A 56104-nucleotide genomic window follows, 5' to 3' on the forward strand; every position below is an offset into this window, starting at 1 on the left:
AAAGTGGCCGGAGATCCTCATTGGCGGTGGTACTAAAAACCGGAGGGACTACAGATCCTTCCGGCTTTATTTTATCTGCTAATTTTAAAAATATATTTCAATGATCTGATACTGGCTGAAAGTGGGGTTTTATCAGAGGTAAGGTGATTGAACGTTGTGCCACGTCTCGGTGGTATTGCTTAACAGTAACAATCTGGAACCGAAGTCACCCGTATTCAAATGGACTTAAAGTCATTGGATTTGAGTGGAGTTTGATAGATTTTACTGGGATAGAAAAAGATGAGTTTCTTCTTTTCAGCGTCTTATAGACATTAACACATGTCTATAGAATATGAATTGGTACGACCGAGTGGACTCGAACCACCGACCCCCACCATGTCAAGGTGGTGCTCTAACCAACTGAGCTACGGTCGTACTGTAAAAGCATTTACATCAATTAGTTGATTAAAATGACTTTTTACACTCCGTCATTTGGAGTGGGCGCTATTATGGCCTCGTCAGAAATGGTTGGCAAGTGCTTTGTGCCGTATTTTATGTCGAGTGCTGAATGTTTGTACCACTCTTTTCTTCCGTAATTTAAAAAATAAGTAAATTCAATAAGTAATGAATAAAAACGTTCTGCATCATGGAAAAAATGGCGGAGTGCTATTTGGCTAATACCTCATTAGAGGTAGTTGGTGGGACTGTCCTCATACATTTCTCGATACATTTCACGACTTATCCCCAGCTTTGATCAAAAACAATATTTTTAATGCATCTTTTTGTTATTGATGGCGGCGAGTAATGTCACGACAGTTATTATGGTTTCTGTCATAGAGATAATTAAAATGACCGCCAGCAGGCGGCTTAATTCGGACACAAACACATGGTCAGGATAAGCATGTTAGTCCCCCCCCTGTGGGGTATGGTAGCCAGTCTTTTTTTGTTGATGCCAGCCTATGCAGGCGACGCTCCGGCGTCAGGTTCTCCCAGTCCCGTTGAAGCAAAAAATGAAGTATTCACCCAGAAACACCCCGATCAGTTCAATTCATGGAAAGCGACCAGCGAACAGTCTGAGCGCCACGATGCACTGGCAGAAGATCCCAATATGGTGATCCTCTGGGCGGGTTATCCCTTTTCCAGAGATTATAACAAGCCGCGTGGCCACGCTTATGCCTTAACGGATGTACGCGAAACATTACGTACCGGTGCGCCGAAAACCGCAGAAGATGGCCCTTTACCGATGGCATGCTGGAGTTGCAAAAGCCCGGATGTAGCGAGGTTGATCCAGCAGGATGGTGAGGACGGTTATTTCCACGGTAAGTGGGCGCGAGGCGGGCCGGAAATTGTTAACGACCTTGGCTGTGGGGATTGCCACAATACGGCATCAGCTGATTTTGCCCAGGGTAAGCCAGCGTTAACCCTGTCTCGCCCGTATGCCGCTCGCGGTATGGAGTCGATCGGTAAACCATTTGAAAAAGCGGGGCGTTTTGATCAGCAGTCGATGGTTTGCGGACAATGTCACGTTGAGTATTACTTCTCTGGCAAAGATAAAGCCGTCAAGTTCCCGTGGGACAACGGAACGAAAGTCGAGGACATGGAGAAATATTATGATGCCATCGCGTTCTCTGACTGGACCAATTCACTCTCTCGCGCACCGATGATTAAAGCCCAGCATCCAGAGTATGAAACCTGGAGCGTCGGTATCCACGGTAAAAACAATGTGACCTGTATTGATTGTCATATGCCGAAGGTTAAAAACGCTGAAGGCAAATTGTATACGGATCACAAGATTGGCAATCCTTTCGATAATTACGCGCAAACCTGCACAAATTGCCATACGCAGGATAAGGCGACGATGCAGAACATTGTCGCTGAACGGAAAGCGGCGATTCAGTCGTTAAAACTAAAAGCGGAAAACCAACTGGTTCATGCGCATTTTGAAGCGAAAGCCGCCTGGGATGCCGGTGCGACAGAAGCGGAAATGCAGCCAATCTTAACCGATATCCGCCATGCCCAGTGGCGTTGGGATCTCGCGATTGCTTCTCATGGCATTCACATGCATGCGCCGGATGAAGGAATGCGGATGTTGGGCACCTCTCTGGATAAATCGGCAGAGGCGCGAACCAAGTTGGTGCGACTTCTGGCAACGAAAGGCATCACTCAGGAAATTAAACTGCCGGATATTTCGACCAAAGAAAAAGCGCAGCAGGCGATTGGCCTTAACATGCAGCAAATTAAGGCTGAGAAACAGGATTTCCTGAATACGGTGGTACCGCAGTGGGATGAACAGGCGCGTAAAGCTGGCCGACTGAGCCAATAACCCCTAACCGCCCGTGAAGGCGGGTGGTCACAAAGTGGAGTGAACATGAGCGTATTACGTTCGTTATTAACTGCCGGGGTGCTGGTGACAGGCATGCTTTGGGCATTGCCGGGGTTGACGCAACCCGCATCTCAGGTAGAGACAGAAACACGGTGGACGGTCACGCCGCAGCGCAATCCCGATGAGGCTTGCCTACAGTGCCATAAACCGGAAGAAGAGGGGATGCAGGGAAAGCATGCTTCCGCTATTAATCCCCATAATCAGCAGCAATTGACCTGTACTAATTGTCATGGCAAACCCTCGTTGCATCATCGGGAAGGCGTCAAGGACGTCATGCGTTTTAACCACCCGATGTATACGGTGGAACAGCAAAATAGTGTCTGCATGTCGTGTCATGCTCCAGAACAGTTGCAAAAAGCGTTCTGGCCGCACGATGTACACGTCACCAAGGTAGCGTGCGCCAGTTGTCACCAGTTGCATCCAACGCAGGATACGATGCAGACGCTGAATGATAAAAGTCGCATCAAACTGTGTGTGGATTGCCATAGCGATCAGCGTAGTAACCCGGCATTCAATCCGTCCTCAGTTCATCTGGGTAAGAAGCCACAGCCATGAGTTGCTCGCGCCGCCAATTTATTGCCCGAATGGGGGGACTCATCGCCGTCACCAGTTCGGCGGGGCAGGTTATCGCTCAGACGCTGAATATTAACGGCGTTCGATACGGCATGGTCCACGATGAGTCGCTGTGCATTGGGTGCACGGCGTGTGAGGATGCCTGTCGGGAAGTCAATCAGGTCCCTGAAGGGGTCTCACGCCTGAAGATCATACGCAGCGAACCTATCGGGACATTCCCTGACGTGAAATACCATTTTTTCCGTCATTCCTGTCAGCATTGTGAGCACGCGCCCTGTGTTGACGTTTGTCCGACGGGTGCTTCATTTCGTGATGCGGCAAGCGGAATTGTGGATGTCGATCCTGACCTGTGCGTGGGGTGTCAGTATTGTATTGCGGCTTGTCCTTATCAGGTGCGTTTTATTCACCCGCAGAATAAGACGGCGGATAAATGCGATTTTTGCCGTAAGACGAACCTCAAGCAAGGAAAACTGCCTGCCTGTGTGCTGTCTTGTCCCACCAATGCGCTGACGTTCGGTAACCTTGACGATCCCAACAGCGAGATTTCTCGTCTGCTGCGTCAAAAGACGACCTATCGCTACAAGATAGCGTTAGGTACCCGACCCAAGGTATATCGCGTACCGTTTAAATACGGGGAGGTTCACCAATGACGCCTGCTGATTCAAGCGCATTCCATTTCGCTTCGTTAGTCTGGGATTGGCCGATTGCGATCTATCTGTTTTTAGTGGGTATTTCCGCCGGATTGGTCACGTTATCTGTGTTATTACGCCATTATCGGCCTGAGCAGGCCACCGCAGATAGCACACTCATGCGCACGACGCTAGTCATTGCACCGTGTGCGATCATTCTGGGGTTGCTGATTCTGGTCTTTCACCTCACACGTCCCTGGACGTTCTGGAAGCTCATGTTCCACTACAGTTTCACATCGGTGATGTCGGTAGGGGTCATGCTATTTCAGGTTTATATGGCCGTGCTGGTGATATGGTTGGCAAACATCTTTGCTTCGCAGATTGTTGTGCTGCAACAGCGCTGGTTGCCGACGTTGAATATCGTCCAGAAAATATTGCTCCGGTTGGCACCGATGCAGAAAGCGTTGGATATAGTGATGTTGGTGCTGGCGGTTATGCTGGGGGCTTACACCGGCTTTCTGCTTTCCGCGCTGAAAACCTATCCGCTGCTCAATAACCCCATTCTACCCATATTGTTCCTGTTCTCCGGCGTGTCCTCTGGCGCGGCAGTGGCGTTGATTGCGATGGCCTGTCGTTATCGCCATAACCCACACAGTGAAGAGGCGCATTTTGTCCATCGTCTTGAAACGCCCGTGGTCTGGTTGGAAATCTTTCTGCTATTCGCGTTTTTCATCGGTCTGGCATTAGGCGATGATGGAAAGCAACGGGCGCTGATGGCGGCTCTCGCCGGTGGATTTTGGGCTGGGTGGTTTTGGTTGGGCGTCGTGGGGTTGGGGCTGGTTACACCGTTACTACTTAAGTCATGGGCGAACCGGATGCATTCGCCTTACGGTGTGCTGGCCGTCAGCGGCATGAGTTTGGTCGGCGTATTACTCCTGCGCTTTTTCATCCTCTATGCGGGACAGTTGACCGTTGTGTAGCGCCCGGAAAGAGGCATTCTGATGTTGTTATTGCCAGAGTTTGGGTATGTTGCTCTGTTGCTTGCGAGTGGCGTCAGCGTGGCGACGGCGCTGTTAACCTTATCCGGTTTTTATTTTCACTGGCGTCATGTTCATCGACTGTCCCGATGTTGGACGCTGGTGATTTTCGGATTGTTAGTGTGTGCGTTTGTCGCACTGACGCTGAGCTTTGTACAGGATGATTTCTCGGTCAATTATGTTGCACAGCATAGTCATCGGGATTTACCTCTTGGGCTGAAAATTGCGGCAGTGTGGGGCGGGCATGAAGGCTCTCTGCTGTTGTGGCTGTTGTGTTTATCTGGTTGGAGCGCCGTGTTCGCTTGCCGTTATCGTAAGGATGCCAGCGCGTTGTTTCCTCTCACGTTGGCTGTGCTTGCGCTGATTGTTATGGCGTTGCTGGTTTTCATCGTAATTTTTTCAGATCCTTTCATGAGACTCTTCCCGCCAGCAATAGCGGGGAGGGATCTCAATCCGATGTTGCAACATATCGGTCTGATTCTCCATCCGCCATTGCTCTACCTGGGGTACGGCGGTTTAACCATCAGTGCCGCCATTGTGTTAGCGGCACTGGTTCAGGGGGAGTTTACTGCCGATGTCGCCTGGATTTGCTGGCGTTGGGCGCTGCCAGCCTGGTGCCTGTTAACGCTGGGGATCATTGTGGGATCGTGGTGGGCCTATAGCGAATTGGGTTGGGGCGGCTGGTGGTTTTGGGATCCGGTAGAAAATGCTTCGCTGCTTCCCTGGCTAACGTCCAGCGCACTGTTGCATAGCCTTTATGTGACCAGAATGCGGGGAATATATCGTCATTGGTCGCTGGTATTGGCGATCTCCACATTCATCTTATGCCTGTTGGGGACGCTGATCGTCCGTTCCGGCATACTGGTTTCGGTGCATGCCTTTGCTCTCGAACATGACAGAGCGCTATCGCTCTTTATTCTATTTGCCAGCCTAAGTGCGGGAGCATTGTTGATCTACGGTTGGCGAGCACAAACCGTGCATGTCGCCGCTCGGTTCTCCGGCTGGTCGAGGGAAATCGCGATACTGCTGGCGTTGCTGTTATTCGGTGCTGTCACGCTGGTGGTATTGCTCGGTACGCTTTATCCGATGGTTTACGGGTTAGCTGGATGGGGGAAAATCTCTGTCGGTGCCCCTTATTTTAACCGTGTACTGCTGCCCTTTGCTGGATTGATGCTGCTGTTGATTGGCCTATCGGCTGGGGGAAACTGGAAATACAGCACTCAATGGTGCGCCCGACGACTGGATGTGACACTCATTTTTGGCGGAATCATCACCGCTATTTTGTGGTCGCAGGGTGCCGTGCTGGCGTTAGTGTCTGGTTTGATTGGTTGGGTGGTTGCGGCGCAATGGTTGCAGCCATTAACGGCGATACGTCGCCAATTGCCCGCTTTGTTGGCGCATACCGGTGTCGCGCTATTGGCACTGGGAATTGCATTTTCCGCGGGGAGCAAACAGGAAATCAGCGCCAATGTGATGCAAGGCGAACAGGTTGAGGTGGGCGGCTACTATTTCCGTTTTTTACAGTTGAATCTCATCGTGGGACAAAATTTCACCGCAGAACAGGCGGTCATCGCGATTTATCGTGATGGTGCACTCATTGCCAACGTCGTGCCTGAGCGTCGTTACTATAACGCTCGCAAACAACAGATGATGGAGCCGGGGATCGTCTGGGGGCCGCTCAGAGAATGGTATGCCGTGATGGGGGAGAAAACGGGCGAAAACCGCTATGCCATGCGTTTCTATGTGCAAACCGGTATCCGTTGGGTGTGGGGCGGTGGGATATTGATGATTGCAGGGGCGTTGCTGGGGTGGTTCAGAGGGAGAAAAGCCTATGGCTAACTGGTTAACTCTGTTTGTCATGTTACTGACTTTTTCTGCACAGGCTCAAGTCGTCGATACCTGGCAGTTTGCCAGTCAGACACACCGTCAGGAGGCCTTGGCGATTGCCGGAGAGTTACGCTGTCCTCAATGCCAGAATCAAAGTTTACTGGAATCCAACTCGCCAGTGGCGGTCAGTATGCGCCATGAGGTTTTTTCCATGGTTGAACAGGGGAAAAGCAAAGCAGATATCATGGCATTCATGAGCCAGCGCTACGGTGATTTTGTCCAGTACCGTCCGCCGCTAAAAATACAGACAAGCATACTGTGGTTAACCCCTTTGCTGTTATTGATCGCCTTTGCCTGCATTGCGTGGCGAGTCATACGCCGCCGGGACCGGGGGCACCGCGATGATCTTATCTGATGTATTACTTGTTGCCTTTATTGCGATTGCCGTGGTTATCGGGTTGCTAGGGCCGTTGTTTCTCTCCGCTCGACAGAGCAGCGAGCATTTATTATCTCGTCTACCTGAACGGATAGCGCGTTTTCAACGTGAGCAGGCGGGTAAACAGTTATCCGATAGCGCCGCAGAGGCGTTCGGGCAGGAATTGGCCCATGATCTTCCCTTAAGACAAACCACTGTTCTTGAACCGCGACCGATGCCTTATCTGCCGATTGTCGTTGCGGTCATGGTGATTCTGCTGGGTACCACGGTTTTCTACACATTGAGTCCTCGCGGCACGGCGGTTCTGGCCGAACGTCAACGGCTTGCCGATCCATTACATGATTTTAGCGAAGCGCGGCAACAGGAAAAACAGCTTGCCGCGTTGCAGCGTAATATTCGGGAAACACCGGAAAACAGCGCCTTATGGGCAGCGTTGGGGGAATATTATCTTTACCGCAATGCGTATGACAATGCATTGCAGGCCTATCGACGGGCGATCGTGCTGAAAGGAGAGAGCGCCGAACTCTATTCGGCGCTGGCGACGGTCCTGTACTACCAGGCGGCGCAGGTTATGACGCCACCGGTACAGCAGATGATCGACAAGGCACTGGCGCTGGATGCCAATGAGGTCACCGCGTTGATGTTACTGGCATCAGATGCATTTTTACGTGCTGATTACGCACGGGCTATTACGGTTTGGCAACAGTTGTTGGATAGCTACAGTCCACGCGTGAATCGTGCCCAGTTGATCGAAGCGATAAACACGGCAACGTTACTGAAGAACAGTCAGAGATAGGATATGACACCCTTTAACTTATGTTTAGGACGCGCTCGAGGATGAACGTCGCCGCAATCGCCGACTTTGTTGATCTCAACGAAAAAGATTACCTCTTTTTGAGTAGGGCTTTGGAGCGGGGGGAATGAGGATGCCATGTTATGCTAAATCCACTTATATGGTAGGAGTTGAATCCCGATGCTAGAGGCGCGCGATGTGGTTTGCATTCGCGATGAGCATGTGCTGTTCAGCGCGTTATCGTTTACCGCCCACCCTGGAGAAATGGTACAGATTGCCGGTGCCAACGGTGTGGGGAAAACGTCGCTGCTGCGTATCCTCAGCGGTCTGGCGGTTCCTGAATCGGGAGATATCATCTGGCAGGGGCAGCGGATCAACCGTATACGCGAGCAGTTTAATCAGCAACTCTTGTGGCTCGGTCATCAATCTGGGATCAAGGGCGTATTGACCGCAGAAGAAAACCTGCGCTTTTTCTACCCACAGAAGCATCAGGATACCTACTGGCAGGCGCTGGCGTCAGTTGGGCTGGCGGGATACGAAGATGTCTCGGTAGCACGACTTTCCGCCGGGCAACAGCGCCGGGTCGCGCTAGCGCGTTTATGGCTGACTGATGTGCCGCTGTGGATTCTGGATGAACCACTCACCGCACTGGATGTGGCTGGGGTCGAAATGCTGACACAGCGTATGGAACACCATATTGCGCATGGCGGCATCATTATTTTAACCACTCACCAGCCGCTACGACCGTTCTCCCAGGGGATTCGCTGTATTCAACTTACACCGAACGAGGAAGCACGATAATGCGGCGACTTATCGCTCGTGAACTGCGCGTTGCATTGCGTAATAACGCAGAAATCCTCAATCCACTGTGGTTTTTCCTGATCGTGATCATCCTGTTTCCATTAGCTATTGGGCCGGAGCCACAGTTATTAATGCGCATTGCGCCGGGCGTGGTATGGGTCGCCGCTTTGCTGGCGTCGTTGCTGGCGATGGATCGTCTTTTTCGTGATGACTTTCAGGATGGTTCGCTGGAGCAATTGCTGCTGCTGCCTTTACCTTTACCGTTAGTGGTGTTGGCGAAAGTGGTGGTGCATTGGATGGTCAGCGGGTTGCCGCTATTAGTGCTTTCACCACTGGCGGCGCTCTTATTCGGGTTGGATTGGCGCAGCTGGCAGGTAATGGCGCTAACGCTATTGCTGAGTACGCCAACGTTGAGCTTTCTGGGCGCGATCGGCGCAGGATTAACCGTTGGGTTACGGCGTAGCGGTGTCTTACTCAGCCTGTTGGTGTTACCGCTCACCATTCCCCTATTAATTTTTGCTACAGCGGCCGTTGACGCCGCCATGATGCAATTGCCGGTCGGCGGATATCTGGCGCTTCTTGGCGCATTTTTAGCTGGCAGCGCGACCCTAAGCCCGTTTGCCACGGCGGCAGCGCTACGGGTGAGCATACAATAATTTTTCGATCTCAAGATCGCATTCGCCATCCTGCTGGGGTGGTTTTACGCAGAGTGAGCACATGACTATGGTGAAAAAAAACGATCAGCTTACGCAACCGGCACGCCTTTATCGCCTTTGCGGCAGGCTTATTCCCTGGTTTGCCGTGATCAGCATTGCATTGCTGATCGGCGGTTGTCTGCTGGGCTTTGGTTTTGCGCCAGCCGACTATCAGCAAGGGCAAGGTTATCGCATCATGTATTTACATGTGCCAGCGGCGGTGTGGTCAATGGGTGTTTATGCCTCGATGGCGATTTGCGCACTGGTCGGCATGATTAGGCGATCAAAAACGGCGGAGCTTGCTGTCGCGGCGATGGCGCCCGTCGGTGCGGTGTTTACCTTTATTGCACTCACTACCGGTTCCACATGGGGGAAACCCATGTGGGGGACGTGGTGGGTATGGGATGCACGTCTGACGTCGGAGCTGGTTCTACTGTTTTTGTACGTTGGTGTGATTGCGCTCTATAACGCGTTTGACGATCGCCGTCTTGCTGGTCGTGCGGCTGCCATTCTGGTGTTGGTCGGCGTGGTGAATTTACCCATCATTCACTTTTCGGTCGAATGGTGGAATACCCTGCATCAGGGGTCGACAAAAATGCAAAAAACCATCGATCCAGCGATGCGTCTTCCATTGAGGTTGATGATGTTAGGGTTTATGAGTTTATTCGTGACGTTGTCACTAATGAGGCTGAGAAATTTGATCCTGGTGCAGCAACGTCGAGCGCCTTGGGTGGCGACGTTGCTCGGTAAAGGAGGAATGGCATGATGAGCATCGCATTCACGAGTTGGCAGGATTTCTTTGCGATGGGAGGCTATGCCTTCTATGTTTGGCTGGCGACGGCATTAACCCTGTTACCACTGTGCGCATTGGTTGGACATACCCTATGGTGTCGACGTGCGTTGCTACGTGATATCCAACGACAGCAGGCACGGGAGCAGCGTAAACAGACGGCTCGCCAGTCTGAAATGGCGGAGGGGGCTCAATGACTTTACCGCGTAAAACCCGCCTCTACGCTATTCTGGCTGTTGTCAGCGGGGTGGTTCTGACGATTGCGCTAACGCTCTATGCGTTACGTTCCAATATCGATCTCTTCTATACCCCTGGCGAAATTCTCTATGGCAAGCACGAAACGCAGGAAAAACCGGCGATCGGACAACGTTTGCGCGTCGGCGGCATGGTGATGCCGGGCAGCGTACGGCGGGATAGTCAGAGCTTGCAGGTACATTTCACGGTTTATGATGCGCAGGGGTCTGTAGAGGTGACGTATCAGGGGATCCTGCCTGACTTGTTCCGCGAGGGACAAGGCGTGGTCGCCCAGGGCGTGTTGGATTCTGACAGTCATATTGCGGCAAAAGAAGTATTGGCCCGACACGATGAGAATTACACCCCGCCAGAAGTCAAAGCGGCAATGGAAGAACAGCATCATCGTGCGCCGTCGTCAGTGGCCAAAGAGGACACTCGTCTATGATGCCGGAAATTGGCAATTATCTGCTGTGTCTGGCGTTGGGCATTGCGCTGCTGCTCAGTATTTACCCGCTGTGGGGCGCATCACGACAGGATGTGCGTCTGATGGCACTGGCACGTCCATTAGCCTGGGCTTTGTTCGCCTGCATTCTGGCTTCCTTCCTTATTCTGGTATACGTGTTGGTCATTAACGATTTCACAGTTCTGTACGTCGCAAACAATTCGAATCGTGCGCTACCTGTGTGGTATCGCGTCGCGGCGGCATGGGGCGCACACGAAGGATCGTTATTACTCTGGGTTTTGTTGATGAGCGGCTGGACCTTTGCCGTCGCGCTCTTTAGCCGTGGCATGTCACTTGATGCGGTGGCGCGGGTGCTTGCGGTGATGGGGATGATTAATGTCGGCTTTTTGCTGTTCATCGTGCTGACGTCGAACCCTTTTACCCGTACGTTGCCCGATTTCCCGGTTGATGGACGCGATCTCAATCCGTTGCTTCAGGATGTTGGGCTTATTTTCCACCCGCCATTGCTTTATATGGGCTATGTCGGGTTTTCCGTGGCATTCGCTTTTGCCGTTGCCTCTCTGCTGGCTGGGCGGCTCGATAGCGCATGGGCGCGCTGGTCGCGACCGTGGACACAGGCGGCATGGTCATTTCTGACGCTGGGGATAGTGCTGGGATCGGGGTGGGCCTATTACGAGCTAGGTTGGGGAGGATGGTGGTTCTGGGACCCGGTGGAAAACGCCTCGCTGATGCCGTGGTTGGTCGGTACAGCATTGATGCATTCTCTGTCTGTGACGGAAAAGCGTGGCAGCTTCAAAGCATGGACGGTGTTACTGGCAATCGGCGCGTTTTCACTTTGCCTGCTGGGAACATTCTTGGTGCGTTCAGGGGTATTGGTTTCGGTACACGCGTTCGCTTCTGACCCATCGCGCGGGATGTTCATTCTGGCCTTTTTAGTCATCGTTATCGGCGGTTCGTTGCTGCTGTTCGCCATCAAAGGCAATCGGGTACGGGCGCGGGTCACCAATTCTCTCTGGTCACGTGAAACATTTTTGCTTGGTAATAACCTGATTTTGGTGGTGGCGACGCTTGTTGTCCTGCTGGGCACGTTACTGCCACTGGTGCATAAGCAACTAGGGCTAGGGAGTATCTCGATTGGAGCACCGTTCTTTAACACCATGTTCACCGTATTGATGGCACCGTTTGCCCTGCTGTTAGGCGTGGGGCCGCTGGTTCGCTGGCGACGGGACGAATCGAAAAAGTTGCGTAAGCTGCTTTTGATCTCGCTGGTGGCGACGATAGCACTGTCGCTGCTGCTGCCGTGGTGGTTACAGGACACGATTATCGCCATGACGGTGGTTGGCCTGTCGATGGCGCTGTGGGTGTTCTTTTTAACATTGTATGACCTGCGAGCCAATGCCACCCGGCGTCATGGGTTGTGGCGTGGATTAACCACGCTATCACGCAGTCAGTGGGGGATGGTCTGCGGTCATATTGGGGTCGCGGTGACCATCGTGGGGATTGCCTTTAGCCAAAATTATAGCGTTGAGCGTGATGTCCGCATGAAGGCGGGCGATAGCGTACAGATTCATGATTATCGTTTCACGTTCCAGGGTGTGCGTGATGTTGTTGGCCCCAATTGGCATAGCGGAAAAGGGACGATTGAGGTGACACATAACGGTCACCCGGAAGCGATTTTGAAGGCTGAAAAGCGGTTTTATAACACCAGTGGCATGATCATGACAGAAGCCGCGATTGATGCAGGGTTGACCCGCGATCTTTATGCAGCATTAGGCGAAGAACTGGATGATGGTAGCTGGGCCGTACGGCTTTATTACAAACCCTTTATGCGCTGGATATGGTATGGCGGGGGATTCATGGCATTAGGCGGTATTCTCTGCATGTTAGATCCACGTTATCGCCTGCGCCGTACCGTGCGGGAGACCATCTCATGAACCGTAAAATATTGTTTATCCCATTAATCCTTTTTTTACTGTTGGCCATCGCCTTGTTATGGCAATTGGTGCGTAACAGTCATGGCGACGATCCTACGCGGCTGGAGTCAGCACTGATAGGCAAGCCGGTACCCGCATTTCGCTTGGAGTCACTGGATCAACCGGGAAAAGTTTACAACCAGTCAGAGTTCAGTGATGGCAAACCGTTGTTGTTGAATGTCTGGGCGACCTGGTGCCCTACGTGCAGGGCGGAGCATCAGTTCCTGAATACGCTGGCGGCGCAGGGAATTCGAGTCGTGGGGATGAATTATAAAGACGAACGTTCAAAAGCCGTCAATTGGTTGAATGAACTTGGTAATCCCTATGCACTCAGCCTGTTTGATGGCAACGGTATGTTGGGGCTCGATCTTGGCGTATATGGCGCACCGGAAACCTTCTTGATAGATGGGCGTGGCATTATTCGCTATCGTCACTCTGGCGATCTTAATCCGCAGGTGTGGCGAGAAACGTTGCAACCGCTGTGGGAAAAATACAGTCGGGAGGGCGGAGCATGAAAATGTTCGGTTTCCTTGGCGCATTATTGCTGTCGTTTAGCGTATTGGCCTCATCGGAAGCATGGCGTTTTGATAACGAGGCTCAGGAACAGCAGTTTCGTGAGTTGACCATGCAACTGCGTTGCCCCAAGTGTCAAAACAACAGTATTGCCGATTCGAATTCGATGATTGCTTCGGATATGCGGCAGAAAGTGTATGAGCTGATGCAACAGGGGCAAACCAAGCAACAGGTTGTTGATTATATGGTAGATCGTTACGGTTATTTTGTAACATATGAGCCGCCGGTCACGCCCTTCACGGTCTTGCTGTGGTTGCTGCCAGCGCTGTTTCTGATAACAGGTGTATGGGCAATTCTTCGACGTTCGCGGCGTATCGATCACGGTATGACGTCAATGAGCGAACAGGAAAAGAGACGACTACAGCGGTTGCTGGACAGTGAGGAGAAACGGTAATGATGTTATTGATAACCACGATCGTTTTATCCCTTGTCGCGCTGTCTGTTCTGCTGCTTGCGCCGTGGTCGGAACGGAGCGAGTACGATCGCGATGCGATCAATCAGGCGCTTTATCGCGACCGCCTGCGTGAGATTCACGGGGATGTGGCCAGTGAGGCGGAACGTGCATATCTGGTTGAAGAGCTCCAGCATACGTTATTACAGGATATTCCCAGCGGTTCTGATGTTCAGTTACGTCCACTGAAACGTTGGGTACTGTTACCCGGAGTCTTTCTGCTTATCGTCGTTAGCGTTGGTGTATTTTGGCAAACATCGAATGTGAACCGGGTTCAGGAATGGCGGCAGGTTGTCGCATTAACGCCAGGTTTAATGAAGCGTGCGTTGGATCAGAATGCTGAACCTCTGACGATCGAGGACGTTGCTCGACTGGGGTTGGGCTTGCGTAGCCAGTTGGAGATACAGCCTGATAATGCTCAGGACTGGTGGATGCTGGGGCGCATTGCTGGCTTACTGAATAACTATGATACGGCGGTTCAGGCATTCGCCAACGCGTATAAGCTTGAGCCGAATAATGCCGATTTGGCGCTGGACTATGCTGATTTATTGTCGCGCTCTACTAATCCGCGTGACAGTCAGCGTGGCGGCGAGATGCTGCGTGAATTGCTGCATGCCGGGTCGACCAACGTGCGAGCGCTGAGTCTGCTGGCGTTCAATGCTTATGAAGGTCAGCGTTATCAGGAAGCGATTGATGCCTGGCAGGCGATGTTGCGGGTGTTGCCGCAAAATGATACTCGCCGGGCTGTGATTGAGCGCAGTATTATGCAGGCTGAAGCGTCGCTGGCGGCTGGGACAACAAAAGAAAAATAAGTACGGTAATGGCCGTGATTACGGTAATGACGTAAGCCCATTTCCTGCTAAACAAGAGATCGGTCAGTCGGCTGATCTCTTGTTGGTCGCAACCATACCAAATCCATGATTCCTGCGAGAGCGGGAGTCTTTCTAAGATCAAAATATTATCTGAATAAACCCCTGCTTGTGGATGGCAGGGGATAGTGGTTTGTCTGCGACACTCAATCCGCCATTTTTTGCGGAGGGTGCAGACTAATGAAAAGTGGTTATTTACCGCGGGACTTAAATCCATCATTTCTGATAAGTCAGGAATGTTTATGATATCAATGCGTTATTTGCAATAAAATCTCTGGCTGCGTGTGGTGATATCGGTCTCATTGTTAGGTTGGGGACAGCGTATGCCGTCCCCATATTCGTGTTACAAGGGGGGCTTAGAACTCGTTTTTGACACCATGCATATCCGGAAGTTTATGCGCGATGCCTTTGTGGCAGTCGATGCAGGTCTGACCGGTTTTTATCGCTTCGCTGTGTTTTTCCGCCGCCACCGTTTTTTGTCCAGAGAAATCCATATAGTCAAAATTATGGCAATTGCGGCATTCCTGAGAATTGTTGCTCTTCATACGCCGCCATTCGTTTTGCGCCATGGCTAATCGATGGTCATCGAATTTTTGTGGTGTGTCGATGGTGCCCATTATTTTACCGTACAGCTCCTTGCTGGCCTGAATTTTACGTACCATTTTGGGTACAAACTCATGCGGCACATGGCAGTCAGGGCACGTTGCCCGAACACCACTGCGATTACTGTAGTGCACGGTGTCCATATATTCCTGATAGACAGTATTTCTCATCTCATGACAGCTGATACAAAACGCCTCACTGTTGCTCATTTCCATGCTTTTCTGAAATGTCGCGAGGAAGAAAATACCGCCAGCAAAGCCGATGATGAGTAAGGTTCCCAGCGCCAGCCGACTTGGGCGACGCCACCATTGCCATATCTGACGTAACCGTCCCACGATCCCAGATTGCTTCATTGAAAACCTCACTGTCCAAAACCTTTAGATGGGACGAATGTGTTGCCAGTAATCGGCGTCGCATCCGTTTGTGGCACGTGACATTGCAGACAGAAATAGCGTGCTGGCGCAACATTGCCGAGCACCTTGCCGTCCCGATCCACAAAGTGGGTCGGACTCACGCGAGGCGCGCCGCTGGAACGGTAATTTTCTACGCTATGGCACTGTAGGCAGCGGTTAAACGTTGGGGTGACTTGATAACCATCCACGCTGTGGGGGATCATCGGCGGCTGGTTCACATAGTTGAGCGCCATACGATCCTGCTGCTTCGGCATACGATTATTTCCCGGTTGTGTTGCTGATATTTCCGGTGACTGGCTCAAATCGACCTGCGCAGCGGCTATTGCACTGCTCATCATAGCCAGGGCGGTTATCCAGCGAAACCATCCCGTTCTTAGGCTCTGGCTTTTCATGATTTTGCTCCCGATTTCCATCTAAGGGTTATTTTAAAAACGTCTTCAGCGCAGACATCAATGCAACGTCCACATGTTATGCAGTCGCGGTCAGAGACCTGAACCGGACTGTTTTTATCCAGTAATGGCGCACGAAGTACCTGAGGTTCAGGACAGACATGAAAACAGTCCATACAACGAGTACAACGTTCGCGTTCGGTGGCGGCGACCACCAGGGCACTTTTGCTGCTTATCGCACCATACAATGCCCCCGTTGGGCATAAATGCCCGCACCAGCCGTGTTCAACGACTAACAGATCGAATAGAAACAGCGACAACAGCAGCCAGATGCCTGCACCAAATCCGAAAATTAATCCGCGTCCGGCCAGCGAAACCGGGTTAAGCCATTCCCATAACAGACCGCCAGTGAATGCACTGCCCAGCACGATCAGAACCAGCAACAGGTAGCGTAGATGGCGGGGAAGGGTGGCAGAGGCGGTGATACCGAAGCGACGACGTAGCCAGGCGGCTAAGTCCGTTAACGGATTAATCGGGCAGACCCAACTACAGAACAGGCGTTTTCCGGTGATGGCATATCCCAATGCGACAATCAACGCACCTGTTAACGCCAGGGTTGCTGGTAGTTGGCCGCTAGCCAGGCTTTGCAGGGTCATCAGCGGATCGCTGAGTGGTACGGTATCCAGCAATCGACTGGCGCTGTAGTTACCGTGCAGGATCCAAAAGCCTAACCATGGACCGCAGAGAAACATGAGCAGTACCAGAGATTGCGTCAGACGGCGTAGTACCAGCCAACGATGGCTAAGCCACCAGCCTTTTTTGTTTCTGGCTTCTCGTCCGGCATCTTGCTTACGATTTGCCATCGCGTGCCTCCAGCCAACTGAACCGATAGTGATGTCCAAGTTCCCCTTTCGCCAGCGTGCGAGGCAGGACCTTTATTGCCGGTTGTTCCAACACACAGGCTTTTTCACACTTGCCGCAGCCAGTACAGCTATCGCTGTGGACGATAGGCAGAAAACGGGCGTGTTTACCGGTACGGGCGTTACGCTCGGGCTCAAGTGTGATCGCGCTATCAATAAGGGGGCAGACGCGATAGCAAACATCGCAGCGTAACCCCTGATAATTCAGGCAATTTTCCTGATCTAACAGCACCGCCAGCCCCATACGCGCGTCATCAATGGACGCTAACGACTGCAAGGCTCCGCTGGGACAGGCAACCACGCAAGGAATGTCTTCACACATTTCACATGGAACATCGCGAGCGGCAAAATACGGTGTCCCTGCCGTCGTACCGGATGCCAGCGTCGCCAGTTTCAGCGTATCGTATGGACAGGCCTGAACACATTGACCACAGCGCACACAGGCACTGGAAAACGCCGTTTCAGCCAGCGCACCCGGTGGACGCAGATGGATAGCGTCAGCCTGACTGCGCCGCTGCTGTATGCCGAGTACCACAACCGCCGCCGATAAACCGGCAACGGCGCGGACGGTGTCACGCAGAAAGCGACGGCGAGCGGATTGTGAATTATCGGGACGAGCCATACGGATTACACCTTCGCCAACTTGACGGCGCACTTCTTGAAATCCGCCTCTTTTGACAAGGGGTCGGTTGCATCCAGCGTCAGAATGTTCGTCATCTGTGCGGCGTCGAAGAACGGCATATACACCAGACCTTGCGGTGGACGGTTACGACCGCGAGTTTCCACTACGGAAACAATTTCTCCGCGACGTGAAATGATGCGGACCTTCTCACCGCGTCGCAGATCGCGGGCTTTGGCATCCAGCGGGTGAATAAACAGTACCGCTTCGGGGAAGGCGCGATGCAGTTCCGGGACGCGACGCGTCATGCTGCCGGTATGCCAGTGTTCCAGAACGCGACCCGTAGAGAGCCAGAGGTCGTATTCACTGTCTGGTTCTTCTGCCGCAGGCTCATAGGGCAAGGCGAAAATCACCGCTTTACCATCTGGCTTGCCATAAAAGCGGTATGCTTCGCCTGCTTTCACGTAAGGATCGTGTCCTTCGCTGTAGCGCCACTGCGTTTCTTTACCATCGACCACCGGCCATCGTAATCCACGCGTCTGGTGATAGGCATCAAAAGGCGCCAAATCGTGTCCATGACCACGGCCAAAGGCGGCGTATTCTTCAAATAGCCCCTTCTGCAAATAGAAACCGAGCTCACGGGATTCATCGTTCAACTGGTTTTCAGCCAGTTCGCTGAGTGGGAAACGCTTGATGGTTTCGCTGGCGAATAGCACATCGTAAAGCGTCTTGCCACGATAAGCTGGTTTTTGCGCCAGTAGCGCTTCCGGCCAGATTTCATCGACGGTAAAACGCTTGGCGAAACTGACTAACTGCCACAGATCGGACTTCGCCTCGCCTGGCGCTTGAACCTGCTGACGCCAGAATTGTGTCCGACGTTCGGCGTTGCCATAGGCCCCTTCTTTTTCTACCCACATCGCCGTCGGTAAAATCAGATCGGCAGATAGCGCACTGATAGTGGGATAGGGATCGGAAACAATGACGAAGTTGCGAGGATCGCGCCAGCCAGGCAGACGCTCCTGGTTCATATTCGGGCCGGCTTGCATATTGTTATTGCACATCACCCAATACACATTAAGCGTACCGTCTTTTAGCGCTCGATCCTGAGCGACAGCATGCAGACCAATTTTGTCTGGAATCGTCCCTTCCGGTAATTGCCACATTTTTTCCGTAATGGCACGGTGTTTCTCGTTAGTGACAACCATATCCGCCGGCAGGCGGTGGGCGAATGTGCCGACTTCACGGGCCGTGCCGCAGGCGGACGGTTGACCGGTCAATGAGAATGGTCCACAGCCAGGCTGAGAGATTTTTCCAGTTAACAGATGAATGTTATAGACCAGATTGTTTGCCCAAACGCCGCGGGTGTGCTGGTTAAAACCCATCGTCCAGTAAGAGATCACTTTTTTCTTCGGATCGGCGTAGAGTTTTGCTAACGCTTCCAACTGATCGGCAGGAACGCCACTAATGGCGGCCGTTTTTTCCAACGTGTACTCAGCAACAAACGCTTTGTATTCTTCGAAACTCATAGGTTCGGAAGCATCGGAGCCTGGGTTTTTCGCCGCCTTCTCTAGCGGGTGTGTTGGGCGCAGGCCATAACCAATATCGGTAGCGCCTTTGCGCAAATTGACGTGGCGGGTAAAGAAGTCCTCGTTAACCGCATTATTCTGGATAATGTAATTAGCAATGTAATTGAGAATGGCCAGATCGGTCTGTGGCGTAAATATCATACCGTTGTCCGCCAGCTCGAAGCTGCGGTGCTGGTAAGTCGACAGAACGGCTACGGTCACATTGTTGTTTGACAGGCGACGATCGGTGATGCGCGACCAGAGAATCGGGTGCATTTCCGCCATGTTGGAGCCCCACAGCACAAACGCATCGGTCTGCTCAATATCATCGTAACAGCCCATCGGTTCATCCATACCGAAGGTACGCATGAAGCCCACAACCGCCGAAGCCATACAGTGGCGGGCATTAGGGTCGATATTGTTGGAGCGGAAACCTGCCTTGAAGAGCTTGGCGGCGGCATAGCCTTCCCATACGGTCCATTGCCCAGAACCGAACATCCCTATCGCGCTCGGGCCTTTCTCTTTCAATGCGGTCTTGAATTTTTCCGCCATGATGTCGAAAGCCTGATCCCAGGAGATCGGGGTAAATTCACCGTCTTTATCGAATTGACCATTGCGCATACGCAATAACGGCTGTGTCAGACGGTCCTGTCCATACATGATTTTTGACAGGAAATACCCTTTGATGCAGTTAAGTCCACGGTTGACGGGGGCTTCCGGATCACCCTGGCTGGCAACGATACGGCCGTTTTGCGTCCCGACTAACACCCCACAGCCCACGCCGCAGAAGCGACAAGGTGCTTTATCCCAGTGAATGGGGTCTTGCTGACCAACCACGGCTCGCACCGCAGTCGGTATCGTGATGCCAGCTACCGTTGCGGCGGCCGCGACAGCGTTAGCCTTCATAAAATGTCGTCGACTGAGTTTCATGGTGTTTCCTCGCCCTGAGGTTGTTCATCAAGCTGGTGATAAACCAGCGAAACTGCCAGTACGCCTGCAAGTTCGCGTATTGACGCTATGTGTTTTAACAGTGAGTCTTCTGAATCGGATTCCAGCACCACCGCCATTTTCCCTGTGTTGCTATCGCTGGCGGCAACGCTCACGTTGTCGATCGCTTCTAACGATCGGGACACGGCCGCCATGCGCGCGGTGTGGGCCTGAACCACTAAACTGCAAATATGCCAGACTGTACTCATCGATTTTCCTGTTGCGCCGTAAGGCGTGTTGCCGTCGTGTGGTTAACGACCACTGTTTTTTTCATCGAAATTGCCCCGATGGGACATCCCGCAATGCAGGCGCCACAGGTGGTACAGGCAGCATCATCCAGCATTGGCATGGCGACCCGACCGATTGCCGGGCGGAATGTAATGGCACTTGTCTCGCAGCTATCCTGACAACGGCGACAAACCACCTGCTGCTGTGCTAAACAGGTCTCTTCGATTGTCAGGTGGTAGGCCCACGGTGAAGTGTGGCTATCTGCAAACAGTGTTTCTGGGCATACGCGAGCGCAGTCATAGCAAAATGTGCACTCGCCGAGCTGAAAATCGACGAGGGGAAAACCACCCGGTCCGCGTCGGACAATGCCTGTACTACATGCATCAACACAGGCATTGCAGCGTGTACACGCATCCACGAAACGATGCTCATCACCACTCCAGGGCGGACGCAATGTGTTATCAGCACGCTGTCGACCACCGCTGAGTAAGCAACGCCGAGAAAGATCGGTCATGGCAATTTATCGCTCCAACGCACGTGATATACCCCGTAAAACACACTGTTTTTATAGGGGTTACACTATGCCTCCTGTGCTGTATGCGATAATCACCCTTTAGAGGTAAATGGTCGGGTAGGATCAAGCTTATGTAGGATTGCCACCTCGTCTGCTTGCCTCAACGCCACTGGATGGTGATAGTGGCGCGAAGTGGTTGCGTGTGTGGCTCATATATTGAACAGCTAGATGCACGGTTATTTCATAGTCTTTGTGGCGACGTATTCCCGTATACGTCAACTATTGCGTTCCCGATATTTGTTAGATTACCCATCCAAGGGATGTGAAAGGGGATTACTCATCGTGATGGTCAAACGTCCTGTTTCTACCAGCCTGGCTCGCGCTTTTTTTTACATCGCGTTGCTTTCGTTCCTGACGACGGGCATCGCGCTGCTGACGTTGGCCAGCGGGTTACGCGATGCTGAAGCGATCAATATTGCCGGTTCCATGCGTATGCAAAGCTATCGTATGGGTTATGGCCTGCAAGGCGATCGCTCTGAATTGGCTCAGCATCGCCAGCTTTATACGCAAACGCTGGATTCGCAGGTTTTTCATCTATTGGATCGTTGGTATGTACCCCGTGAGGTGCATGATCGGTATACGGCGCTGTTGTTAAGCTGGAAAACGATGGATGAGCGTTTGAACGCTGGCGATCGCGTGTGGTATCAGGAAAATATCGTCAAATATGTTACTCAAATCGATCATTTTGTTCTGGCATTACAGCATTATTCCGAACGTAAGATGATGATAGTTGTGGTGACATCAATAATTGGTTCAATCACGATCTATATACTTATCTTCTTTACGTTGCGTCGTATTCGTCGTCAGGTCGTGCTGCCGTTAAATAAGCTGATGGCAGCGTGTGCTGTGATTGAAAAAGGCCGTTTTAGCCATTCGCGTTTGGATACCAACCTGCCCAATGAATTAGGGTTACTCGCGCAAACGTTCAGCCGTATGACGGATGAGTTGCAAAAACTCTATCGCTCTCTGGAGGACAAGGTTCGACAGAAAACACTGCGTTTGCAGGAAGCGAACCGCATGCTGAAGGTACTGTATAACTGTTCGCAGGCGTTGAATGTCAGCACGATCGATCGGCATTGCTTTCAGCAAATTCTCCAGATTGTTCACCGCTATGAAACGGTAAGCTGTCTGGAAATGCGGGTGGGGGAAAACTGGTTGTTGAGTGAAGGTCAACGGGATGAGCAGGCGGAATGGCAGACGTTGGCAATCAGTCTACAGGATGTGGCGTTTGGGCAACTACGCTGGCAACCGTCAACGCGGCAACCTTCGTTGCAACTGATGGAAAGCGTCGCCAATATGCTGGGGCGCGGTCTCTACTTCAATCAGGCGCAGAAACACTATCAGCAGCTTTTATTGATGGAAGAGCGCGCCACGATAGCAAGAGAGTTGCATGACTCGCTCGCCCAAGTGCTTTCTTATCTGAATATTCAAATGACGCTGTTAAAACGTGCAGTGTCGGAAGAAAATACGCACGCCAAGCACATTATCGCCGATTTTGAACAGGCTTTAAGCGATGCTTATCGCCAGCTACGTGAGTTGCTGGGGACGTTCCGTTTGACGCTGCAACAGGCGGATTTGCCCGCGGCGTTGCAGGAAATGATTGAACCGCTACGAGCGCAAACCCGTGCGGAGATTAATATTGATTGTCGCATTCCGACACAAGCGTTGGATGCGGCACAACAGGTGCATTTGCTACAAATCATTCGCGAGGCGGTGCTCAACGCCATTAAGCATGCGCAGGCGACGACAATCAGCATCCGTTGTCGTACACAATCCGATGGCGGTCATTGTGTGGATATTCGTGATGATGGTTGTGGTATGACGAGCCAGGAGGAGCCCGCAGGGCATTACGGTTTGAATATTATGCAGGAGCGCGCTGAGCGATTAGGCGGGAAACTGGCTATTGGCCCGCATCCTGAAGGTGGTACGCAGGTTAGCGTCTGTTTTTCGACGCCAACAGCGGAGCGTGCGTGAATGCGGTCACACCAACAACATACATAAATAAAAATAATAAGATTCATATTATCAGCGGGGCTGAGCATGTCAGAAAAACCATGTTATCGAGTGATGATCGTCGATGATCATCCTCTGATGCGCAGAGGAATCCGTCAGTTACTGGAAACAGATGAAGTGTTTGACGTGATAGGGGAAGCCAGTAATGGTATGGAGGCTCTTAGCCTAGCCAATCGTGACTCTCCAGATATCATCTTGCTTGACCTCAATATGAAAGGATTGAGTGGGTTAGATACGCTGCATGCACTGCGGCGCGATGGGATCAGTGCTCGTGTGATTGTCTTGACGGTTTCGGACACGCCCAGCGATGTTTATGCGTTGGTGGATGCCGGGGCTGATGGCTATCTGCTCAAGGACAGTGCGCCGGAGCATTTACTGGATGCCATTCGTCATGGTGATGCGTTCAGTGAACAGGTGCGGGAGATTTTGTGTCATCGTATTGCGATACAAGAGACGCCATCACCGTTCACCGTACTGACGGAACGTGAACTGGATGTGTTGCAGGAGGTCGCCGCAGGGCTATCTAATAAGCAAATTGCTTCTGCGCTGTATATTTCTGAAGAAACAGTGAAAGTCCATATCCGTAATATGCTGCGTAAATTAAACGTGCGTTCACGCGTTGCGGCCACAGTGCTTTATCTGGAAACTCGCGGTTTCTAGTGTCTCCTCGTTTCTGGTCTGGCAGACGTCAGATACCGTCGTTTGCTGACCAGATCATTTCGTTGCTATATCTCCTGATTGTTCATACCTGCAATAAAATAGCCTCAGAAATTAATGTTATGTTATAACGTAATTATTAATTGAAGCGATGTCATGGTCGTCATCGTTGATTGGCAGGGTAAATGCAGTGGAAAGAGTACCGATAACCATTCTGAATGGGTTTCTTGGCGCAGGGAAAACGACACTATTGAAAAGCCTGTTGATGCAGGCACATCGAAAGCGGGTGTCAGTATGCGTTATTGTTAATGATATGAGTGAGTTAGATGTTGATGGTGTCCTCATCGCCAATACAGAAATTGTCGATGTAAAAAAGCACAATTTTGTTACTGTTTCGGCTGACAGTATCAGTAGTGCCAGTGGTATCAAAAAGCTTGATAGCGCCTTGAACACACTGCTTGTTCATCAGCGGCCGGATCACATTTTGCTGGAAACGTCAGGAAGCAGCCATCCGCTGCCGTTAGTACGGTATTTTCTTGGTCATCAGCAGGTCAGTTTGAAAGGATTACTGACATTGGTTGATTCAGTCATGCTGCATGATGACTTCGCCGGTGGGCGTGAGTTACTTTCGCTATGGCAAGAAAACCTACGACATGCCCGGCGGAGTAGGGAAAATCTGCTGGCTGAACAGGTGCTATTTTGTAGTCATTTGTTGTTTACGAAAAACGATCGCCTGCCTTTCTATCGTGTTGCTGATATGGCGGATACACTGCATGAAATTAATCCTTATGTTTCTGTCATGGCCGTACCGTGGGGCAACCTACAACTTACGGAAGTGCTTGCTATACCGGATTATGATTTTCACCGTGTCGCTCAGCTTATTAAAGAGTTGGAAGGCGAGGTGGACGCCGAGCAAGATAGCTTAACGTCGCCTTATGATATTGAATCGCGGGTGTTGGAAGATGAGCGTCCTTTTCACCCTCAGCGACTTTGGGATGTTTATCATCAGTTTCTTGGCGCAGGGATACATCGTAGTAAAGGGTTCTTTTGGTTCCCGAGCCGTGACGATCTGGCGTTGTTGTGGAACCAAACCGCAGGCAGTATCAGTCTGGAATTCGTCAGCTATTGGAAAGCCGGAGTGTTGGCTCATTCCGATGGAAAATTGACGAGTGAGGAACGGCAAGCCCTTCGTCACCAGATGAACCAATGGCCGGGGCGTTTTGGCGATCGGCGCTGTCGTTTGACGGTTATCGGTCAATGTGACGAACTGGATCGGTTTGTCACCGCTTTGGAAGATTGCTTCCTGACAGAGAACGAAATTCGTTATTGGAAAGCCGGAGGAGATTTTACTGATCCCTGGCCCAAACAGGTTGCACGGCTACGGCCATAGCTTTGCCATACCGTCTATATTGGTGGGTATGGACTAACGCGAGTGGAGAATTTACTCCCCGTCAGTGGCAAGGTATGATGGCATTTCCTATTCGGACAAGGGACGACCCTTGTCGTTAAACGAATTAATGGGACGACCCATATTTACATGTCAGGAGAGTAATATGGCTTGGTTTCTGTTAATTCTTGCCGGCTTTTTTGAAATTGTCTGGTCCTACAGCATGAAACTATCTCAGGGTTTCACTAAGGTTGTTCCTTCCGCTATCACGCTCGTGACCATGATCATCAGTTTTTCTCTTTTATCGATGGCGATGAAATCGCTTCCGTTGGGGACGGCTTATACGATATGGACAGGAATTGGTGCGGTTGGCGCATTTATTGTTGGGCTGGTTTTTCTGAATGAACCCGTCAGTATCATGAGAGTGACGGCGGCGGTGCTTATCGTCAGCGGATTAGTCATGATGAAATTATCGTCATAGCGCGGGAGGATCCCTATCATCAGACGGTTGTAGGGATGAGCAATAAGCGAAATTATTTGCTGAAAAGGCGGAATGGGATAAAACAAGAAATGGTGCGTTCAATTGGACTCGAACCAACGACCCCCACCATGTCAAGGTGGTGCTCTAACCAACTGAGCTATGAACGCATTGTTATGTGAGTATGTTGTTATATAAACATACTTTTATAAAAATAAATTGTTATACAAACATATTGCTACATGTCGCTGCCAGACCTGACAGCGAGGCGCATACTAGCGAGCGACATCGTGCCTGGCAAGGAGAAAAATCACTTGCCAGGTTTAATTGCTGAGCTTGTACTCATCTCGCCGTTTTTTTGATCATTCGGCGTCGAAAAATAACACTATCGTGCGGCTCTGGCTAAAATCTGCGCCGCAGGCTGGTGTTGAAGCCAGCGGATACGTGCAACTATCATAATCGCTGCCGCGGTTAGGCCAATAATAAACCCGCACCAGAATCCGGCAGGTCCCATTCTGGGGACAATATGATCGGTGAGCGCCAGAAGATAGCCGCTTGGCAAACCCAGTATCCAATAGGCAGTAAACGTGATGTAAAAGATTGAGCGGGTGTCTTTATATCCGCGCAATACGCCGCTGCCGATAACCTGTATGGCATCCGATATTTGGTAAATCGCAGCTAACAACATCAGGTATGACGCCATCGCAACGACATCCGGCTCCTGATTGTAGAGCAGGGCAATGGGTTCACGTAACAATGTGGTGAATATTGCTGTGCAAGACGCCATCACAATCCCCGTCATCAGCCCCGTGTATGCCGCGATGCGAGCCAGATCGGTCGAACCTTCTCCCAGTCGGTGGCCGACACGTATTGTTGTCGCGACGCCGATAGAAAGGGGAAGGACAAACATTAATGAGCTAAAATTCAGCGCGATTTGGTGACCCGCGACATCGACGACACCTAATGGCAGCACGAGTAGGGCAACCACCGCAAAGAGCGTGACTTCAAAAAACATCGCCAGTGCGATCGGTAAGCCTAGTGAAAATAAACGCGTTAGCGCTTGTTTATCAGGTCGGAAACGCGATTTGTGTCGTTTGATATCATGCAACCAGCTGGCTTGGCGGGTATAGGCGATCATAAGGAGCAGCATGATCCAATAAACGGATGCGGTAGCTACGCCACAGCCCACGCCGCCCAATTCGGGCATACCGAATTTACCGTGGATGAAAATATAGTTAATGGGGATATTGATTAACAATCCGATAAACCCAATCACCATACCGGGCTTGGTTTTTGATAATCCCTCACATTGGCAGCGCAGAACCTGATAAAACAGGTAACCAGGGACGCCCCACAGTAAGGCATGTAGATAATTAATGGCTTTTTCCGCCAGTTCCGGCGCATTGTCATTCATCAGATTGATAGCGTATTCACCCTGATAAAGCGCCACCATAATCAGCAAAGAGATAAGTAATGCCAGAAAGAAAGATTGCTGAACCTGATGGGCGATACGATCTCTGCGCCCGGAGCCGTTCAACTGTGCCACCACGGGCGTCAACGCCAGCAATAATCCATGACCAAAAAGAATGGCGGGAAGCCAGATAGAGGTGCCGACAGCAACGGCCGCCATATCCGTGGCGCTATAGGAGCCTGCCATGATGGTATCCACCACACCCATTGATGTCTGAGACACCTGCGCAATAATCACGGGAATGGCAAGCGCCAGCAGTTTGCGCGCCTCTGAGAGATACTGTTGCACGAACACCTTCCTTGAATTGATTATACCCGTCATTTTTCCGATGACAGGCGTCGCCTGTATCGTAAAATCTGTTGGCTATACCCAAAATAATTCAAGTTTCAGGACAAAAACGGCAAGGCGTTTTTGAACAGCGCTTGCGCTGGCCCCAACGGGGTGAGGCCATAAGGCCGAATAACGCGGCAAGCGAAGGAATCCCGATGAGCTTACTTGAGTAAGTGATTCGGGTGACTGAACGCAGCCAACGCACAGGCAACTTGAAGTATGACGGGTATATAACAAGAATGCGGGATACCTAAACGTAGATAGACACAATAAGGTTGCTGATAAGATAAGGCTATCATTGTAACGATTTGTCAGAAGTAAACCAATGTGAATGGCTATAAATTCACAAAGGGTTAATGCTTTCACGCCGTTCCATGATTATAGGGAATGGAGTTTGGTTTTCGTTTTAATATCGTGCAAACTGCTGGGTAGGTATTTATCTCTCTTTCTAAGAGGCAAGTAGCATGTTTACCGGTATTGTTCAGGGCACTGCGCCAGTGGTGTCCATTGATGAAAAATCAAATTTTCGCACGCACGTCATTAAACTTCCTTCTGAACTGCTACCGGGGTTGGTTCCGGGCGCATCGGTGGCTCACAACGGATGTTGCCTGACGGTAACATCGGTCGAGGGGGATTGTGTCAGTTTCGATTTGATGAAAGAAACGCTACGACTCACCAATCTCGGCGACGTGAAGGAAGGCGATTTTGTCAATGTTGAGCGGGCAGCAAAAATAGGGGATGAAATTGGCGGACATATGATGTCTGGACATATCATCTGTACGGCAGACGTGGTGAAAATTTTGGTCTCGGAGAATAATCACCAGATTTGGTTTCGTTTGTCTGACGAATCGTTGATGAAATACGTCCTGCACAAAGGTTTTATCGGTATCGATGGCATTAGTCTGACAATCGGTGAGGTTACCCGCAGCCGCTTCTGTGTCCACCTGATCCCTGAAACGCTCAGCCGGACAACCTTAGGACATAAGCGCCTGGGGCACCGCGTGAATATTGAAATCGATCCGCAAACTCAAGCCGTAGTGGATACGGTTGAGCGTGTATTAGCTAGCCAACAGACGAAAGAATCGGTTAACGAAGAATAACTTTACGGCAGTTCCTGCCACAATCACGTTTTGCAAAAACAGCCGCCTGGGGAGCATTGCCCCAGCGGCGTTTAATCGCGGTGGTTAACGAGCGATACGTATCCCACCTTCCACACCAGTTGGACTAAACAGTACCTGCCAGAGTTGAATATTTCGAGCACGGAAAGCGCCCGCGCAGGCATTCAAATAGTAACTGAACATACGGCGAAAACGTGTGGGATAACGTTCAGAAAGCTGCGGCCAGCTTTGCTGGAAGCGTGTATGCCAGGCCATTAATGTACGATCGTAATCCGTGCCGAAGCTATGCCAATCTTCCATCAGCATATAAGGTTCGCTGGCCTGGGCGATATGACGTACCGAAGGGAGGCAGCCATTCGGGAAGATATATTTATCCGTCCAGGGATCAACCTGAGAGTTCGTTTGATTCGCGCCGATAGTGTGTAACAGAAAGAGGCCATCAGATTTCAGATTCTGATGTACGACGTGAAAGTAGGTATCGTAGTTACGCGGGCCGACATGTTCAAACATACCAACGGAAACCACGCGATCAAACGCAAGGTTAAGGTCTCGATAATCTTGTAGCAGAATCGTGACGTCCAGACCTTGGCACCGCTGTTGTGCCAGTTTTTGTTGTTCACGAGAAATGGTTACACCACATACGGACACACCGTAGCGGCGAGCCGCAAATTCTGCGAGGCCACCCCAGCCGCAGCCGATATCTAATAATGTCATGCCGGGCTTTAAGCGTAGCTTTTCGCAAATCATCTCAAGTTTGTCTTCTTGCGCTTGTTCCAGCGTTTCGGCTGTTTTCCAGTAAGCACAGGAATACTGCATGTAAGGATCAAGCATGAGTGAAAAGAGGTCATTACCTAAATCATAATGCTCTTTACCAACAACCCATGCTCGCCTTTTAGATTGACGATTTATCAGTCGGGAGGTGGCAATCCGTAGAATATCTTTTAGATGGTGGGGGAGCTTTTCGTCCAGCCGCGCACGCAACACGCGATGGAAAAACATATCCAGCCGTTCGCATTCCCACCAGCCATCCATGTAACTTTCCCCTAACCCCAACGAGCCGTCATGCAATACGCGCTTGAAAAAATCCGAGTTTTTTACGGTGATATCAAATGGACGAGAGCCATTAATTTTGATATCGGCCATACTCAGCATGTCATGCACAATATGGAACCAGGGCTCATTACGGGTATCCAGTTCCGCTATATATGATGAGCTCATCGCTTCTCCCTACCTTGCGTCGATGATGTATCGCAAGGAAAACATAGACAATTTTTACCTATAATCGATCTCGGTGGGATATTCCCATCATCTAGCCTTTGAATAATCAAAGGAAACTGAAGAAGAAAAAGCCGGTACGTCAATACGTAGGGGCACTCATCCTTAAGGTTAATCTGTGCCATCCGCTTGCACGTAATGATTAAGGATAGTGAAGAAAAGTGAAAAATTCAGTTTGCACAAAACAGCAATTAGTTTAGGACTGCCCCAGCCGGGGAACAAGCATAAATTGGCTGAAGCAGTATCGGGAAGGCTCGACGTGATAAAATCGCTTGCGATCAGGAGTAGCGGCGGTAATCGCGGAAAGGTCCGTCTGCGACGGAGCGGCGTTCAATCAGCGTTGGATGAACTTCAATAACCTGTGCATCTTCACGCTTGCTGGTGATTCGGTCCAGCAGCATTGAGAAAGCGGATTGTCCCAAGCGCTCTTTCGGTTGATGCACGGTGGTGAGTGCTGGCGTGAAAAAACGAGCATGTCGAACGTTATCGTAGCCAATCACTGAAATATCCTGAGGAACTCGCAATCCGAGCTCATCTGCGGCACAGATTGCACCCATCGCCATGATATCGCCGCCACAAAAAACGGCGGTAGGACGTTGTTTATTCGACAGAATTTGGTGCATGGCCTTATAACCTGATTCCGGCTCAAAATCTCCCTGAACAATCCATTCGTTACGCACGGTGATATCAGCCTCGGCCAGCGCCTTCAAAAAGCCCAGATAGCGACCGCTTCCGGTGTTGCGCTCCTGAATGCCAGGGATCGCACCGATATCCCGGTGGCCACGCTCGATCAAATAGCGACCGGCCATATAGCCGCCTTCAAAAGCATTATCGATAATGGTGTCGGTGAAATCACTGTGCGCCTGTCCCCAATCCATTACCACCATGGGAATACTGCGGTAATCTTTGAGCATGGCAAGTAATTCTGGTGGATATTCCGCACACATCACTAACAAACCATCCACGCGTTTTTGTGCCAACATGGACAAGTAGGCGCGTTGTTTGTCGAGGTTGTTATGGGAGTTACATAAAATCAGCGTGTAGCCTTTGGCATAACAACTGTTTTCAACGGATTCGATAATCTCGGCAAAGTAGGGCGCTTCACTTGACGTTGCCAACAATCCAATCGATTTTGTGTGGTTAACTTTTAGGCTGCGGGCAACGGCGCTAGGTGAGTAATGTAACTCTTTAATCGCCGCCCTCACGGCAGCCTTAGTCTCTTCGGCGACGAAACGTGTTTTATTAATCACGTGCGATACGGTTGTGGTCGAAACGCCAGCCCGTTTTGCCACATCTTTGATCGTTGCCATCTAAAAATGACTCCTAAACTTACCTGTTACAGCCGTAAGTATATTGTTAATCGTTTGCTTGCGTGTAAAACCCTCCTCCTTGACGAAAAAACAGGATTTCAGAAGGAGGATGCCGAATATTATACCTGAAGGGACAAGGTTGATGTTTTTCGACCGGGACGCAGAGCTATCATAAACAGCGGATTTTGTCCGATTTGCCACGAAAGTGGAAGCGGTAATTTATACTATTCGTGCGGCATCAGTACGAGATTTTTCATTAAAATTATGGAAGAATCAGCATAACCAGACGATTTATCGTTTCAAATGGTTGCCCGTTTAAACCCCGAATGATGAAGACCGATTTTTTACCATCATTTGGATGTGATACCAAAAGGAGAGAATTATGGATACCGATCTGAAGATGTCACTGCTGACGACCGTTGGCGCTTTGGCAATGATTATTGTATTTAGCTTCGTGGCTGTATTGAACTGATTTATCCGTGTTCCAACGTACGTTCATTTGAGCTATCTATCGGTTCTGACACGTTTTGATATTCAGAACGTGTCCGTTAATCCGGTTAGCGAATCGTTTGTGGTGTCACAACCCGACGAGCACCCACATAATGATCCTGCCAGTAATCTTCGCTTAATTTACTGATGCGGATGTCTGAGCCTGTCCTGGGCGACTGAATAAACTTGCCGTCCCCCAGATAAACACCAACGTGATCCGCTGCGCCACGGTTGTTGATGCGGAAGAAGACTAAATCACCACTTTCCAGTTCATTCTTTTTAATCGGGGCTGCATCACGCAGGTGATACATTTCGTTAGCCGTACGTGGTATTTGAATTTTAACGACGTCTTTATAGGCATAATAAACCAGCCCACTGCAATCGAAACCCGTAAATGGGGAAGCCCCTCCCCACTGATAGGGTTTTCCGATCTGACTCATTAGTTTGTTCATTGCCGTTAATTTGGCATGCTGATAACGCTTTTTATGTGCAGCACTGAGCGTTAAGCCTTTATCCAGTTTCTCTTTTTTTCCTGTTTCTACTTTACCTTTCAAACCGGATTTTAATCTGCCGTGAGTAGCCGCCAGTTTTACATTGCTATCGGTGTTTGACTTTTTAAGCCCTTTTTTGACCAATGCTGGCGTGGCATTTTTAGTTCTTGATAGAGGTTTTTCAGAAGAATGCTTTGTCACGACTTTTATTTTATCGTTTTTAATTTTAGTCGTTGTTTCTGGCTTTTTACTTTTTATCGGCGTCGGTGATTTTTTATTGTTCTTTACCGGTTTGCTTTTTTTGTGATCTCCTTCAACGACATTTTTCACGCTGGTTTTACGCGGCGATGAATGGTTTGCATTGGGGGCGGCCTGAGCCAGGTTCAGAAAGAGATTGCTGAAAAACAATATAAAAAGCGTAATAAATAAGCGCATGATAAATGATCGAAGATACCTCTTAAATCGCTCAACCGACACAGTATTCCTGAAAACGACATGATAAAAAAGTGGGTGCGGCCTCTTTATTCATACAGAATAGTGAAAAAACGTTAATAGTTGTTTTTTTCGGTGGATTAATCAGCATTTTTTGTTTCGGATTTCATCGATACACAAAGTCTCAGCGTATCATCTTTGGTCGCTGACAGCCTTTATTTGGGAAAGCGGATGAAATTGATTCAATCGCAAAACAAAAAGATAAAACCACACAAAAAATGGCGTTTTTTTGTAGCTATTGCCCTCGGTACAATATGCTTGAGTAGATAATGTTGTAATGGTACATCTGACAGAGACCCATCAGTCATGTACAGATGACAGCCATCCTATGAGGTTTAAGGAAGCAAGAGAATGACGACAACGACAATTGAAAAAATCCAGCGACAGATTGCTGAAAACCCGATTTTATTGTACATGAAAGGTTCCCCTAAATTACCGAGCTGTGGTTTTTCTGCACAGACGGTACAGGCGTTGTCAGCCTGTGGCGAACGTTTTGCCTATGTTGATATTTTACAGAATCCCGATATCCGGGCCGAATTGCCTAAATTCGCCAACTGGCCGACTTTCCCGCAGTTGTGGGTAGAGGGTGAACTGGTCGGTGGATGTGACATCGTGATTGAAATGTATCAGCGTGGTGAGCTACAGCAGTTAATTAAAGAAACGGCTGAAAAGCACAAGCCTCAGACAGACGCTCAGGCGTAAAAATAACGGGTGCATCTGCACCCATTATTTTTTTATGTTGAACAAGCACTAGCGACGCTAAAAAATACGCCCTGTGCTGTTTAACTCGCTTCGGATTCAACTTCCGACGAGTTTTCGCTCAGCGTTACCGGCCATCCACCCAAGCGTTTCCAGCGGTTCACCAGTTCGCAAAACAATAATGCGGTCTGATTGGTGTCATAGAGCGCCGAGTGCGCCTGGCTGGAGTCAAATGAAATACCGGCGGTGATACATGCCTTTGCCAACACAGTTTGTCCCAGCACGAGGCCACTCAATGCAGCGGTATCGAATGTTGCGAAAGGATGGAACGGGTTGCGTTTTAAGCTACAGCGCTCGGCTGCTGCCATCAGAAAACTGTGATCGAACGTTGCGTTATGCGCAACAATGATTGCTCGATTGCAGTTTTGATCCTTAATTCCTTTCCGAACCGTTTTGAAAATTTCATGTAACGCTTCATATTCACTGACCGCACCCCGCAACGGGTTGGTCGGGTCAATGCCATTGAAGGCCAGTGCTGCGGGTTCCAGAATCGCGCCAGCAAAAGGTTCTACATGAAAATGTAATGTCTCATCTGGCTGTAACCAACCATCCGTATCCATTTTTAATGTTACCGCAGCAATTTCCAGTAGTGCGTCGGTTTGGGCATTAAACCCGGCGGTTTCGACATCAATTACTACCGGATAAAACCCACGGAAACGACCATTCAGGGCGTTTAGGTCATTTTTATCAGCCATTGGTCTCTTAGTCTTTAGCAAAACGCAGCGCGCATTATGGCAAATTTTGGCGAGAGATGCAGTAACCCTGCTTATTTACGTAGTGGTGTGTGGGTGAGAAAGTGGTCATTCCTAAAAAGGCGAATACCTGTGAGGTATCCGCGCTTATGTGGTTCGCTCTGGTGACGTTAAGGTCTTAGTGACCAATTCCTTGGCCTGATTGCGCATTCTCAATCAGTTCGATTTTATAGCCATCAGGATCTTCAATAAAGGCAATAATCGTGGTGCCGCCTTTTACTGGGCCAGCTTCGCGGGTTACGTTTCCTCCCGCCTTGCGGATGCGGTCACATGTTGCGGCTACATCGTCAACACCGAGTGCGATATGGCCGAACGCGCTACCGATATCATAGTTTTCGACACCCCAGTTATAGGTTAATTCGATAACCGCGCCTTCACTTTCTTCGGTGTAACCGACGAAAGCCAGCGTATATTTGTATTCAGTGTTTTCGCTGGTGCGCAGCACGCGCATGCCCAAGATATTAGTGTAGAAATCAATAGAACGTTGTAAATCGCCAACACGTAGCATGGTATGAAGTAAGCGCATAATTTCCTCGATGGCTACTGTAGTTAACCGCCGGTGCCGTTAGCCGCAACGGTTCGCTGCGAAGGAGAACGGCAACATAGCGGATAGAAAAAATGGATAGAAAGGGAGTATAGCGTCGCTGGAATGCAGAGTCCAAGCCATCGGCGGGGAAGGGATGTTAACGGTATCATCTGTTTTGGATATGACCACCAAGCGGAAAAATGATGATAGACGGGGTGTTGAGCGCGTGGTGATGAAAAAAAATCATCAAAGATAACAATGCATAGCTAATTATTTTTATGGTTACTGATGGCTAGGGCTTGCCAGCAGAAGAGAACGAGGCTTCAATAAATAGAGTCGTGGAAGGAGGTTCGGTGCCAGAGCAACTTGAACTTTTTGCTGTACCCAATCCTTGTCGTGGCGTTTGTCAGTCAGATGAACGAGGATATTGTCGCGGCTGTTTTCGCCGTCGCGATGAGCGTTTTAGTTGGGGACAAATGAGTGATGGGCAAAAACAAGACGTGTTACGTTTGTGTCGGCAGCGAATGAGACGCCAGCAGCGGATAGAGAAAACTGAATTGCCTGCGGAGTCATCGCAACAGTCTTTATTTTAAACAGCCATGAGCGTTCACTTAATAAAATAAGTTCGAGATCATTTTTCAAAGACTTTTATTTGGTAGTATCCTTTTTACGACAACAATAAAAACCATCTTTTTATTTTTTATAAATCAGAATTGATTGCAATCCAGGGATATAACTTAGCACGCTAATTATAAGGAGTTGTGATGGAATTGCCATTAGGATCTGATTTAGCTCGTCTGGTGCGTGTTTGGCGTGCTTTAGTCGATCATCGATTGAAACCGCTGGATTTAACGCAAACGCATTGGGTTACGTTGCATAACATCTACCATCTTCCGCCTGGTCAATCACAGATTCAATTGGCGAAAGCGATAGGGATTGAGCAGCCTTCATTAGTCAGAACATTAGACCAATTGGAAGAGAAGGGGTTGATTACCAGACATGTTTGTTCGCACGATCGGCGAGCCAAACGTATCATGTTGACGGATGCTGCCGAACCGATTATTCAGGCTGTCACCGATGTAATTAGCCATACTCGTAATGAAGTATTATTCGGCATTACGTCTGAACAAGTTGATGAATTAGCGTTGCTGATTGCTCGACTGGAACAGAATATATTGGCGTTGAATGAGGAGCAGGTTTAGTTAAGCCCGGTGAGAATATCTAAAATTAAACCCTGGAACATCCCAAGATTATTATTGATCTTTTTTTCCGGGGTTCGATATTGTTGTACATATATCCGTCATGGTGCAAGTTGCAAGATAGAAACGTTGATGTGTTTTTGAACCGGGCTTGTGCTGCCTCATTTAAAATGAGATTCATGGATGATTAGGATAATGAACGCCACAAATGCAAAAGTAACGTTTGACGCGTTTATGTTCGCCACTGATGAGTGGCGAACATAAAGGGATTAACGAGGGGAGACGGTAATGCTGCGCCCGTTGCTTGCCATCGCAACGCGTTGCCCTGCGCTGAATTTTGTGTCGCCTTGTTTTTGTACAACCATAATGGTCGAGCCGTCATCTTTACGAATTTCTAACTCAACACCCTGCGTACGGTTCAATGCACCAGTGGCGCTTTGCCCTGCTACGCCGCCAGCCACCGCGCCTGCAGCGGTAGCCAGACTACGGCCGGAACCACCGCCGATAGTGTTACCCAGGAATCCCCCGAGAACAGCACCGCCAAGCGCCCCAATGACATTGGAATCTTCACCGGCCTGAATTTGTACCGGGCGCATGGAAACGATGGTGCCGTACGTGACGGTCTGCACCTGTTTGGCTTCGGAGGCGCTATACACATCTCCTGAAAGCGTGCTGGTATTGGCGCAGCCAGCCAGAGTGATACCTGCGAGGGTCACCACAAGCAAACGCTTCATCATAATAAAGACTCCTGTAATGGCAAATATGTCGGTAGAGGCATAATTCAACCGACGAATGTTATACCTGTAAATTATGGTTTGGCTTTACGCCGCATTCCACTCTTTTTACGTATTTTCGCAGACTATGATAGTGCGCTTCAACGGGTGATAAACAGAGCGTAAAATTTTACCCACTCGGTTTTTGTCGTAAATGTCGTCTTTGTAGCAAACTATGTCTGCATAAGAAATAAAGTCAATAGGCTATTTTCCAACAAAAATGTAACAAGTATGGCAAAAACATAAAAAATTTTAATAATTCAGTTTGTTAAAATGCTATTTTGTCGCAGTTATCTTTTTAACCACCGCTCCTCTTCGCCCCGCAGGGGAAAAGGCCATGAAATGAGATCAGGCAGATACATTGGTGTGATGTCGGGAACCAGCCTCGACGGTATTGATGTGGTATTGGCGGCAATTGATGAACACACGGTCGCACAACAAGCCAGCTATTGTCATCCGATACCGCCGGATATCAAAAAGACGATTTTATCTATGTGTCAGGGGCAAAAAGTCACCCTTTCTGCGCTGGGACAATTGGACACGCGTTTGGGCATACTCTTTGCGGATGCTGTGTTGGCTTTACTGAAAAAAACAGAACTCAACCCACAGGATATTACGGCAATTGGTTGTCATGGTCAGACCGTTTGGCATGAGCCCAATGGTGAAGCGCCTTGTACATTGCAAATCGGTGATAATAATCGTATCTCGGCGATGACCGGCATTACCACCGTGGGGGATTTTCGCCGCCGAGACCTGGCTTATGGCGGGCAGGGCGCGCCGCTGGTACCGGCATTTCATCATGCGTTGCTGTTACACTCGATTGAACGCCGCATTGTGCTGAATATTGGTGGTATTGCGAATATATCACTGTTGGTGCCGGGCGTTGCGGTACGCGGTTATGATACTGGCCCGGGAAATATGTTGCTTGATGCATGGATCTGGCGTCATTGTGCTCAACCTTATGATAAGGATGCCGAATGGGCGTTATCTGGGCAAGTCAACGCGTTACTGTTACAACGCCTGATGACCGATCCTTATTTCTCTCAGCGCGCACCGAAAAGCACCGGACGTGAGTATTTTAATATGGGCTGGCTGGAGCGAAAACTATCTGGTTTACCGCCGTTATCGCCACAGGATGTGCAGGCAACATTGACGGAACTGACGGCGGTGAGCGTGGCAGATCAGGTTTTGCTCTCAGGGGGGTGTGAGCGTCTACTGGTTTGTGGCGGTGGGGCCAGAAACCCGCTGATCATGGCTAGGTTATCTGCATTATTGCCAGGCATTGAAGTCAGTACAACGGATGAATTTGGGATCAGCGGCGATGATATGGAAGCACTGGCGTTTGCCTGGCTGGCTTCGCGAACGCTATCCGGATTACCTGGAAATCTCCCTTCGGTGACGGGAGCCAGTCAGGAAACACTGCTTGGTGCGATTTATCCGGTCATGGTGGATTAATCAGATTTTACTGAGATTTCATGAGATCGCCTGTTGTTACACTGGTGTAAAACAAGGGGAGATACCAATGAAACGAGTACTGATGGGGATGGCGCTGGTTATTATAAGTGGGTGCAGTTATTTTGCGCCGAAACAATCGGTGGAAACGCTGCACTATCAATGTGGCACGATGCCGTTGACAGTTACGATGCAGTCTGGTGATAAATCGTCATCGCAGGTGAGTTTCCTGCTGGACGGCGAACGGCATAACTTGCCTCAGGTGATATCTGCTTCTGGCGCGCGTTACAGCGATGGATCCTACACGTTCTGGAGCAAGGGCAATCATGCCTTCATCCAGAGGGGCGAGCGCGTTATCGTGGACGACTGTCTATTGAACTGATGCCATCAGTTTTACCAACTTGTCATCGTGTCTCTGCCGTTGATTGAGATTTTCCGGGGGTGAGCGCAGAATGCGATGCACTACTTGGGGTATAACAGACATACTCATTTCTCAATTCGATATAGCTATAGCAGGACACTATGACACAGGAAAGCTCACCTTCCGGTAACGCGTCGTTTGTTCAGGACGCCGATATTGCTGATTTACGCCGTGAATATACGCGTGGCGGATTGCGTCGTAGCGATCTGACCAATAACCCAATGGATTTGTTCGAACGCTGGTTAAGACAGGCGTGTGACGCTCGCCTGGCCGACCCCACGGCGATGTCGGTAGCGACGGTTGACGAGCAGGGACAACCCTATCAGCGCATCGTGTTATTAAAGCATTACGACGATAAAGGAATGGTGTTTTACACCAACCTTGGCAGCCGTAAAGCATGCCATCTGGCACACAACCCCAGAATTAGTCTGTTGTTTCCCTGGCACATGCTGGAACGACAGGTGATGGTGTTGGGACAGGTTGAAAAACTGCCGCCTTTGGACGTACTAAAATATTTTCATAGTCGCCCTAAGGATAGCCAGATTGGTGCCTGGGTATCCAAGCAGTCCAGCCGAATTTCAGCGCGAGGTGTGCTGGAAAGTAAATTTCTTGAACTTAAGCAAAAATTTCAGCATGGCGACATCCCACTGCCGAGTTTCTGGGGGGGCTTTCGTGTGAAGATCGACTCAATGGAATTTTGGCAAGGGGGAGAACATCGTTTGCATGACCGGTTTTTCTATCAACGTCAGGGTGAAAACTGGCTGATTGATCGTCTGGCACCCTAATCTCGAAATATCCTCGTTTATCTCTGGCGCTCCTGTCGTGAGCGCTTTATCCTATGAAGTTTCGCGAACTGAATGCGTCGGCGTTGCAAGTCGTTATGTCTTGCATATCACACTGTATTTTTAAACAAGCACATTTTTGCATAAAAACGGAGTTATCGATGGCGAGTAGTAACCTGATTAAACAATTGCAAGAGCGGGGCTTAATTGCCCAGGTAACGGACGAGGATGCGTTGGCAGAGCGACTGGCGCAAGGGCCAATTGCACTGTATTGCGGCTTCGATCCTACCGCTGACAGCTTGCATTTGGGGCATCTGGTACCGCTGCTTTGCCTGAAACGTTTCCAGTTGGCCGGGCATAAACCTGTTGCCTTGGTCGGTGGCGCGACAGGGATGATTGGCGATCCGAGCTTCAAAGCAACAGAGCGGAAATTGAACACAGCCGACACCGTTAGCGAATGGGTTGAAAAGATCCGTCGTCAGGTTTCCCCTTTTCTGGATTTCGAATGCGGAGAAAACAGCGCCATAGCAGCCAACAACTATGATTGGTTTGGTCATATGAATGTGCTCGATTTCCTGCGTGACATCGGTAAGCACTTCTCTGTGAATCAGATGATTAATAAAGAGGCCGTTAAACAGCGTCTGAACCGTGATGACGTCGGTATTTCGTTCACTGAATTCTCTTACAACCTTCTGCAAGGTTATGATTTTGCCAGCTTGAATAAGCAGCATCAGGTTGAATTACAGATTGGCGGTTCCGATCAGTGGGGCAACATCACCTCAGGGATTGACTTGACCCGTCGTATGAACCAGAAACAGGTTTATGGGATGACCGTGCCGCTGATTACCAAATCAGATGGTACTAAATTTGGTAAAACCGAAGGTGGTGCCATCTGGTTGGATGCCAGCAAGACCAGTCCTTACAAATTCTATCAATTCTGGATTAATACGGCGGATGCGGATGTTTACCGTTTCCTGAAATTCTTCACATTCATGAGCCTGGAAGCGATCAATGCGCTGGAAGAGGAAGACAAAAACAGCGGCAAAGCGCCACGGGCACAATATGTGCTTGCTGAAGAAGTCACTCGCATGGTTCATGGTGAAACTGGCCTGGCAGCGGCTCGTCGTATTACGCAAAGTTTGTTCTCGGGGTCATTGCAGGATATGACGCAGGATGATTTTGCACAGCTAGCACAGGATGGGATGCCGGTTATCGAACTGGATCGCGATGCCGATTTACAGCAGGCACTGGTGAGTGCGGAACTGGTGCCATCGCGTGGTCAGGCACGTACGATGATTTCGTCCAATGCCGTAACCATTAATGGTGAAAAGCAGGCCAATCCTGAATATCGCTTCAGTGAAACCGATCGCTTGTTTGACCGTTATACCCTGTTGCGTCGAGGCAAAAAGCACTACTGCTTGATTTGCTGGCAAGCATAAGAAAAACCATCAGGGAGCGATAGCTCCCTTTATTCTGTCCGTCAGTGATTAAAGCGCCGTTGCGCAGGCAAGGATCTGAGTTGTTTCTCATGAAAAATATACTTTCTATTCAATCACACGTTGTTTTTGGACATGCAGGGAATAGTGCCGCCGAATTTCCCATGCGCCGGATGGGGGCAAACGTTTGGCCACTGAATACGGTGCAATTTTCTAACCATACGCAGTATGGGCATTGGCGTGGTTGTGTCATGCCGGCAGACCATTTAACGGAGATTATTCAAGGGATCGCCGATATTGATCGTCTGAAAGATTGCGATGCGGTGCTGAGTGGTTATATCGGCTCGGCGGAGCAGGGTGAACATATCTTGAGTATTGTCCGTCAGGTCAAAGAGGCTAATCCCGATGCGCTTTACTTCTGTGATCCGGTGATGGGGACGCCTGAAAAAGGATGTATCGTTGCGCCTGGTGTGTCGGATTTTCATTGCCATCGTTCATTGCACGTTGCGGATATGATCGCTCCGAATTTACCGGAGTTGGAGTTGCTGAGCGGCCATGCTGTACACAATGTCGCGGAAGCCGTAGAAATGGCTCGAGCTTTGTGTAAGCAAGGGCCAAAAATTGTGTTGGTCAAACATCTCAGCCGTGCCGCTTATCGTGAAGACAGCTTTGAAATGCTACTGGTTACGTTGGATGAAGCCTGGCATATCAGTCGCCCTCTGGTTGAGTTTGAACGCCAACCGGTTGGCGTGGGCGATTTAACCAGTGGATTATTGCTGGTCAATTTGCTCAAGGGCGTTGCGCTGAATAAAGCGCTCGAACACACGACCGCAGCGGTGTATGAAGTGATGTTGATGACGAAAGAAATGGGTGCATATGAACTGCAACTGGTGGCTGCGCAGGATGGGATCGCCAACCCTCGCCACCATTTCCTGGCAGAGCGACTGTAATAGCAAGCCCCGTGGTTAACGGGGCTTCGGTTCCTATCCTTTCAGGCGCTCAATCTTCAACGCCATAGCAACAGAAGGGCGTTCAGCGATGTGATCGAGATAAGCCGCCAACGCGGGGTAGCGGAACATATCCAGCTTCAATGACTGAGCCCAGCGCATCACGGTGAATAGGTAGGCATCTGCAACGCTGAACCGGTTGGCGACCAGATAATTCTGTTCGCTCAGTACCATGTTGATGTAGCGGAATTTTACCTGCAAATACTCCACCAGTAATTCTTTATACGTTTCCGGCGTACCGGGTCGGAAAATAGGCGAAAAACTTTTGTGTAACTCGGACGAAATATAATTCAGCCATTCAATCGTATGGTAGCGAGCCATGCTGCCTTCAGGGGCGATCAAATTACAATGTGGAACCTGATCCGCAATATATTGCGCGATAGCAACGCCTTCAGTCAGCACGGTACCATCATCAAGTTGCAGTGCGGGGACAAGCCCTTTTGGGTTGATCTGCTGATAATCGATGCCCCGTTCGGTTTTCTTCGTTCGGAGATCGACTTTTTCCATTTTAAATTCTAATTTGGATTCCAGCAGCACGATGTGACAAAAGAGAGAACAGCTTCCAGATTTGTAAAACAGTTTCATGAAAACCCCTTAATATTATTATTTTTTCCATCTGTTGATGGCGGAATTTTTGCTAAAAAACAGATTTTGTATTTTTACTACAAATAACGATATGGGGTTGTGAAGTATTCAGCAAAATGATTCTTCATCACTATCATCGCCATACTTCACGTCACCTACGCTAACGCGTCGTATTGTCCAACATAATAACGTTTGTCCTGAAACTCAGGCTGGTTAGGGGATAACGTGGCGTAGAAAAAGGCGTGTTGTACGGACTGATTTTGTGCCACAAGCGCATTGCCTCTGCTCTTCCATCCCTTCTTGAGCCTGCTCCTATGAGATGCTGTCAACATCGGTTTATGTTGCCAGTCAGCACTAATAATTGATTGGATATACCCGTCATACTTCAAGTTGCATGTGCGTTGGCTGCGTTCAGTCACCCGAATCACTTACTCAAGTAAGCTCATCGGGATTAAATGAGAGACATCCTGTCTCTCACCGAAGGCCAGCCAAAGGCTGGTCAAATTCGTTCCCGACGAATTTGTCCTTCTCTTGCCGCCTTCCTGAAACTTGAATTATTTGGGGTAGATAACGTTACGTATATCGTCAAAACTTACGCTTTCTTTACATTATTTGCCAGATTTGGTGGTTTTCTTTCATTTTTATGCGTCACCTCTCAATCGTATTTCCCCGATATCCATGATGGTGGGGTAATGGTCTGGTTTGTTGCTAAAACGTTATTTTTTGTTTGTGTTATCTTTAAATAAGACCGCATGTTTAAACGGGATATTAAATAATCCGCTATACCCAAAATCATTCAAGTCGCAGGAAAGTAGCAAGATGGGAAAGTCATCCGATGTGATGACACGGAATACTTGGGGTATGGCGGGTTGGACAAAAGAATAATTTGCCAAGCCACTTGGGAGGAAGCATGTCAGCATCTTTTCGCGAAACTTGTCTCGCTGCCCTGACCGTCCGGCAGCAGATCTACTATTACTACAGTTTACCTTTGGCTGCCCGGCAGCTTGGTTCACTGGAGAGCCTGCCAAAATCGCTGAAAGTCTTACTGGAAAATCTGTTACGCCATCTGGACGATGATACGGTTAGAAAAGCCGATCTACAGTCAGTGGTTTCCTGGCTGGAAACGGGACATGTTGATCGAGAAATTGCCTATCGGCCTGCTCGTGTGCTTATGCAGGATTTTACCGGTGTTCCTGCGGTGGTCGATTTAGCCGCGATGCGTGCCGCAGTGCAACGTTTAGGGGGCGATGTTAAAAAGGTAAACCCGCTGTCACCGGTCGATCTGGTCATTGACCATTCGGTGACTGTCGATCGTTTTGGCGATCAACAGGCCATGGTAGAGAACACGCAACTGGAAATGGAACGTAACCACGAGCGGTATCAGTTTCTCCGCTGGGGACAAAATGCATTTAGCCATTTTCGGGTGGTTCCGCCGGGGACGGGAATTTGTCATCAGGTCAATCTGGAATATCTGGCGAAAGCCGTTTGGTATGAAACACGGAATGGTAAGGTTATTGCTTATCCAGATACATTGGTTGGAACAGACTCCCACACCACCATGATCAACGGCCTTGGCGTATTAGGTTGGGGTGTCGGAGGGATTGAAGCTGAAGCCGCGATGTTGGGGCAACCTATATCGATGCTAGTGCCTGATGTGGTTGGTGTAAAACTAACGGGGAAAATGCAGGAAGGGATCACTGCCACTGATTTGGTGTTAACGGTAACACAAATGCTGCGCAAACACGGCGTGGTCGGAAAATTCGTCGAATTCTATGGTGATGGGCTGGATTATTTACCGCTGGCGGATCGCGCGACAATTGCCAACATGGCACCGGAGTACGGCGCAACCTGCGGTTTTTTTCCCATCGATCACATCACATTGGAATACATGCGGCTGACCAACCGGGACGATGAACAGATTGCGCTGGTTGAGGCGTACAGTAAAGCGCAAGGGCTATGGCGTAATCCCGGTGATGAACCCGTATTCACCAGCCAGCTTGCATTGGATTTGGGGAGTGTGGAAACCAGCCTTGCGGGGCCGAAGCGGCCACAGGACCGGGTGAGATTATCCGACGTGCCGCAAGCGTTTAATGCCAGTCGTGCGTTGGAGGTGAATACGGTTAAGGATCGTCCGGATTATGAGGAATTTACGCTGGCGGGAGAAACGCACCGTTTGTATCACGGAGCTGTTGTCATTGCTGCGATCACCTCTTGTACGAACACGTCTAACCCTAGCGTATTGATGACGGCCGGGTTGCTGGCGAAAAATGCGGTGAAACGAGGGTTAAAGAAAAAGCCATGGGTAAAAACGTCTCTTGCACCCGGTTCGCGGGTGGTGACGGATTATTATGACAAAGCAGGATTGACCACTTACCTTGAGGCCTTGGGATTTAATTTGGTGGGATATGGCTGTACCACCTGTATCGGGAACTCCGGCCCCTTGCCTGATGAGATTGAAACCGCGATTAAAAAAGGTGACTTAACCGTTGGCGCGGTACTGTCTGGTAATCGGAATTTTGAAGGGCGTATCCATCCTCTGGTGAAAACCAATTGGTTGGCTTCTCCACCGCTGGTGGTGGCCTACGCATTGGCTGGCAATATGAATATTGATCTGACTAATGAACCGCTAGGCGATGATCTGCAAGGTCAGCCGGTTTATCTGCGGGATATCTGGCCTTCTGCTAAGGATGTCGCCGAAGCCGTATTGAACGTCAGTGCTGAGATGTTCCACAAACAGTATTCATCGGTCTTTGAGGGAACGTCTGAGTGGAAAGCGATCGATGTGGATGACAATCCTACTTACCAATGGCCGCAGGATTCGACCTATATCCGCCAGACTCCTTTCTTTCTTGAAATGGGGAAAACGCCAGATCCGGTAAAAGATATTAATGATGCGAGAATTTTGGCCATGCTGGGGGATTCGGTGACGACTGACCATATTTCCCCTGCGGGGAATATCAAGCGAGACAGTCCTGCCGGACGTTATCTGTTGGAGCGTGGCGTCGAAACGAATGCGTTTAACTCTTATGGTTCCCGTCGCGGGAATCATGAGGTGATGATGCGTGGAACATTTGCCAACATTCGCATTCGTAATGAAATGGTTCCCGGTAAGGAAGGCGGATATACCCGACATGTGCCTTCCCAGAATGAAATGACCATTTACGATGCCGCGATGCGTTATCAGACTGAAGGTGTCCCGCTGGCGCTTTTTGCCGGTAAGGAGTACGGCTCTGGCTCCAGTCGTGACTGGGCAGCGAAAGGGCCGCGTTTACTCGGTGTCCGCGTGGTGATTGCAGAATCGTTTGAACGTATTCATCGCTCGAATCTGATTGGTATGGGGATTCTGCCATTGGAGTTTGAAGACGGGATGACGCGTAAAACGTTGCAATTGACGGGAGATGAACAGATATCGATTACCGGATTAAATCAACTTACCCCAGGTGCTCAGGTTGAGGTCACCATTAAGGATCGTGAAGGGCATCAGTCGGTGATTAAAACCCGTTGTCGGATTGATACGCACAACGAACTCACCTATTACCAGAACGATGGTATTTTGCACTACGTGATTCGTAATATGCTTTAGGTGACATATGTTTTAGACGACAACAGGGTGTCAGATCGTTGTTCTGGCACCCTGTTGCGATGATTTACTTTGTATCTAGCAAATGGCCCATTTTGGCCGCTTTGGTCGCCAGGTAACGCTCATTTTTCGGGTTTCTTCCTACCTGCAACGGGACACGTTCAACAATGTTGATGCCTGCTTCATTCAGGATTTTAACCTTTTGTGGATTATTGGTCAGTAAACGAACTTCATCGACACCTAATAGCTTGAACATGTCGGCACACAGTGTGAAGTCGCGTTCATCGGCGGCAAACCCCAATTGATGGTTGGCTTCGACCGTATCGGCGCCTAGATCTTGCAGAGCGTAGGCCCGGATTTTATTCAACAGCCCAATATTACGGCCTTCCTGACGGTGATAGAGCAATATACCTCGACCTTCTTCCGCAATGTGGCTCAGTGCGGCCTCAAGCTGGAACCCACAATCGCAACGCAGGCTAAACAACGCATCCCCCGTCAGACACTCGGAATGTACTCGAGCCAGTACGGGTGTTGGACCTGAAATATCACCATAGACCAATGCAAGATGATCGTGTCCTGTCGCGATTTCTTCAAACCCTACCATGAGAAAATCGCCCCAGGGGGTGGGTAATTTGGCATCTGCCACCCGTTTTAGCTGCATGTTGTTCTCCAAAAAAGCAAAAATGCTGACGCGCATCCTACTGCCGGAAGGGGGGATTGACCAGCGGGAAATCACTGAACAATCACCGACTCGTTGACATAACTGGTGGCTATTTTACGCCATACTGACGGTTCATGTCGGTTTTTCTGATAGAATTGTAAAAAAAATGTTTACTGGCATCACACTGAATTATAGGAAGAAATGATGTACGAGATCGCCAAAAGAACCACCGTAGGCGCGGGCATATTGCTTATTATGCCACTGATTATTTGGGGGAGTGGCTGGCAGTGGCAACCAGAATATGGCGGCTTGTGGCTGAAGGTGCTGTTTTGGATAACCGAGACCGTGACTTCGCCATGGGGCGGGATCACCAGTGTGGTGCTTGGCGCTTGGTTTTTATGGTGTTTACGTTTTCGTCTTAAGCCTGCACTTGGGTTGATTGTCATCATGGGTATCACGCTGCTTATTGGTCAGGGAGTAAAATCCGGAATTAAAGAATGGGTGCAGGAATCGCGGCCTTTCGTGGTCTGGCTGGAAAAAAATTACCAGATCGACGAGCGTTATTTTTACGCCTTACCACGCCATGAGCGATCTGAATTGGTTAAATCTCAGTTGAAGAATGAGCCACAGATCCCGACGTGGTTACGCCATCATTGGCAGTTTGAAACCGGGTTCGCTTTTCCTTCTGGTCATACTATGTTCTCCGCAACGTGGGCACTGCTGGCCGTCGGGCTATTATGGGCGCGTCGTCATTACAAAACAGTGGTGATATTGATGCTCTGGGCGAGTGCCGTGATGGGAAGTCGTCTGGTACTAGGAATGCATTGGCCACGCGACCTAGTGGTTGCAACGTTGATTAGTTGGCTTTTAGTGATCGTTGCCTGCTGGTTAGCGCAGCGCTGGTGCGGCCCGCTTTCATTGCAACGAGAAGAAGTGAAAGAGCAGGCCAAAGAGGATGCCGCCGATAATTAGTCTCGTAACACAACATTAACCACCTTAATAACAGGTTAGCCATACAGCGGGTGGCGTGAAGTCGCCCGCTGACGAAGTTGGCTTTATTCTCCATATTATCCCCGTTACATCTCCATATAGTGTTACCACACGCAGTTCAAATATTAACCAGTATCAAAAATGTAAACAATTTGTGAGCTGCTTCGCTATTTCGATTTTTGCCATTGGACAATTTTTCGTTTGATTGCAAAACTTCAATTGAATGTTAATTCAATAATGAATATATATTCAAACAGGAGAATAATAATGAAGCCTTACCTACTGAAATCCTATCTGACGGCTATCATGCTTTCCCTTTCTGCTGGTTCATTCGCGGCTGACAAAGGGTTGATCGCCATTATCACGCCTTCACACGACAATCCGTTTTTCAAAGCGGAAGCGGATGGCGCGAAAGCCAAAGCGACCGAACTGGGTTACACCACGCTAGTGGCTTCACATGATGATGACGTCAGTAAGCAGAACCAACTGATTGAAACGGCGATTGCCCGCAAGGCTAAGGCCATCATTCTCGATAACGCGGGGGCTGATGCGACGATTGGGCCGTTGAAGAAAGCAAAAGCCGCCGGTATTCCTGCGTTTCTTATCGATCGCGAAATCAATGAAACTGGTGTTGCCGTTGCTCAGATTGTTTCCAACAACTATCAGGGCGCACAACTGGGAGCTGAAAAGTTTGTTGAGCTGATGGGGAAAAAAGGCAAATACGTAGAATTGATTGGGCGTGAGTCAGATACCAATGCGCACGTTCGTTCTCAGGGCTATCACGATGTTATCGACGAATATAGCGATATGAAGATGGTTGCCAGACAAACCGCTAACTGGAGCCAAACCGAAGCCTTTACCCGTATGGAATCCATTTTACAAGCTAACCCGGATATCACCGGCGTCATTTCCGGTAACGATACCATGGCGCTTGGTGCGGAAGCGGCGCTGAAAGCAGCCGGAAGGCATGACGTGATCGTGGTCGGATTTGACGGTAGCGATTATGTCCGCGACTCCATTATCAATAAGGGCAATATCAAGGCAACGGTACTGCAACCTGGTTGGGAACAGGCTCAGATGGCCGTGATGCAGGCAGATTATTACCTGAAAAATGGTAAAGCTCAGTATGACGAAAAACAGCTGATGGACTGTGTACTGATCGATGAAGCTAATGCTAACAAACTCAATGCCTTTGCGTTGAAACCGTAATCAAGCCAGCAGGGGCGTTATGCCCCTGCTGATAAAGGAGTCGTTATGCTGCTTTATGAACGATGCCGCATCGCAGGGATAAGACTCGGTACGCTGCTCTTATCGGTGTGGTTGTTATCAGCCTGTACGGTGGTTGATCTGGATGAAAACGGTAAACCGGTTATCCCGACCGATCCGTCGGCGGCACCGAGCTACAACAACATGACACCAGATAAGATTGCGGATGAGCTTTGGCAACCGAAATTATTGCCGCTCGCGCAACAGCAGGCGTTGAGTTGGGAAGAATTGAAAAAAACGCAGTCCACCTTGGCGGACAACGGTAGCAAGTCTGTGTATGTCCAGTTTTCTGGTTCTGTTGCCAAGCTGGAACGGGAGACGCGGGAAGGTCGCTTAACGATTGAGGTTCAAGGAGAAACGGTTGCGTTGCAACTCGGACCGATTGTTAAAGGTAATGCGATTCGCGATGCGGCAGGTTTTATTCGTTTTGATGATTTTAAGAACCAGGTGCAGTTTGCGCAGTTGGCTCGCGCCATGAATAAAAAGGCAATTCAGAATTTGCCAGACGTTGATGACAGTTGGCAAGGGCAGAACATTCGGGTCTTGGCGGCGTTAACGCTGACAAAACAGGGAATGAATGATGCGGTTCCCATTGAGTTACACAAGGGGGCGAAATAATGACGGAAAAACCGGATGTTGTCATGGCTACCCGCGGTGTAACGATGCTGTTCCCCGGAACCAAAGCGTTAGATAACGTGGATTACAACGTCTATCGCGGTAAGGTCAATGTCATCATTGGCGAGAACGGTGCGGGAAAATCGACGCTGATGAAAATACTGGCCGGGGTGCAGCAGCCGACTTCGGGCAAAATTTTGTTGAATGGTCAGGAAGTCCGTATTGCTGATACTCGAGACGCTGCCGCTAAAGGCATTGGCATGGTGCATCAGGAGCTTAACCTGTCGGAAAACCTCAGCGTGGCGGAAAACATCTTCCTGGGCCGTGAAATCCAAAAGGGCATTAACCCGATCGATGTAAAAGAGCAGGAACGCATTGCGGCTGAATTGATGGCCCGCCTCGATCAGGCTATCTCGCCGAGTACGGAAGTCGCCAGCCTGAAGGTGGGTCAACAGCAGTTGGTCGAAATCGCCAAGGCGCTGGCTGAACAGGCCGATATTCTCATTCTGGATGAGCCAACGTCCGCGTTGAGTAAAACAGAGGTCGACATTCTGTTTCGCGTGATCCGCGAGCTGACCCGACAGAATGTATCCATCATTTATATTTCTCACCGTCTGGAAGAGCTGATGGCAATTGGTGACTACATCACTATTTTGCGTGACGGACGATTTCAGGCGGAAGCCCCAGTCAACGAAATTGATGTGCAGTGGATTATCCGGGAAATGTTGGGCGGAGATCCGGTGTCCAGTTTCTTGCATCCCGACAGAACCTTCGGTGCGCCGGTGTTGGAAGCGGAGCACATCACCTGTGTCAATGATGTTGGCAACAAGGTAGTGAATGACGTTTCCATCATGGTGCGGGAAGGGGAAATCGTTGGGATTTATGGCTTGATGGGGGCGGGACGGACAGAGTTATTTGAGTGTTTGCTCGGTACGCAAAATGACTATCTGGGCAAGATTTATCTTGATAGCAAACCGGTGAACGCCCACTTATCAACGGCTCAGCGTATTCGTATGGGAATGAGTCTGGTGCCAGAAGATCGTAAGAAAACCGGTATTTTCCCGTTATCGTCAGTGGCGTCTAACCTCACAATTGCCAGCCTATGGCGGCGTTTGAAGTATGGCATGGCGATATTCCGGCAGCAGGAATCGGAGGTCGTTGCCTCGACGATTGGTCAACTGGCCATCAAAGTGTCCTCTCCCGAGGTGGAGATTCAAGCATTGAGCGGAGGGAATCAGCAGAAAGTCGTCATCGGGCGTTCCCTGCTGACCAGCCCGAAAATTTTGTTGTTGGATGAACCGACTCGCGGGATTGATGTGGGGGCAAAGGCTGATGTGTTCGAGATGATGGTGAAACTGTCTGAACAGGGCATTGGCGTATTGTTTTCTACATCGGATCTGAAAGAAATCATGGCGGTATCGGATCGTATTTTGGTGATGTCGAATGGCAAATTGACAGCAAATATCGTGCGTCAGTCCGCCACTGAGTCGGCATTAGTTTCAGCAAGTGCACAAGGGTTCTGAACGATGAAAACCACTAATCTTCCCGTGTCGGGTGCGCTGTCTCCGAGCAAATTTGTACGATCGCGCGAGAATATGCTGCTGCTGATCCTCAGGTTGCGTACGTTTATTGCGCTGTTCCTGATTTTGGGCTTCTTTTCTTTTACTGTCCCCGGATTTCTGGCGACGGGCAGTTTGATCATCATGGTGAAACACATTGCCATTAACGCGTTTCTGGCATTGGGGATCACGTTCGTCATCATTACCGCAGGTATCGACTTATCGATAGGCGCTACGTTAGGGCTATGCGGGATGATCGCAGGCTACATGATTACCCAGGGTATTGTTCTACCCATGTTTGGCGTCGCTATTTTCCCCAGCGTATGGGTTATCGTGCCGGTGGTTCTTCTGATTGGCGCGTTTATTGGCGCAATAAACGGTTGGATTATCACGCGTTATAACGTTGCGCCATTCATTTGTACGTTAGGCACGATGTACATCGTGCGTGGTGCGGCCATGCTGATATCGGGAGGGGAAACGTTCCCTGGTCTATCGGGCAACCCACAATTAGGCAATACCGGTTTTGATCTTATTGGTTCCGGTACGGTACTGGGGATCCCGTTTGCCATCTGGTTGATGCTGATACTGGCGTTGATCATTGCCTATGTCGCTCGTCGGTTACCGTTTGGTCGTCATGTTTATGCTATTGGCGATAACGAACGAGCCGCTGAATTATCGGGTGTAAAGGTTCGGCAGGTTAAGGTCTGGGTCTATACCATCTCCGGTTTTTGTGCCGCGATTGCGGGAATTGTGGTGTCTTCTCAACTGGTGGCGAGCCACCCGGCGACCGGTACGGCATTTGAAATGAATGCTATCGCTGCGGTTGTACTCGGTGGGACATCGTTGGCTGGAGGGCGTGGAACCATATTAGGGACGGTTATCGGGGCTTTTGTCATCGGTATTCTGGCTGATGGACTGGTCATGATGGGGGTCAGTGAGTTCTGGCAGATGGTCATCAAAGGCATTGTGATTATTGTAGCGGTTATCATCGATCAGATGCAGAACCGGATGCAGCACAAAGCCGCAATTGTTTCGCAAAAGGTTGCCGCTGAAGGGGCATAGCACGACCAGAGGAAAGGGATAAATAGGCAGTTGGACCGTCACACGGTGACGTATAAAAAATGTTCCTGGTGTTTTTGAATGCTGTTTTTTTTGTCCACAATGGAATAAATATTCAAATTTGAGTAAAAATTCAAGTGAGGTGAGATATGAATCCGTACACATTGTCGGTGGAGGCGTTGATACAGAAAGCTCGCGCTATTCGTCGCCGCATTATTCATCTGAATGCCAATAGCCCGGCGGGTGGACATACGGGAGCCGATTTATCACAGGTTGAAATTCTGACGGCTCTGTATTTTCGTATTTTGAATTGTGCGCCAGATCGTCTTCAGGATCCCCAGCGGGATATTTACATTCAGTCCAAAGGTCATGCGGTTGGCGGCTATTACTGCTGTCTGGCTGAAGGCGGTTATTTCCCAGAGTCCTGGTTGCCGACGTATCAGCATCCTGATTCTCATCTGCCAGGACACCCGGTGAAGCATAAAACCCCAGGCATTGAGTTGAATACAGGGGCGTTGGGACATGGCCTGCCGGTAGCTGTAGGAATTGCACTAGCCGCCAAACGCGACAACAGTCCGCGCAGGGTATTCGTTGTGACGGGCGATGGGGAATTGGCTGAAGGTAGCAACTGGGAAGCAGCTTTGGTCGCCGCGCACTACAAATTGGATAACCTGATCATTATCAACGACAAAAACAAGCTGCAACTGGCTGGCGCGACTCGTTCCATCATGAATACCGATCCACTGGCGGATAAGTGGCGTGCTTTTGGTTTAGAGGTCACGGAGTGTGCCGGTAATGACATGCAATCCGTGGTGACGACACTGGAAGGTCTGACGCCAAATGGTAAGCCAAACGTGGTGATTGCCAATACAGAGAAAGGGGCTGGGGTGTCCTTCATTCAGGGACGGGCTGAATGGCATCACCGTGTACCCAAAGGTGAAGAGATCGCATTGGCATTGGAGGAATTGAAAGATGAATAACGCAGAGCATCTGGCCAGTGTCATGGTCGAGCAATTTATTAAAGCGGTTGATCGGGGTGTCGATCTGGTTCCAGTCGTGGCGGACTCAACGTCAACGGCGAAAATTTCTCCTTTTATCCAACGTTTCCCAGAGCGTCTGGTTAACGTGGGGATTGCAGAACAAACCATGGTTGGCACGGCGGTGGGATTATCTATCGGCGGCAAAGTCGCGGTAACGTGTAATGCTGCCCCGTTTTTAATTTCACGAGCAAACGAGCAGGTCAAAGTTGACGTTTGCTATAACAACAGCAACGTTAAGCTGTTTGGGCTGAATGCCGGGTGCAGCTACGGGCCGTTAGCCAGTACCCACCACAGTATTGACGATATCTCGGTACTCCGCGGGTTCGGTAATATTGAGATTTATGCGCCGTCCAGCCCTGAAGAATGCCGACAGATCATCGACTACGCTCTCGCTCATCAGGGGCCGGTGTACATCCGCCTTGATGGTAAGGCGCTACCAGCCTTGCATGATGAGCAATACCACTTTGTTCCGGGACAAATCGACGTATTACGTAAAGGGACTGATATCGCATTGGTCGGGATGGGCTCGACCGTGCATGAAGTCGTGACGGCGTCCGAGTTATTAGCGGAGAAAGGCATCTCTGCTACGGTGGTCAACCTTTCTTCGATTCGTCCGTGTAATACTCGGCAATTGCTTGAAATTCTGAGTGAAACGCCTCGGGTTATTACGGTGGAAGAGCACAATGTGAATGGCGGGGCGGGTAGTCTGGTCGCTGAGGTATTGGCAGAAGCGGGTAAAGGTATCCCGCTGTTACGACTCGGCATCCCTGATGGACAGTATGCGATTGCGGCCGATCGTTCCGCTATGCGTGCACATCACGGACTGGATGCATCAGGTATCGTTAATGCGGCGCAGCGTCTCTGTCAGGGAGAATAATTATGGTCACACCGATTATTCTGGCAATCGATGAAGGCACAACGAACGCCAAAGCGATAGCAGTAGATACATCGGGCCGCATTCTGGCTAAAGCCTCGGTGGCGCTGCATGTTTCGCATCCCGAACCGGGGCGGGCGGAACAGGATGCTATGGCTATCTGGCACGCGGTTTGTCAGGCAATTGAGGCCTGTCTGGCGCAATTACATCGTGTGCGCGTCGAGGGTATCGCCATCAGTAATCAGCGGGAGTCCGTCTTAATCTGGGAACGGCAAACCGGACAACCGTTGACACCGCTGGTTAGTTGGCAGGATCGTCGTTCTGAACGTTTCTGCCAAGCATTGCATGGCAGTGCTGAAGCTACGTTGATTGAGGAACGGACGGGACTCACGTTGGATCCGCTTTTCCCTGCATCAAAAATACACACGATGTTGGCTGAATTGCCTGAAGGTGCCGCGCGAGCTTTACGCGGTGAGCTGTGCATCGGTACGGTTGATTGTTGGCTTAACTGGCAACTTAGCGGTGGACTGGCTTATTCAACAGATTACTCCAATGCTTCTCGTACCCAGTTGTTCAATATCCATCGAGGATGTTGGGATGAGGATTTACTGGCTCTGTTTGGCATTCCCAGTATCTGTTTACCCGCAGTAACGCCTTCGGCTGCGGTACATGGGCATACTGCGCTCACCAATATCAAGGGGTTACCCGTTGGTGTGCCTATTGCCGCTCTTATCGGTGATTCTCACGCGGCGTTATATGGACAGGGAAGCAATCAAAGCGGGGAAATCAAGGCGACCTATGGGACAGGTTCATCGCTGATGACGACCGTTGACCATTCTAAGATCCGTGACCATGGTTTGAGCACGACAATTGCCTGGCATGATGGGGACCTGCGCTACGCGCTGGAAGGTAATATTACCCATACCGGTTCCGGTTTCGCCTGGATAGGCAAGATGCTTGGTGTCTCTTCTATACCGCACCTGACCGAACTGGCATTAAGTGCCGAATCTAATCAAAACGTCTTTTTTGTTCCGGCCTTATCGGGGTTGGGGGCACCGTATTGGGACACCCAGGCACGCGGCATCGTGTGTGGTTTGTCTGATGCTACCACGCCAGCGGTGATTGCGCGTGCCGGTCTTGAAGCGATTGCATATCAAATCGCTGACGTCTTTTTTGCGATGGAACAGGCTTCCCAGCGTGCATTGCCTGCGCTACGCGTCGACGGCGGTGCGACACAAAATCGCTGGTTGATGCAATTTCAAGCCGATCTGCTGCAACGTCCTCTGATTCGTAACCACAATGCCGAGGTATCCGCACTGGGTGCCGCTTATCTGGCAGGAAAAACATTGGGGTGGTGGGTCACTCGAGAGCAGATGGCGGCCTTGCCAAGGGAAGTGGAGTGCATCGAGCCACAAGGGGTAAATAGCGCTGTCTTGGACAGCTATGCGCATTGGAAAGATGCGGTGGCTCGCGCTCGTTTTCAGCCAGTACGGTAAGTAAATCTGATGGTTAGGTAAGCATTATTTTGTTGGGTCTGGTGGAACTGAACATCAATATTTCCTCATGATCCGAAGCATCATCTGTACCCTCAATAATTCAAGTTGTCGGAAAGTGGCAAGTAAAAAAATCCTGATGCGCTTTTTAAATCAGCGACTTGGGAAGGTGAACGACGCCAACGTTCAGACGGTTTGAAATATAACGAGGATAATCACAAATCAAAGAGGTGATTTAATTATGGCAACGTATAACTATCCTGAGTTTGGCGCGGGTTTATGGCATTTTGCGAATTATATCGATCGGTACGCGGTTGATGGCTATGGCCCGGCGTTGAGTACGCTGGATCAGATCAAAGCCGCGAAAGAGGTCGGTGAGCTGTCTTACGTGGATTTACCCTATCCGTTTACCCCAGGCGTTACGCTGAATGAAGTGAAAGATGCGTTAAAAGATGCCGGGCTGAAAGCCATCGGTATTACGCCAGAAATCTATCTGCAAAAATGGTCTCGTGGGGCGTTTACCAATCCCGATCCTGCTGCGCGTGCGGCGGCATTTGATTTGATGCATGAAGCTGCCGGAATTGTTCGTGAGCTGGGTGCGAATTATGTCAAAGTATGGCCAGGTCAGGATGGTTGGGATTATCCATTCCAGGTTAGTCACAAAAACCTATGGAAGCTAGCGGTAGACGGTATGCGCGATCTGGCGGGGGCTAATCCGGATGTCAAATTCGCGATAGAATATAAGCCGCGTGAGCCACGTGTGAAAATGACCTGGGATTCAGCCGCGCGCACGCTGTTGGGCATTGAAGATATCGGCCTGGATAATGTGGGCGTACTGTTGGACTTCGGTCATGCGTTGTACGGTGGTGAGTCGCCGGCGGATTCCGCACAGTTGATTATCGATCGCGGTCGCTTATTTGGTATGGATGTCAACGATAACTTGCGTGGCTGGGATGACGA

57 protein-coding genes and 2 tRNA genes (1 of these 59 cut by a window edge) are annotated in these 56104 nt (G+C 49.9%); 41 read left to right on the plus strand and 18 right to left on the minus strand.

Going from position 1 to position 56104, the window contains the following annotated elements:
- Positions 1-337: 337 nt before the first annotated feature.
- A tRNA-Val gene (locus ACKPVM_RS16525) sits at positions 338-414 on the minus strand.
- A 514-nt stretch (positions 415-928) separates the two neighbouring features.
- On the opposite strand from ACKPVM_RS16525, the gene nrfA reads away from it, so the two are divergent.
- The 16 genes from nrfA (at position 929) to ccmI (ending at position 14449) form a co-directional block, all read left to right on the plus strand.
- Positions 929-2302 carry an ammonia-forming nitrite reductase cytochrome c552 subunit gene (gene nrfA / locus ACKPVM_RS16530; RefSeq protein ID WP_409310903.1) on the plus strand — a complete coding sequence of 458 codons (1374 nt, stop codon included), beginning with the start codon at positions 929-931 and terminating at the stop codon, positions 2300-2302.
- Between the two features lie 45 nt (positions 2303-2347).
- Entirely contained in the window at positions 2348-2917 is a 570-nt protein-coding gene (gene nrfB, locus ACKPVM_RS16535) for a cytochrome c nitrite reductase pentaheme subunit (protein WP_409310754.1), read from the plus strand.
- Complete coding sequence (nrfC, locus tag ACKPVM_RS16540) at positions 2914-3585, plus strand: cytochrome c nitrite reductase Fe-S protein (protein ID WP_409310755.1); 672 nt, start codon at positions 2914-2916, stop codon at positions 3583-3585. The genes nrfB and nrfC overlap by 4 nt, the downstream gene beginning before the upstream one ends.
- Positions 3582-4544 (plus strand): cytochrome c nitrite reductase subunit NrfD, encoded by a 963-nt coding sequence (nrfD, locus tag ACKPVM_RS16545; RefSeq protein WP_409310756.1) that lies wholly within the window; start codon positions 3582-3584, stop codon positions 4542-4544. Before nrfC ends, nrfD begins: the two co-directional genes overlap by 4 nt.
- Before the next feature lie 21 nt (positions 4545-4565).
- On the plus strand, positions 4566-6440 hold the full coding sequence (locus tag ACKPVM_RS16550; protein ID WP_409310757.1) for a heme lyase CcmF/NrfE family subunit: 1875 nt from the start codon (positions 4566-4568) through the stop codon (positions 6438-6440).
- Complete coding sequence (gene nrfF, locus ACKPVM_RS16555) at positions 6433-6843, plus strand: heme lyase NrfEFG subunit NrfF (protein WP_409310759.1); 411 nt, start codon at positions 6433-6435, stop codon at positions 6841-6843. The genes ACKPVM_RS16550 and nrfF overlap by 8 nt, the downstream gene beginning before the upstream one ends.
- Positions 6830-7660, plus strand: a complete 831-nt coding sequence (gene nrfG, locus ACKPVM_RS16560; RefSeq protein WP_409310761.1) for a heme lyase NrfEFG subunit NrfG — start codon at positions 6830-6832, stop codon at positions 7658-7660. Before nrfF ends, nrfG begins: the two co-directional genes overlap by 14 nt.
- A gap of 177 nt (positions 7661-7837) precedes the next feature.
- On the plus strand, positions 7838-8458 hold the full coding sequence (gene ccmA, locus ACKPVM_RS16565; protein WP_409310763.1) for a cytochrome c biogenesis heme-transporting ATPase CcmA: 621 nt from the start codon (positions 7838-7840) through the stop codon (positions 8456-8458).
- Positions 8458-9114: a heme exporter protein CcmB gene (gene ccmB, locus ACKPVM_RS16570; protein WP_409310765.1), complete on the plus strand. Its 657-nt coding sequence runs from the start codon at positions 8458-8460 to the stop codon at positions 9112-9114. The genes ccmA and ccmB overlap by 1 nt, the downstream gene beginning before the upstream one ends.
- Before the next feature lie 67 nt (positions 9115-9181).
- Complete coding sequence (locus ACKPVM_RS16575) at positions 9182-9919, plus strand: heme ABC transporter permease (RefSeq protein ID WP_409310905.1); 738 nt, start codon at positions 9182-9184, stop codon at positions 9917-9919.
- Complete coding sequence (gene ccmD, locus ACKPVM_RS16580; protein ID WP_409310907.1) at positions 9919-10140, plus strand: heme exporter protein CcmD; 222 nt, start codon at positions 9919-9921, stop codon at positions 10138-10140. The genes ACKPVM_RS16575 and ccmD overlap by 1 nt, the downstream gene beginning before the upstream one ends.
- A complete protein-coding gene (ccmE, locus tag ACKPVM_RS16585) occupies positions 10137-10622 on the plus strand; it encodes a cytochrome c maturation protein CcmE (RefSeq protein ID WP_409310766.1) in 486 nt (161 codons plus the stop codon). The genes ccmD and ccmE overlap by 4 nt, the downstream gene beginning before the upstream one ends.
- A complete protein-coding gene (locus ACKPVM_RS16590) occupies positions 10619-12574 on the plus strand; it encodes a heme lyase CcmF/NrfE family subunit (RefSeq protein ID WP_409310767.1) in 1956 nt (651 codons plus the stop codon). Before ccmE ends, ACKPVM_RS16590 begins: the two co-directional genes overlap by 4 nt.
- Positions 12571-13128 carry a DsbE family thiol:disulfide interchange protein gene (locus ACKPVM_RS16595; RefSeq protein ID WP_409310769.1) on the plus strand — a complete coding sequence of 186 codons (558 nt, stop codon included), beginning with the start codon at positions 12571-12573 and terminating at the stop codon, positions 13126-13128. Before ACKPVM_RS16590 ends, ACKPVM_RS16595 begins: the two co-directional genes overlap by 4 nt.
- On the plus strand, positions 13125-13580 hold the full coding sequence (locus ACKPVM_RS16600; RefSeq protein ID WP_409310771.1) for a cytochrome c-type biogenesis protein: 456 nt from the start codon (positions 13125-13127) through the stop codon (positions 13578-13580). Before ACKPVM_RS16595 ends, ACKPVM_RS16600 begins: the two co-directional genes overlap by 4 nt.
- Positions 13580-14449 carry a c-type cytochrome biogenesis protein CcmI gene (ccmI, locus tag ACKPVM_RS16605; RefSeq protein ID WP_409310773.1) on the plus strand — a complete coding sequence of 290 codons (870 nt, stop codon included), beginning with the start codon at positions 13580-13582 and terminating at the stop codon, positions 14447-14449. The genes ACKPVM_RS16600 and ccmI overlap by 1 nt, the downstream gene beginning before the upstream one ends.
- A gap of 413 nt (positions 14450-14862) precedes the next feature.
- Here ccmI and napC read toward each other — a convergent pair whose 3' ends face one another.
- Genes napC through napF form a run of 7 tightly spaced genes read right to left on the minus strand, consistent with a single transcriptional unit; the run spans position 14863 to position 20744 of the window.
- Positions 14863-15462 (minus strand): cytochrome c-type protein NapC, encoded by a 600-nt coding sequence (gene napC, locus ACKPVM_RS16610; protein WP_409310775.1) that lies wholly within the window; start codon positions 15460-15462, stop codon positions 14863-14865.
- 8 nt (positions 15463-15470) lie between these two features.
- Positions 15471-15914: a nitrate reductase cytochrome c-type subunit gene (gene napB / locus ACKPVM_RS16615; RefSeq protein ID WP_409310777.1), complete on the minus strand. Its 444-nt coding sequence runs from the start codon at positions 15912-15914 to the stop codon at positions 15471-15473.
- Positions 15911-16774: a quinol dehydrogenase ferredoxin subunit NapH gene (gene napH, locus ACKPVM_RS16620; RefSeq protein ID WP_409310778.1), complete on the minus strand. Its 864-nt coding sequence runs from the start codon at positions 16772-16774 to the stop codon at positions 15911-15913. The genes napB and napH overlap by 4 nt, the downstream gene beginning before the upstream one ends.
- On the minus strand, positions 16761-17453 hold the full coding sequence (napG, locus tag ACKPVM_RS16625) for a ferredoxin-type protein NapG (RefSeq protein ID WP_409310909.1): 693 nt from the start codon (positions 17451-17453) through the stop codon (positions 16761-16763). The genes napH and napG overlap by 14 nt, the downstream gene beginning before the upstream one ends.
- Before the next feature lie 5 nt (positions 17454-17458).
- Positions 17459-19945: a nitrate reductase catalytic subunit NapA gene (napA, locus tag ACKPVM_RS16630; RefSeq protein WP_409310780.1), complete on the minus strand. Its 2487-nt coding sequence runs from the start codon at positions 19943-19945 to the stop codon at positions 17459-17461.
- On the minus strand, positions 19942-20211 hold the full coding sequence (gene napD / locus ACKPVM_RS16635; RefSeq protein WP_409310781.1) for a chaperone NapD: 270 nt from the start codon (positions 20209-20211) through the stop codon (positions 19942-19944). The genes napA and napD overlap by 4 nt, the downstream gene beginning before the upstream one ends.
- A complete protein-coding gene (gene napF / locus ACKPVM_RS16640) occupies positions 20208-20744 on the minus strand; it encodes a ferredoxin-type protein NapF (RefSeq protein WP_409310783.1) in 537 nt (178 codons plus the stop codon). The genes napD and napF overlap by 4 nt, the downstream gene beginning before the upstream one ends.
- Before the next feature lie 345 nt (positions 20745-21089).
- Here napF and narQ point away from each other — a divergent pair, with 345 nt between their 5' ends.
- From narQ to ACKPVM_RS16660, 4 genes are all read left to right on the plus strand, one after another.
- Positions 21090-22778, plus strand: a complete 1689-nt coding sequence (gene narQ / locus ACKPVM_RS16645; RefSeq protein WP_409310911.1) for a nitrate/nitrite two-component system sensor histidine kinase NarQ — start codon at positions 21090-21092, stop codon at positions 22776-22778.
- A gap of 66 nt (positions 22779-22844) precedes the next feature.
- Positions 22845-23477 carry a nitrate/nitrite response regulator protein NarP gene (gene narP, locus ACKPVM_RS16650; RefSeq protein WP_409310785.1) on the plus strand — a complete coding sequence of 211 codons (633 nt, stop codon included), beginning with the start codon at positions 22845-22847 and terminating at the stop codon, positions 23475-23477.
- A 187-nt stretch (positions 23478-23664) separates the two neighbouring features.
- Positions 23665-24864: a CobW family GTP-binding protein gene (locus ACKPVM_RS16655; protein ID WP_409310786.1), complete on the plus strand. Its 1200-nt coding sequence runs from the start codon at positions 23665-23667 to the stop codon at positions 24862-24864.
- Positions 24865-25027: 163 nt separating this feature from the next.
- Complete coding sequence (locus ACKPVM_RS16660) at positions 25028-25342, plus strand: DMT family transporter (protein WP_409310788.1); 315 nt, start codon at positions 25028-25030, stop codon at positions 25340-25342.
- 90 nt (positions 25343-25432) lie between these two features.
- Here ACKPVM_RS16660 and ACKPVM_RS16665 read toward each other — a convergent pair.
- Both ACKPVM_RS16665 and ACKPVM_RS16670 read right to left on the minus strand, forming a co-directional pair.
- Positions 25433-25509: transfer RNA gene (locus ACKPVM_RS16665), tRNA-Val, on the minus strand.
- Positions 25510-25724: 215 nt separating this feature from the next.
- Positions 25725-27098 (minus strand): MATE family efflux transporter, encoded by a 1374-nt coding sequence (locus ACKPVM_RS16670; protein WP_409310790.1) that lies wholly within the window; start codon positions 27096-27098, stop codon positions 25725-25727.
- Positions 27099-27604: 506 nt separating this feature from the next.
- On the opposite strand from ACKPVM_RS16670, the gene ACKPVM_RS16675 reads away from it, so the two are divergent.
- On the plus strand, positions 27605-28240 hold the full coding sequence (locus tag ACKPVM_RS16675) for a riboflavin synthase subunit alpha (protein WP_409310792.1): 636 nt from the start codon (positions 27605-27607) through the stop codon (positions 28238-28240).
- Between the two features lie 84 nt (positions 28241-28324).
- Here the strand turns inward: ACKPVM_RS16675 and cfa are convergent, their stop codons facing one another.
- Complete coding sequence (cfa, locus tag ACKPVM_RS16680; protein WP_409310793.1) at positions 28325-29476, minus strand: cyclopropane fatty acyl phospholipid synthase; 1152 nt, start codon at positions 29474-29476, stop codon at positions 28325-28327.
- 335 nt (positions 29477-29811) lie between these two features.
- Complete coding sequence (purR, locus tag ACKPVM_RS16685) at positions 29812-30843, minus strand: HTH-type transcriptional repressor PurR (RefSeq protein ID WP_409310795.1); 1032 nt, start codon at positions 30841-30843, stop codon at positions 29812-29814.
- A gap of 382 nt (positions 30844-31225) precedes the next feature.
- Between purR and cydH the strand changes: the two genes are divergently transcribed.
- A complete protein-coding gene (cydH, locus tag ACKPVM_RS16690) occupies positions 31226-31315 on the plus strand; it encodes a cytochrome bd-I oxidase subunit CydH (protein WP_121575788.1) in 90 nt (29 codons plus the stop codon).
- Between the two features lie 85 nt (positions 31316-31400).
- Here the strand turns inward: cydH and ACKPVM_RS16695 are convergent, their stop codons facing one another.
- Entirely contained in the window at positions 31401-32258 is an 858-nt protein-coding gene (locus tag ACKPVM_RS16695; RefSeq protein WP_409310913.1) for a C40 family peptidase, read from the minus strand.
- A gap of 408 nt (positions 32259-32666) precedes the next feature.
- Here ACKPVM_RS16695 and ACKPVM_RS16700 point away from each other — a divergent pair, with 408 nt between their 5' ends.
- Positions 32667-33017 carry a Grx4 family monothiol glutaredoxin gene (locus tag ACKPVM_RS16700; RefSeq protein WP_409310797.1) on the plus strand — a complete coding sequence of 117 codons (351 nt, stop codon included), beginning with the start codon at positions 32667-32669 and terminating at the stop codon, positions 33015-33017.
- A gap of 80 nt (positions 33018-33097) precedes the next feature.
- Here the strand turns inward: ACKPVM_RS16700 and rnt are convergent, their stop codons facing one another.
- The gene (rnt, locus tag ACKPVM_RS16705) at positions 33098-33769 is read right to left on the minus strand and encodes a ribonuclease T (RefSeq protein ID WP_409310799.1); all 672 of its coding nucleotides are present in this window, start codon (positions 33767-33769) and stop codon (positions 33098-33100) included.
- Between the two features lie 175 nt (positions 33770-33944).
- The gene (gene gloA / locus ACKPVM_RS16710; protein ID WP_409310801.1) at positions 33945-34352 is read right to left on the minus strand and encodes a lactoylglutathione lyase; all 408 of its coding nucleotides are present in this window, start codon (positions 34350-34352) and stop codon (positions 33945-33947) included.
- Positions 34353-34705: 353 nt separating this feature from the next.
- Between gloA and ACKPVM_RS16715 the strand changes: the two genes are divergently transcribed.
- Positions 34706-34945, plus strand: coding sequence for a DUF1289 domain-containing protein (locus ACKPVM_RS16715; RefSeq protein ID WP_409310803.1), 240 nt, complete (start codon positions 34706-34708; stop codon positions 34943-34945).
- A 171-nt stretch (positions 34946-35116) separates the two neighbouring features.
- Positions 35117-35554, plus strand: a complete 438-nt coding sequence (slyA, locus tag ACKPVM_RS16720; protein ID WP_409310805.1) for a transcriptional regulator SlyA — start codon at positions 35117-35119, stop codon at positions 35552-35554.
- 266 nt (positions 35555-35820) lie between these two features.
- Here slyA and ACKPVM_RS16725 read toward each other — a convergent pair whose 3' ends face one another.
- Positions 35821-36288, minus strand: coding sequence for an outer membrane lipoprotein (locus tag ACKPVM_RS16725; protein ID WP_409310807.1), 468 nt, complete (start codon positions 36286-36288; stop codon positions 35821-35823).
- Between the two features lie 378 nt (positions 36289-36666).
- Between ACKPVM_RS16725 and anmK the strand changes: the two genes are divergently transcribed.
- The 5 genes from anmK to pdxY all read left to right on the plus strand — a co-directional run bounded on the left by anmK (position 36667) and on the right by pdxY (position 41365).
- A complete protein-coding gene (gene anmK / locus ACKPVM_RS16730) occupies positions 36667-37779 on the plus strand; it encodes an anhydro-N-acetylmuramic acid kinase (RefSeq protein ID WP_409310808.1) in 1113 nt (370 codons plus the stop codon).
- 67 nt (positions 37780-37846) lie between these two features.
- Positions 37847-38158: an MliC family protein gene (locus tag ACKPVM_RS16735; RefSeq protein ID WP_409310809.1), complete on the plus strand. Its 312-nt coding sequence runs from the start codon at positions 37847-37849 to the stop codon at positions 38156-38158.
- Positions 38159-38298: 140 nt separating this feature from the next.
- Positions 38299-38982 carry a pyridoxamine 5'-phosphate oxidase gene (pdxH, locus tag ACKPVM_RS16740; protein ID WP_409310810.1) on the plus strand — a complete coding sequence of 228 codons (684 nt, stop codon included), beginning with the start codon at positions 38299-38301 and terminating at the stop codon, positions 38980-38982.
- Between the two features lie 158 nt (positions 38983-39140).
- The gene (gene tyrS / locus ACKPVM_RS16745) at positions 39141-40418 is read left to right on the plus strand and encodes a tyrosine--tRNA ligase (RefSeq protein WP_409310812.1); all 1278 of its coding nucleotides are present in this window, start codon (positions 39141-39143) and stop codon (positions 40416-40418) included.
- Between the two features lie 89 nt (positions 40419-40507).
- Positions 40508-41365 carry a pyridoxal kinase PdxY gene (gene pdxY / locus ACKPVM_RS16750; RefSeq protein WP_409310813.1) on the plus strand — a complete coding sequence of 286 codons (858 nt, stop codon included), beginning with the start codon at positions 40508-40510 and terminating at the stop codon, positions 41363-41365.
- Between the two features lie 33 nt (positions 41366-41398).
- Here pdxY and gstA read toward each other — a convergent pair whose 3' ends face one another.
- On the minus strand, positions 41399-42007 hold the full coding sequence (gene gstA, locus ACKPVM_RS16755; RefSeq protein ID WP_409310814.1) for a glutathione transferase GstA: 609 nt from the start codon (positions 42005-42007) through the stop codon (positions 41399-41401).
- 455 nt (positions 42008-42462) lie between these two features.
- Here gstA and ACKPVM_RS16760 point away from each other — a divergent pair, with 455 nt between their 5' ends.
- Both ACKPVM_RS16760 and acnA read left to right on the plus strand, forming a co-directional pair.
- On the plus strand, positions 42463-42753 hold the full coding sequence (locus ACKPVM_RS16760; RefSeq protein ID WP_409310816.1) for a hypothetical protein: 291 nt from the start codon (positions 42463-42465) through the stop codon (positions 42751-42753).
- A 164-nt stretch (positions 42754-42917) separates the two neighbouring features.
- Positions 42918-45590 carry an aconitate hydratase AcnA gene (gene acnA / locus ACKPVM_RS16765; RefSeq protein ID WP_409310818.1) on the plus strand — a complete coding sequence of 891 codons (2673 nt, stop codon included), beginning with the start codon at positions 42918-42920 and terminating at the stop codon, positions 45588-45590.
- A gap of 64 nt (positions 45591-45654) precedes the next feature.
- On the opposite strand, the gene ribA is transcribed toward acnA, so the two are convergent.
- Positions 45655-46248, minus strand: coding sequence for a GTP cyclohydrolase II (gene ribA, locus ACKPVM_RS16770; protein WP_409310820.1), 594 nt, complete (start codon positions 46246-46248; stop codon positions 45655-45657).
- Between the two features lie 204 nt (positions 46249-46452).
- On the opposite strand from ribA, the gene pgpB reads away from it, so the two are divergent.
- The 9 genes from pgpB to ACKPVM_RS16815 form a co-directional block, all read left to right on the plus strand.
- Entirely contained in the window at positions 46453-47220 is a 768-nt protein-coding gene (gene pgpB, locus ACKPVM_RS16775) for a phosphatidylglycerophosphatase B (protein WP_409310915.1), read from the plus strand.
- A gap of 285 nt (positions 47221-47505) precedes the next feature.
- Entirely contained in the window at positions 47506-48447 is a 942-nt protein-coding gene (locus ACKPVM_RS16780; protein WP_409310821.1) for a D-ribose ABC transporter substrate-binding protein, read from the plus strand.
- A gap of 45 nt (positions 48448-48492) precedes the next feature.
- The gene (locus ACKPVM_RS16785) at positions 48493-49122 is read left to right on the plus strand and encodes a DUF2291 family protein (RefSeq protein ID WP_409310822.1); all 630 of its coding nucleotides are present in this window, start codon (positions 48493-48495) and stop codon (positions 49120-49122) included.
- Positions 49122-50642, plus strand: a complete 1521-nt coding sequence (locus tag ACKPVM_RS16790; protein ID WP_409310823.1) for a sugar ABC transporter ATP-binding protein — start codon at positions 49122-49124, stop codon at positions 50640-50642. The genes ACKPVM_RS16785 and ACKPVM_RS16790 overlap by 1 nt, the downstream gene beginning before the upstream one ends.
- 3 nt (positions 50643-50645) lie before the next feature.
- Positions 50646-51740 carry an ABC transporter permease gene (locus ACKPVM_RS16795; protein WP_409310824.1) on the plus strand — a complete coding sequence of 365 codons (1095 nt, stop codon included), beginning with the start codon at positions 50646-50648 and terminating at the stop codon, positions 51738-51740.
- Between the two features lie 146 nt (positions 51741-51886).
- Complete coding sequence (locus ACKPVM_RS16800; RefSeq protein ID WP_409310826.1) at positions 51887-52717, plus strand: transketolase; 831 nt, start codon at positions 51887-51889, stop codon at positions 52715-52717.
- The gene (locus ACKPVM_RS16805; RefSeq protein WP_409310828.1) at positions 52710-53654 is read left to right on the plus strand and encodes a transketolase family protein; all 945 of its coding nucleotides are present in this window, start codon (positions 52710-52712) and stop codon (positions 53652-53654) included. Before ACKPVM_RS16800 ends, ACKPVM_RS16805 begins: the two co-directional genes overlap by 8 nt.
- A 2-nt stretch (positions 53655-53656) precedes the next feature.
- A complete protein-coding gene (locus ACKPVM_RS16810; protein ID WP_409310830.1) occupies positions 53657-55147 on the plus strand; it encodes an FGGY family carbohydrate kinase in 1491 nt (496 codons plus the stop codon).
- Positions 55148-55385: 238 nt separating this feature from the next.
- Positions 55386-56104 carry the 5' portion of a sugar phosphate isomerase/epimerase family protein gene (locus tag ACKPVM_RS16815; protein WP_409310831.1) on the plus strand. Its footprint extends 280 nt past the window's final position, so only the first 719 of its 999 coding nucleotides appear in the window; its start codon is at positions 55386-55388; its stop codon lies off the right edge, out of view.

This window comes from Pectobacterium hainanensis (assembly GCF_046237015.1).
Lineage (GTDB): Bacteria > Pseudomonadota > Gammaproteobacteria > Enterobacterales > Enterobacteriaceae > JBJYIN01.

What these genes read in the sequence shown, in the direction of transcription:
- ACKPVM_RS16790 (WP_409310823.1), top strand. Translation starts at nt 49,122, where the DNA reads ATGACGGAAAAACCGGATGTTGTCATGGCTACCCGCGGTGTAACGATG.
- anmK (WP_409310808.1), top strand. Translation starts at nt 36,667, where the DNA reads ATGAGATCAGGCAGATACATTGGTGTGATGTCGGGAACCAGCCTCGAC.
- ACKPVM_RS16800 (WP_409310826.1), top strand. Translation starts at nt 51,887, where the DNA reads ATGAATCCGTACACATTGTCGGTGGAGGCGTTGATACAGAAAGCTCGC.
- nrfB (WP_409310754.1), top strand. Translation starts at nt 2,348, where the DNA reads ATGAGCGTATTACGTTCGTTATTAACTGCCGGGGTGCTGGTGACAGGC.
- ccmI (WP_409310773.1), top strand. Translation starts at nt 13,580, where the DNA reads ATGATGTTATTGATAACCACGATCGTTTTATCCCTTGTCGCGCTGTCT.
- acnA (WP_409310818.1), top strand. Translation starts at nt 42,918, where the DNA reads ATGTCAGCATCTTTTCGCGAAACTTGTCTCGCTGCCCTGACCGTCCGG.
- cydH (WP_121575788.1), top strand. Translation starts at nt 31,226, where the DNA reads ATGGATACCGATCTGAAGATGTCACTGCTGACGACCGTTGGCGCTTTG.
- ACKPVM_RS16600 (WP_409310771.1), top strand. Translation starts at nt 13,125, where the DNA reads ATGAAAATGTTCGGTTTCCTTGGCGCATTATTGCTGTCGTTTAGCGTA.
- ACKPVM_RS16805 (WP_409310828.1), top strand. Translation starts at nt 52,710, where the DNA reads ATGAATAACGCAGAGCATCTGGCCAGTGTCATGGTCGAGCAATTTATT.
- narP (WP_409310785.1), top strand. Translation starts at nt 22,845, where the DNA reads ATGTCAGAAAAACCATGTTATCGAGTGATGATCGTCGATGATCATCCT.
- nrfA (WP_409310903.1), top strand. Translation starts at nt 929, where the DNA reads ATGCCAGCCTATGCAGGCGACGCTCCGGCGTCAGGTTCTCCCAGTCCC.
- tyrS (WP_409310812.1), top strand. Translation starts at nt 39,141, where the DNA reads ATGGCGAGTAGTAACCTGATTAAACAATTGCAAGAGCGGGGCTTAATT.
- ACKPVM_RS16550 (WP_409310757.1), top strand. Translation starts at nt 4,566, where the DNA reads ATGTTGTTATTGCCAGAGTTTGGGTATGTTGCTCTGTTGCTTGCGAGT.
- ccmE (WP_409310766.1), top strand. Translation starts at nt 10,137, where the DNA reads ATGACTTTACCGCGTAAAACCCGCCTCTACGCTATTCTGGCTGTTGTC.
- nrfC (WP_409310755.1), top strand. Translation starts at nt 2,914, where the DNA reads ATGAGTTGCTCGCGCCGCCAATTTATTGCCCGAATGGGGGGACTCATC.
- napG (WP_409310909.1), bottom strand. Translation starts at nt 17,453, where the DNA reads ATGGCTCGTCCCGATAATTCACAATCCGCTCGCCGTCGCTTTCTGCGT.
- narQ (WP_409310911.1), top strand. Translation starts at nt 21,090, where the DNA reads ATGGTCAAACGTCCTGTTTCTACCAGCCTGGCTCGCGCTTTTTTTTAC.
- pdxH (WP_409310810.1), top strand. Translation starts at nt 38,299, where the DNA reads ATGACACAGGAAAGCTCACCTTCCGGTAACGCGTCGTTTGTTCAGGAC.
- gstA (WP_409310814.1), bottom strand. Translation starts at nt 42,007, where the DNA reads ATGAAACTGTTTTACAAATCTGGAAGCTGTTCTCTCTTTTGTCACATC.
- ACKPVM_RS16725 (WP_409310807.1), bottom strand. Translation starts at nt 36,288, where the DNA reads ATGATGAAGCGTTTGCTTGTGGTGACCCTCGCAGGTATCACTCTGGCT.
- gloA (WP_409310801.1), bottom strand. Translation starts at nt 34,352, where the DNA reads ATGCGCTTACTTCATACCATGCTACGTGTTGGCGATTTACAACGTTCT.
- napH (WP_409310778.1), bottom strand. Translation starts at nt 16,774, where the DNA reads ATGGCAAATCGTAAGCAAGATGCCGGACGAGAAGCCAGAAACAAAAAA.
- napA (WP_409310780.1), bottom strand. Translation starts at nt 19,945, where the DNA reads ATGAAACTCAGTCGACGACATTTTATGAAGGCTAACGCTGTCGCGGCC.
- cfa (WP_409310793.1), bottom strand. Translation starts at nt 29,476, where the DNA reads ATGAGCTCATCATATATAGCGGAACTGGATACCCGTAATGAGCCCTGG.
- ACKPVM_RS16575 (WP_409310905.1), top strand. Translation starts at nt 9,182, where the DNA reads ATGGTGAAAAAAAACGATCAGCTTACGCAACCGGCACGCCTTTATCGC.
- ACKPVM_RS16590 (WP_409310767.1), top strand. Translation starts at nt 10,619, where the DNA reads ATGATGCCGGAAATTGGCAATTATCTGCTGTGTCTGGCGTTGGGCATT.
- ACKPVM_RS16780 (WP_409310821.1), top strand. Translation starts at nt 47,506, where the DNA reads ATGAAGCCTTACCTACTGAAATCCTATCTGACGGCTATCATGCTTTCC.
- ACKPVM_RS16795 (WP_409310824.1), top strand. Translation starts at nt 50,646, where the DNA reads ATGAAAACCACTAATCTTCCCGTGTCGGGTGCGCTGTCTCCGAGCAAA.
- ACKPVM_RS16810 (WP_409310830.1), top strand. Translation starts at nt 53,657, where the DNA reads ATGGTCACACCGATTATTCTGGCAATCGATGAAGGCACAACGAACGCC.
- napF (WP_409310783.1), bottom strand. Translation starts at nt 20,744, where the DNA reads ATGACCGATCTTTCTCGGCGTTGCTTACTCAGCGGTGGTCGACAGCGT.
- nrfG (WP_409310761.1), top strand. Translation starts at nt 6,830, where the DNA reads ATGATCTTATCTGATGTATTACTTGTTGCCTTTATTGCGATTGCCGTG.
- nrfD (WP_409310756.1), top strand. Translation starts at nt 3,582, where the DNA reads ATGACGCCTGCTGATTCAAGCGCATTCCATTTCGCTTCGTTAGTCTGG.
- pdxY (WP_409310813.1), top strand. Translation starts at nt 40,508, where the DNA reads ATGAAAAATATACTTTCTATTCAATCACACGTTGTTTTTGGACATGCA.
- purR (WP_409310795.1), bottom strand. Translation starts at nt 30,843, where the DNA reads ATGGCAACGATCAAAGATGTGGCAAAACGGGCTGGCGTTTCGACCACA.
- ACKPVM_RS16695 (WP_409310913.1), bottom strand. Translation starts at nt 32,258, where the DNA reads ATGCGCTTATTTATTACGCTTTTTATATTGTTTTTCAGCAATCTCTTT.
- ccmA (WP_409310763.1), top strand. Translation starts at nt 7,838, where the DNA reads ATGCTAGAGGCGCGCGATGTGGTTTGCATTCGCGATGAGCATGTGCTG.
- ACKPVM_RS16700 (WP_409310797.1), top strand. Translation starts at nt 32,667, where the DNA reads ATGACGACAACGACAATTGAAAAAATCCAGCGACAGATTGCTGAAAAC.
- napD (WP_409310781.1), bottom strand. Translation starts at nt 20,211, where the DNA reads ATGAGTACAGTCTGGCATATTTGCAGTTTAGTGGTTCAGGCCCACACC.
- napB (WP_409310777.1), bottom strand. Translation starts at nt 15,914, where the DNA reads ATGAAAAGCCAGAGCCTAAGAACGGGATGGTTTCGCTGGATAACCGCC.
- ACKPVM_RS16785 (WP_409310822.1), top strand. Translation starts at nt 48,493, where the DNA reads ATGCTGCTTTATGAACGATGCCGCATCGCAGGGATAAGACTCGGTACG.
- ACKPVM_RS16595 (WP_409310769.1), top strand. Translation starts at nt 12,571, where the DNA reads ATGAACCGTAAAATATTGTTTATCCCATTAATCCTTTTTTTACTGTTG.
- napC (WP_409310775.1), bottom strand. Translation starts at nt 15,462, where the DNA reads ATGAAGCAATCTGGGATCGTGGGACGGTTACGTCAGATATGGCAATGG.
- ribA (WP_409310820.1), bottom strand. Translation starts at nt 46,248, where the DNA reads ATGCAGCTAAAACGGGTGGCAGATGCCAAATTACCCACCCCCTGGGGC.
- ACKPVM_RS16735 (WP_409310809.1), top strand. Translation starts at nt 37,847, where the DNA reads ATGAAACGAGTACTGATGGGGATGGCGCTGGTTATTATAAGTGGGTGC.
- ccmD (WP_409310907.1), top strand. Translation starts at nt 9,919, where the DNA reads ATGAGCATCGCATTCACGAGTTGGCAGGATTTCTTTGCGATGGGAGGC.
- ACKPVM_RS16660 (WP_409310788.1), top strand. Translation starts at nt 25,028, where the DNA reads ATGGCTTGGTTTCTGTTAATTCTTGCCGGCTTTTTTGAAATTGTCTGG.
- ccmB (WP_409310765.1), top strand. Translation starts at nt 8,458, where the DNA reads ATGCGGCGACTTATCGCTCGTGAACTGCGCGTTGCATTGCGTAATAAC.
- slyA (WP_409310805.1), top strand. Translation starts at nt 35,117, where the DNA reads ATGGAATTGCCATTAGGATCTGATTTAGCTCGTCTGGTGCGTGTTTGG.
- ACKPVM_RS16760 (WP_409310816.1), top strand. Translation starts at nt 42,463, where the DNA reads ATGAGAGACATCCTGTCTCTCACCGAAGGCCAGCCAAAGGCTGGTCAA.
- pgpB (WP_409310915.1), top strand. Translation starts at nt 46,453, where the DNA reads ATGTACGAGATCGCCAAAAGAACCACCGTAGGCGCGGGCATATTGCTT.
- rnt (WP_409310799.1), bottom strand. Translation starts at nt 33,769, where the DNA reads ATGGCTGATAAAAATGACCTAAACGCCCTGAATGGTCGTTTCCGTGGG.
- ACKPVM_RS16675 (WP_409310792.1), top strand. Translation starts at nt 27,605, where the DNA reads ATGTTTACCGGTATTGTTCAGGGCACTGCGCCAGTGGTGTCCATTGAT.
- nrfF (WP_409310759.1), top strand. Translation starts at nt 6,433, where the DNA reads ATGGCTAACTGGTTAACTCTGTTTGTCATGTTACTGACTTTTTCTGCA.